Raw genomic sequence first — 57,671 nt, 5'->3', positions numbered from 1 at the left:
CGAGCATGCGCGGCTCGTACGCCCGGTTGAGCGCCACGGCACCGCACCACACGACCGGCAGCACGAGCGAGACCAGAAGATAGGGAAGGACGTAGGGGGTGGGCCCGCCGAACCTGACGGCGAACGCGACCCCGGCTCCTGCACCGGCGCCGCACAAATCGCCCAGCACCGCCCACAACCGATATGTACGCACCCAGGAGCGCGTGCGCGGTGCTGCCTTCCCCCAGCAGCCCCCATGGCCGGTCCTCACAGCCATGAGCCCCTCACCGCGCACGCGTGCCTCCAGGTGACCACTCCTGAACGGACAGTGACCGATCGTAGCCGCGCTACGCCCCCGGGACCGGCGAACGAAGCAATGAGACGATCAGCGAGGAGGGCCGGAAATGTGGAGATCAGCCCGGTGGAAGTCGTTCTGGGTGGCCTCGAGGCCGCGGGTCATCAGCGACTCGACCACGTCGGCGGCCCGGTCGACCAGGAACGGCAGGTCCTTGCGCTCCATGGTGGCGAAGTCTCTGAGCACGAAGGAGGCCGGGTCCATGCGGCCGGGCGGACGCCCGATGCCGAAGCGCACCCGCAGGTAGTCGCGGGTGCCGAGGACCTTGGTGATGGACTTGAGGCCGTTGTGGCCGTTGTCGCCGCCGCCCAGCTTGGCGCGCAGCGCGCCATAGGGCACGTCGAGCTCGTCGTGCACGACGATCAGCCGCTCAGGGCCGATCTTGTAGAAGTCGCAGAGCGCCTTGACGGGCCCGCCGGAGAGATTCATGTACGTCAGGGGCTTGGCCAGCACCGCGGCGCGCGTCTCGCACACCTCGGCCCTGCTCTTGTGCGCCTTGAACCGCCCGCCCGCCCTGGCGGCCAGCTCGTCGAGCACCATGAAGCCCGCGTTGTGCCGGTTGCCCGCGTATTCGGGCCCCGGATTGCCCAGTCCGGCGATCAGCCAGCGATCCATGAGAGTCCCCTTACAGCGCAACGGGACGGCTCGAGTCCGGCCGCCCCGTTCACGAATGAACCCGTCGCTACTCGGCGGCAGGAGCCTCCGCGGCCTCGCCCTCGGCGGCCTCGCCCTCGCCCTCGCCCTCGGCGACGGCCTCGACCGGCTTGTTGATGACCTGCAGCACGACGGCCTCGGGGTCGGCGGCGAGCGTGCTGCCCTGGGGGAGCCGCAGCTGCGCGGCGGTGACGACGGTGCCGACCTCCAGGCCCTCGACGTCGACCTCGACGCCGGTGGGGATGTGGGTGGCCTCGGCCTCCACGGCGATGGAGACGAGCTGCTGGTCGAGCAGGCCGTCGGAGTGCACGTCGCCGGCCGTGGTGACCGGGATCTCGACCGTGACCTTCTCGCCGCGGCGGACCAGGAGCAGGTCGACGTGCTCGACGAAGCCCTTGATCGGGTCGCGCTGGACGCCCTTGGGCAGCGCCAGCTCGTCGACGCCGTCACCCTGGAGGCGGATCAGCACGTTGGGGGTGCGCAGCGCGAGCAGCACCTCGTGGCCGGGCAGGGTGAGGTGCTTGGGGTCGATGCCGTGCCCGTAGAGAACGGCGGGCACCTTGTCGGCGCGGCGGATCTTGCGAGCGGCGCCCTTGCCGAAGGTGGTGCGCTCTTCGGCGGCGATACGTACTTCAGACACGACATCTCCTAGGGATGTGAGTGTGGACGGCTGGTCGCGCGCTCTCCCTCACCCGCCCTAGCGGAAGGCGTTACGAGCGCAACCTGTTCAGTCTAAGGGGCTCAGCTGTCTCCCTCGAACAGACTCGTGACCGAGCCGTCCTGGAAGATCTCGGTGATGGCGCGCGCGATCAGCGGCGAGATGGACAGCACGGTGAGCTTGTCGAAGCGGCTCTCCTGCGACAGGGGCAGCGTGTTGGTGACGATGACCTCGGAGATGCGGGAGTTCTTCAGCCGGTCGACGGCCGGGTCGGAGAAGACCGCGTGGGTGGCCGCCACGATGACGTTGGTGGCGCCCTGCTCGTAGAGGGCGTCGGCGGCCTTGCAGATGGTGCCGGCGGTGTCGATCATGTCGTCGATGAGCACGCAGGTGCGCCCGCGCACCTTGCCGACGACCTCGTTGACCTTGACCGAGTTGGCGACGTCGAGGTCGCGCCGCTTGTGGATGAACGCCAGCGGCGTGCCGAGGGTGTCGGCCCAGCGCTCCGACAGGCGCACGCGGCCGGTGTCGGGCGAGACGACGGTGGTGTTGGCGAGGTCGAGCTTGTTCTTGAGGTAGCTCTCCAGCACCGGCATGGCGAACAGGTGGTCGACGGGGCCGTCGAAGAAGCCCTGGATCTGCGAGGTGTGCAGGTCGATCGACATGAGCCGGTCGGCGCCCGCGGTCTTGAACAGGTCGGCCATCAGCCTGGCCGTGATCGGCTCGCGGCCGCGGCCCTTCTTGTCCTGCCTGGAGTAGCCGAAGAACGGCATGACCACGGTGATGCGCTTGGCGGATGCCCGCTTGAGCGCGTCGACCATGATGAGCTGTTCCATGATCCACTTGTTGATGGGCCCGGTGTGGCTCTGGATGACGAAGGCGTCACATCCGCGTACGGACTCCAGGTAGCGGGCGTAGATCTCGCCGTTGGCGAAGTCGATGAGTTTGGTGGGGGTGAGGGAGACGCCGACATGCTCGGCGACCTCCTCGGCCAGCTCCGGGTGTGCCCGCCCGGAGAAGAGCATGAGGTTCTTCTCCCCGGGCTGCTTGATGCTGGTCACTTGCTGTTCTCCTGCTCTCGCTCGGCCAGCGCCCGCTGGGCGGCCGCGGCCGACTTCGTGCCCGCGCGCCTGCGCAAGACCCATTTCTCGATGTTGCGCTGCCGCGCTCGTGCAACGCCGATGGCGCCGGGGGGTACGTCGTCGACGATGGTCGAGCCGGCGGCGGTGTAGGCGCCGTCGTGGACCGTCACCGGAGCGACGAGCATGGTGTCACAGCCGACGAATGCGCCGTCGCCCACTGTGGTGTGGTTCTTCTCCACTCCGTCGTAGTTGACGAAGACGGTGGAGGCGCCGATGTTGACGTCGTCGCCGATGGTGGCGTCGCCCGCGTAGGACAGGTGCGGCACCTTGGAGCGTTCGCCGACCTTGGTGTTCTTCATCTCCACGAAGGTGCCCGCCTTGGACTTGCGCCCGAGCACGGTGCCGGGGCGCAGGTAGGCGTAGGGGCCGACGTTGGCCTCCGGGCCGATCTCGGCGTGGTCGCAGACGGCGTTGCGCACCACCGCGCCCGCGCCGACGACGGTGGAGGTGAGCGTGGTGGCGGGCCCGACCTCGGCGCCCGCGCCGATGACGGTCTCGCCGTGGAGCTGGGTGCCGGGGTGGACGACGGCGTCGGCCTCGATGCGGACGCCGACGTCGACCCAGGTGCTGTCGGGGTCGATGATCGTGACGCCGGCGCGCATGTGCGCGTCGAGCAGGCGCCGGTTGAGGATCTTTCGGGCGGCGGCGAGCTGCACGCGGTCGTTGACGCCCTCGACCTCGACGTGGTCGGCGGCGACGCACGCGCCCACGCGGTGGCCGTCGCGGCGCAGGATGGACAGGACGTCGGTGAGATATTCCTCGCCCTGTGCGTTGTCGGTCGAGACGCGCTTGACGGCGTCGGCCAGCAGCAGGCCGTCGAAGGCGTAGATGCCGGAGTTCATCTCCTTGATCGCGCGCTGCTCCGGCGAGGCGTCCTTCTCCTCGACGATCTCCAGCACGGCGCCGCCGTCGTCGCGGATGATCCGGCCGTAGCCGGTGGGGTCGGGCACCTCGGCGGTCAGCACGGTGACCGCGTTGCCCTCCGCGGCGTGCCGGTCGAGCAGCCCCGCCAGGGTCTCGGTGCGCAGCAGGGGCACGTCGCCGTAGGTGACGAGGACGGTGCCGGAGATCGTGCCGACCTCTTCGAGCACCGTGCGTACGGCGTGGCCGGTGCCGCGCTGCTCGCGCTGGACGACGGCGCGCGCGTCGGGGCTGGTGGCGGACAGATGGCCGCCGACCCGCTCGAGCGCGTGGCCGATGACCACGATGAGCCGCTCGGGGCCGAGGTCGCGGGCGGCGCCGAGCATGTGGTCGACCAGCGCGCGGCCGCACAGCTCATGCAGGACTTTCGGGGTCTGGCTCTTCATCCGGGTGCCCTCGCCGGCGGCGAGGACGATGACGGCTGCCGGGCGCGGCACACTCACGGACTGCGGCTCCCTGTGACTGGACGGATCAGGGCGTTCGGTACGTCAACCGCACCGCTGCACATTGTGCAGCTACCCCCCCGACACCGTGAGGATACCTGGCGTCCCCCCGAACTTCTCTCCGGGGGGAGCACCTCAAGGCTCCCGGAAGAGGACTCGAACCCCTACAAAGTGGACCAAAACCACTTGTCCTGCCGATTAGACGATCCGGGACAGATCGGACACGTGATGTCCGGCACTCCCCTACGATACCGACCCCGCGCGCCGCCGCGCGCCCGTATTCCCCTCTCGTCCGCCCCATAACAGAGCCACGGGAGGGGCGCAAGACACGGATCCTCCGCGACTCGTGCGGCTCCGCTTCACGTTCTCGACATTACGGGCTTAGCTCTTCCGAACCTACGCTGGCGTAGGTTACGGTTGCGTAGCCCGGACATTCAATCTCATACATGTCGTTGGAGGTAGCCAATGACCGTTGTCGCCGAGCGCTCCACCCCTGCCCCCAAGCCGGAGTTCGAACCAGAGCCCAAGTCAAAGTCGGAACTCGTCACCTTCGGCCTGGTGGTCGGCCTGCCTCTCGTCGCGATCGCCGCGGCCGTGCCGTTCGCATGGGGATGGGGGCTCGGCTGGACGGACATCGCCATCGCCTTCGTCTTCTACGTGGTCTCCGGCCTCGGCGTCACCGTCGGCCTGCACCGCTACTTCACGCACGGCTCCTTCAAGGCCAAGCGACCGCTGAAGATCGCGATGGGCATCGCGGGCAGCCTGTCGCTGGAGATGTCGGTGCTCGACTGGGTGGCCACCCACCGCAAGCACCACAAGTTCTCCGACAAGGAAGGCGACCCGCACTCGCCGTGGCGCTTCGGCCCCGGCTTCAAGAACATGGCCAAGGGCCTGCTCTACGCCCACATGGGCTGGCTGTTCGAGAGCGAGCGGACCAACAGGGAGAAGTACGCCCCCGACCTGTGCAAGGACCAGGACGTCATCAGGCTGCACAAGTGGTTCGGCCCCCTCGCGCTCACCTCGATCCTGCTGCCCGGCGTGCTGGGCATGCTGTTCACCTGGTCCTGGCAGGGCGGACTGACCGCGCTGTTCTGGGGCTCGCTCGTCCGCATCGGGCTGCTGCACCACGTCACCTGGTCGATCAACTCGATCTGTCACGTCTTCGGCGAGGAGGACTTCCAGGTACGCGACAAGTCGCGCAACGTGTGGTGGCTGGCCATCCCTTCCTTCGGCGAGTCCTGGCACAACCTGCACCACAGCGACCCGACCTGCGCCCGCCACGGCGCGCTCAAGGGCCAGATCGACCTGAGCGCCGGCCTCATCCGCATCTTCGAGAAGCTGGGCTGGGTGTACGACGTCCGCTGGCCGACGCCTGAGCGTCTGGCGGCGAAGCGCATTGCCTGACGATCAGCCGATGAGCGGCGGCACAGCCGTGGCCGTCATTATGGGAACCGTGACCGAACCCCGATCTCGCAGGCGCATGTCCGGTAGCGAGCGAAGAGAGCAGCTGATCCGCATCAGCCGCACCCTCTTCGCGGAGAAGGGGTTCGACGGGACCTCCATCGAAGAGATCGCAGCTACCGCACAGGTGTCGAAGCCCGTGGTGTACGAGCATTTCGGTGGCAAGGAAGGCGTCTACGCGGTCGTCGTGGACCGCGAGATGCAGAAGCTCCTCGGCATGATCACCGAGGCGCTGTCGGCCGCGCACTCCCTGGTGAAGCTGGAGCGGGCCGCGCTGGCCCTGCTCCACTACATCGAGGAGAGCAGCGAGGGTTTCCGCATCCTGGTCCGCGACTCCCACGCCGCGTCGGGCACCGGCACGTTCGCCAGCCTGATCAGCGAGATCGCGAGTCAGGTCGAGGACGTGCTGGCCGACGAGTTCGCGGCCAGGGGCTACGACCCCAAGCTGGCCCCCATGTACGCGCAGATGCTGGTCGGCATGGTGGCACTGACCGGGCAGTGGTGGCTCGACGTGCGCAAGCCGGGTCGCGAGGAGGTCGCGGCCCACCTGGTCAACCTGGCCTGGAACGGCCTTACCGCGCTCGCCCCCGACCCGTCGCTCACCGTCTCGGGACGCGCCCTGGCGGCCAAGCCGCGCGCGGCCAGCGAGAAGGAGCTGCGCGAGCTGGAGAAGGCCCGCGAGAAGGAGCTCAAGGAGGCGGAGAAGATCCGCCAGCGGGAGCTCAAGGAGGCCGAGAAGGCCCGCGTACGCGAGCTGAAGGAGCGTGAGCGGCTGCTGAAGGAGGCGGAGAAGGCCCGCGAGCGGGAGGAGAAGATCCGCCAGCGGGAGGCGCGGCTGGCGGAGCGCGCGGCGCGGCTGGAGCAGGTAGATCATCCGGAGTGAGCCTTGAACGGCGCGGGCACCCCGGGTGACGATGGTGTTGAGCTGGGCTGACCCTTGGGGGTGAGCCGTTGCGGCGACGTTAACGTGCTGTTCAACCGAACGGGGCAACATACGCCATATGTCCGCGGAACCGTTCCCGTCTGCCCATGACCTGCCCCTCCCGCAGGAGCGGTTCCTCAATCGCGAGGAGAGCTGGCTCCAGTTCAACGAGCGGGTGCTCGCACTCGCCGAGGACCCCTCGCTGCCGCTGCTCGAACGCGTCCGCTTCCTCGCGATCTTCGCGAGCAACCTCGACGAGTTCTTCCGCGTCCGGGTGGCCGGGATGAAGCGGCGGATGGCGACCGGCCTGCTGCTGCGGACGAAGAGCGGGCTCAAGCCGCAGGAAGAGCTGATCAAGATCGCCGCGGTGGCCGACGGGCTGGCCAGGCGGCACGCGGAGACCTATCACCGGCAGATCCGCCCTCAGCTCGCCGCCGAGGGCATCGAGGTCGTGCGCTGGGCGGATCTCGGGCGCGAGGAGCGTACGGAGCTGCGCAAGCTGTTCAGGGAGCGCATCAGGCCGGTGCTGACGCCGCTGGCCGTGGACCCCGCGCACCCGTTCCCCTACATCTCCGGGCTCAGCCTGAACCTCGCCGTCCTGGTGCGCAATCCGGCGACGAACCACACGGTGTTCGCCCGGGTCAAGGTGCCGTCGCAGCTGCCCAGGTTCGTCCCCGCGTCCAAAGACCGTTTCGTCCCCCTTGAAGATGTCATCGCCGCGCACCTCGGACAGCTCTTCAAAGGCATGGAGATCCTCCAGCACCACGTCTTCCGCGTCACCAGGAACGAGGACCTCGACGTGGACGAGGACGTCACCGAGAACCTCATGCAGGCCCTGGAGAAGGAGCTGCTCAAGCGGCGCTTCGGGCCGCCCGTGCGGCTGGAGGTCGAGGACAGCATCACGCCCGAGGTGCTGGCGCCGCTCATCGAGGAGCTGGAGCTGGCACCGCACGAGGTCTACCGGCTGCCGGGACCGCTCGACCTGTCGGGCCTGCACGCCATCGCCGACCTCGAACGGGGCGAGCTGTGCTACCGGCCGTTCGTGCCGGCCGAGGTGATCAACGCAGAGGACGACATCTTCGCGATCCTGCGCGAGCGCGACGTGCTGCTGCACCACCCGTACGACTCCTTCGCCACCAGCGTGCAGCGCTTCATCGAGGTCGCCGCCGAGGACCCCAGGGTGCTGGCGATCAAGCAGACCCTCTACCGCACCAGCGGCGACTCTCCCATCGTCAACGCCCTCATCGACGCCGCGGAGGCCGGCAAGCAGGTCGTGGTGGTCGTCGAGATCAAGGCCCGCTTCGACGAGCACGCCAACATCTCCTGGGCGCGCAAGCTCGAACGCGCCGGCTGCCACGTCGTCTACGGCGTGGTCGGCCTGAAGACCCACTGCAAGCTGGCCCTCGTCGTCCGCCAGGAGGCATCGGGCGAGCTGCGCCGCTACTGCCACATCGGCACCGGCAACTACAACCCCAAGACCGCCCGTCAGTACGAGGACTTCGGCCTGCTGACCGCGGACCCGCTGGTCGGCGAGGACGTCACCGACCTGTTCATCCACCTGACCGGCTACTCCCACCACTCCGCCTACCGGCGGTTGCTGGTCGCGCCCCACTCCATGCGCAGCGGCCTGATGGCCAGGATCGAACGGGAGATCGCCCACCAGCGGGCCGGGCGGCCCGCGCGGATCCGCATCAAGACGAACTCGATGGTGGACGAGCCGATCATCGACGCGCTCTACCGGGCCTCCAGGGCCGGCGTGCAGGTGGACATCTGGGTACGCGGCATCTGCGCCCTGCGACCCGGCATCCCCGACCTGTCGGAGAACATCAGGGTCCGCTCGGTCCTGGGGCGCTTCCTTGAGCACTCCCGCGTCTACGAGTTCGGGCTCGGCCGCCGCCCCGAGGTGTGGATCGGCAGCGCCGACATCATGCGCCGCAACCTCGACCGCCGCGTCGAGGCCCTGGTCAAGGTGACCTCGCAGCAGCACAAGGCGTACCTGATGGAGCTGATGGACCGCGCCATGGACGAGGAGACCAGCACCTGGTGGCTCAACTCCGACGGCACCTGGACCCACCACCCCGGCGAGGACCTGCAGAGTCACCTCATCGGCACGCACCGCTGGAGGACCGTTGACGACTGACGGCCTCATCAGGGCGGCTGGCGCGGTGATCCTGCGCGGCGCGTCCGAGGTGGCCGTCGTGCACCGGCCGCGCTACGCGGACTGGACGTTCCCCAAGGGCAAGCTCCACCCTGGCGAGCACGTCGTCGCCGCCGCCCTGCGCGAGGTGCGTGAGGAGACGGGGCTGACCGTCGTGCTCGGCAGGCCGCTGCCGCCCGTCCACTACCGCAGCTCCGGGCGGCTCAAGCGGGTCGACTACTGGGTGGGGCGGGTGGCCGACGACGCCGGGTCGATCCCTGATGACGAGGTCGATGAGCTGCGCTGGGTGCCGGTGGAGGAGGCGGAGCGGCTGCTGTCGTACACGTGGGACGTCGCGCTGCTGCGCTCCCTCGATGACGCGCCGCTCGACACCGTGCCGCTCGTGCTCGTCCGGCACGGCTCCGCGGGCTCGCGCGACGAGTGGGACGGTGACGACGAGGCCCGCCCGCTCGACGAGCGCGGGACCGCCCAGGCCGCGGTCCTCGCCACCGTGCTGCCCGCCTACCGGCCCGGTCGTCTCGTCAGCTCGCCCAGTGCTCGCTGCGTGCAGACGCTGGAGCCGTACGCGCGGGTCCGCGGAGCCGCGATCGAGGTCGAACCGCTGCTCAGTGAGGAGGGCCAGGACCCGCGCAGGACTCCTGAGCTGGTGGCCGCGCTGCCCCCGCACGCCGTCGTGTGCAGTCACGGGAAGGTGCTGCCCGGTCTCGTCCAGGCGCTGGCCGGGCAGGACGTACGGCTGCCCAAGGGCGGCCTCGCTGTGCTGCACCGGGCCGGCGAGCGGGTCGTCGCCGTCGAGCAGCACGCGAGCTGACGGTCACAGCACCTTCGCGACCGCCTTGCAGGTCTTCCACACCTTGGGGAAGCCGACGTGCGCGCGCTCGGCGGCCCCGCGTTCGATGCCGTCGCTGAGGTCAGGGAGCTCGTAGTCCGGAGAGACGTCGAACTTGTCCTCGATCTCGATGCCCACCGCACCTCGCAAAAGTCCGGTCCAGCACCATCATGCCACTTCACGGGCTGTGCGGCCGCTTCGTCACTTCTGCACCACGACGAAGATCCGCCGGAACGGGAACGGCGTCCCGTAGTTCCTCGCCGGGTACGCCTCGGCGAGCAGTTTGCCCAGGTCGTGCTTGAACCGCCGCTGCCCGTCCTGGTCGAGCCGGTCCAGGATGGGGCGCAGGGCGGTGCCGGAGACCCAGTCGAGCACCGGGTTCTCGCCCTGCAGCACGTGCACGTACGTCGTCTCCCAGGCGTCCACCATCGAGCCGCCCTGGTTGAGCAGGTCGACGTACTCCAGCGGCTCGCTCACCGGCGTGCCCCGCGTGAAGTCGCCGAGCCGGTCGGACCAGGCGCGCGAGTCGCACAGCTCGCGGATGGCGACGTGGCTGGGCGCGTCGAAGTTGCCCGGCACCTGGAAGGCCAGCCAGCCGCCCGGGGCCACCTCCTCCATCCAGTGCTCGAGCACCGCGTGGTGGTCGGGCACCCACTGCAGCAACGCGTTGGAGACGATCACGTCCACGGGGCGGTCGGGGCGCCAGGTGGAGGCGTCGGCGACCTGGAACCTGACGTCCGACCCCAGCTTCCTGGCCTTGCCGATCATCGCAGGTGAGGAGTCGAAGCCCTCGATCGTCGCATTGGGCCAGCGACTGGCCAGCTCGACGGTGAGTTCACCGCTGCCGCAGCCCGCGTCCACGACATAATCGGGCTCGACCGCCCCCACTCTGGAGATCAGCTCGATGAACGGCCGCGACCGCTCGTCCGCGTAGACCGCGTATGTCACAGGGTCCCAGATATCTCTTGACATGAAGATAATTGATATCGAGAGATATATCTCGATGTCAAGACAGTACACTTGTGTGTCATGACGGAGGATGCTAGAGACGAGGTCGATCGCCTCGTCGCGGCGTGGCGGACGGAGCGCCCCGACCTCGACGTCGAGCCGCTCCAGGTGCTCTCAAGGGTGTCACGGCTGGCCAAGCATCTCGACCGTGCCAGGCGGGCCGCGTTCGCCGAGCACGATCTGGAGCCGTGGGAGTTCGACGTGCTGACCGCGCTGCGGCGGGCCGGCAAGCCGTACGAGCTGAGCCCCGGCGCCCTGCTGCGGGCCACGTTGGTGACGTCGGGCACCATGACCAACCGCATCGACCGCCTCGCGCAGGCCGGTCTCGTACGCCGCCGCCCCGATCCCGAGGACCGGCGCGGCGTGCTCGTCTCGCTGACGGAGACGGGGCTGGCGCGGGTGGACGCCGCGTTCTCCGACCTGTTGCGGCGTGAACGGGAACTCCTCTCAGGACTCGGCCCCTCCGACCAGCGCACCCTCGCCGCCCTCCTCCGCACCCTCCTCACCCCCTTCGACTCCCCCCTCTGACCCTTCGCGCGCCCAGCCCCTCGGACCGGCTCCAGGCAGAGGGCCTGATCGAGGAGGACCGGGAGGAGATCGTCGGCGGCCGGGTACGCCGCTCTCACCGGCTGGCCGGCGACGGCGCGACGAGGTTGGCGGCCGAGGCCGAGCGGATGCGCAGGCACGCCGCAGCGGCCACCGACCGCCTGCGCGTCATCGGCGCGGGAGGGACGGCTTGAGCTCGCTGGCTTGAACGGCGGGCGGGGGCCGGCGTTTCTTCGTGGAGTTCAGTCGCCCAGGCGGTCGGCTGCTTCGAGCCATTCCGCCTCCACGGCTTCCTTCTGGGCTGCGACCTCGCGGAGTTCGGCGTCGAGCGAGCCCAGCTTGGCGTAGTCGCTGGCCGCTTCCGCCATGGCGGCGTGCAGCCGGGACTCCTGGTCGCTGAGCTTGTCGAGCTGTCGTTCGAGGCGGTTGAGCTCCTTGCGGAGTTCGCGTTCCTCCTTGGCCGACAGCCCGCTCGGCGCACTCGGGGCACTCGGCTGCGGAGCGGCCGGCTCGGGGGCCGCCGTAAGGGCGCCCATGCCGAGGCGGGCGGTCACGGCCGTGCCGGCGGCGCGGCGTTCGAGGTATTCGTCCACCCCGCCCGGCAGCAGCGACAGCTTGCCGTCGCCCAGCAGCGCCACGCACTTGTCGGTGACCCGCTCCAGGAAATAGCGGTCGTGGCTGACCAGGATCAGCGTGCCGGGCCAGGCGTCCAGCAGGTCTTCGAGCTCGTTCAGGGTCTCGATGTCGAGGTCGTTGGTGGGCTCGTCGAGCAGCAGGACGTTGGGGTCGTCCATCAGCAGCCGCAGCAGCTGCAGCCGCCGCCGCTCGCCGCCGGACAGGTCGCCGACCACCTTCCACTGCGCCTCGCCACGGAAGCCGAGGCGTTCGAGCAGCTGGGACGCGGTCCACTCGCGCTTGCCGACCTGGAGGTATTTGCGGATCTCCTCCACCGACTCCAGCACGCGCCGCGCCGGGTCGACCTCGGCCAGCTCCTGTGACAAGTGCGCGAGGCGTACGGTCCTGCCCCTGACCACCCGCCCCGAGTCGGGCTTGATCGTGTCGGCGAGCAGGCGCAGCACCGACGACTTGCCCGACCCGTTCACCCCGATCAGCCCGATCCGGTCACCCGGGCCGAACTGCCACGTGAGGTGGTCGAGCACGAGCGGACCCGCACCGGGGCCGCCGGCGTGGAGGGTGACGTCTTCGAGGTCGTAGACGGTCTTGCCGAGCCGGGCCGCCGCGAAGCGCATCAGCTCGACGGTCTCGCGCGGCGGCGGCTCGTTCGCGATCAGCGCCTGGGCGGCGTCGATGCGGAACTTCGGCTTGGACGTACGGGCGGGCGGGCCGCGCCGCAGCCAGGCGATCTCCTTGCGCATGAGGTTCTGCCTGCGCTCCTCGGCGGCCTGGGCGATGCGGGCCCGCTCGGCCTTCGCCAGGACGTACGCCGCGTATCCGCCCTCGTAGCGCTCGACCCGGCCGTCCACGACCTCCCACGTACGGGTCGAGACCGCGTCGAGGAACCACCGGTCGTGCGTCACGACCACCAGCGCGCTCTTGCGGTCGGCCAGGTGCCCGGCCAGCCACGCGATCGCCTCGATGTCGAGGTGGTTGGTGGGCTCGTCGAGCATGATCAGGTCATGGTCGTCGATGAGCAGCTTGGCCAGCGCCGTACGCCTGCGCTCGCCGCCCGAGAGGTCGCCCGTCCTTGAGTCGAGGTCGAGGTCGCCGATCAGGTTGGTGAGGATCTCGCGTACGCGCTGGTCGCCCGCCCACTCGTGCTCCGCCAGCCCGCCGAGGACCGTCTCGCGCACGGTGCTCGCCGGGTCGAGGGTGTCCTGCTGCGACAGGAGACCCACGCGAAGGCCGCGGTTGTGGGTGACGCGGCCGCTATCAGGGCGTACGGTGCCCGCCAGCACGGACAGCAGCGTCGTCTTGCCGCCACCGTTGCGGCCGACGACACCGATGCGATCGCCGGCCTCGACACCGAGCGAGACGTCGGTGAGGAGCGGCTTGGGGCCGTAGGCGTGGGAGACCGACTCGAGATTGACCAGATTCATGGCCTTCCCAGGGTATCGGCTTCCCGCCCGTCTCCTCGCTTCCTCCCCCTCCGCCCCCGACCCTGCCATTACATATCGTTGTCTTTCAGCTCCTCTGCGTTACCATCTTGGGTGACCGGTGTGACCTTCCCCGGCTTCCCCCCGACCTTGGAGTGCCGCATGGAGCGAACGGTTCTGGTCGCCGTCACCGAACGTCCCGATGCCGACTCGGCGCTCGCCGAGCAACTCCGCCGCGTCTGCGCCGCCATGGACGAGCTCGGGCTCCACGTACGCTGGACCCACCGCGACCACGACGCCCTGGCGGTGATCGGATCGGACGCGTCGCTCACGGCGGTGCTGGCCTCGTGGGACGCGCCCGGCGCGGAACATTTGCTGGGCGCGGTCGCCAAACGGTTCCGCGGGTTGCCCGTCTTCCTGATGGCGCAGGAGCAGGAGCTTCCGCTGTGGGTCTACGAGGTCATCCACGGCTACGTCTACCCTCTGGAGGACACCCCGCAGTTCATCGCGGGGCGCATCTCCCACGCCGCTGACCAGTACGCCGAGAAGATCCTCCCGCCCTTCTTCGGTGCGCTCCGCCGTCTGCAGGACCATCATCACTACTCCTGGCACACCCCGGCGCACGCCGGGGGCGTGGCGTTCCTCAAATCGCCGGTGGGCCGGGCATTCTTCGACTTCTACGGCGAACGGCTGCTGCGCACCGACCTGTCCATCTCGGTCACCGAACTGGGCTCGCCCCTCGACCACACCGGCCCGATCGGCGAAGCCGAGCGCAACGCCGCCCGCGTCTTCGGGGCCGACCGCACGTTCTTCGTGGTCAACGGCAACTCCACGGCCAACCGCATCGTCGGACACCACGCCATCGCCCGCGACGACACCGTCCTCGTGGACCGCAACTGCCACAAGTCGGTCCAGCACGCGCTCGCCATCAGCGGCGCCCGCCCGGTCTACCTCGTGCCCGAGCGCAACGGGCTGGGGCTGGCCGGTCCGATCCCGCCCGCCGCGCTGGCCGCGGCCGCGATCAGGGCCCAGGTGGCCGCCCATCCCCTCGCCTCCGGCGACCCGACCTACGCGGTGATCACCAACTCGACGTACGACGGTGTGTGCTACGACGCGGTGCAGGTCGGCGAGTTGCTGGGCGCCGGCGTGCCTCGCCTGCACTTCGACGAGGCATGGTTCGCCTACGCCCGGTTCAACCCGCTCTACGCCGGCCGCTACGGCATGGCCGTCGACGAGCACACGCTGCCCGGTCCCGGCCGTCCCACCCTGTTCGCCACCCAGTCGACGCACAAACTGCTTGCGGCGCTGTCGCAGGCCGCGATGCTGCACGTCCGCTCCTCGGAGCGGGCGCCGGTCGACTACGACGCGCTCAACGAGACCTACCTCATGCACGCCTCCACGTCGCCGCTCTACCCGATGATCGCCTCGCTCGACGTCGCAGCGGCGATGATGGACGGCTCGTCGGGAGTGTTCCTCACCGGGGAAGCGATCACCGAGGCCGTCCGGTTCCGGCAGGCGATGACGCGCCTGGCCGCTCGCATCCGCGACGACGGCACGCGGCCCGGCTGGTTCTTCGGCGTGTGGCAGCCCCCCGTCGTCACCGATCCGCGCACCGGGGGCACCGTCCCGTTCGCCGACGCCGACCCGGCCCTGCTGTGCTCGGAGCCCCGATGCTGGACGCTGGAGCCGGGCGCCGGCTGGCACGGGTTCGACGGCATGTCAGAGGGCTACTGCCTGCTCGACCCGGTCAAGGTGACGATCACCTGTCCGGGCGCCGATGCCGCCACCGGCACGCTCGACTGGGGCATCCCGGCCCGCGTCGTGGCCGCCTACCTGCAACGACGCGGCATCGTGGTGGAGAAGACCGGCGACCACACGTTGCTGGTGCTGTTCTCGATGGGGATCACCAAGGGAAAGTGGGGCACCCTGATCGACGCCCTCACCGACTTCAAGAACGCCTACGACGCCGGCCTCCCCCTGTCGGAGGTCCTGCCCGGCTTCGGCCCGCCCGCGATCTCACTGCGCGAGCTCTGCACCCTGGTCCACGACAAGCTGCGCGACTCCGAGGTCGGCAAGCTCCTCGACCAGGTCTTCACCTTCCTGCCCCAGCCCGTGACCACGCCGGCCGACTGCTACCAGGCCATGATCCGGGCGCGCACCGAACGCGTCCCGCTGAGCCGCCTGCCGGGCCGGGTCGCCGCGGCCACGGTGGTCGTCACCCCACCGGGCATCCCCATGCTGATGCCCGGCGAGGCGACCGGTCCCGCCGACGGGCCGCTGATGACCTACCTGCGCGTCCTGGAGGACTTCGACCGGACCTTCCCCGACCTGGCCACGGACATCCACGGCGCCCATCGCGACACCGACGGCCGCTACTGGATAGAGGTCCTCAAGCACTGACCGCGCCCGCGCATCAGACCACGCGGGGCCGGGTCACGCGGGATCGGACCACGCGGGTCAGACCACGCGGGGCCGGGTCACGCGGGATCGGACCACGCGGGTCAGATCACGCGGGACCGGACCACCCGAGACCGGACCACGCGGATCAGATCACGCGGGTCAGATCGCGCGGGATCGGACCACGCGGGTCAGATCGCGCGGGTCAGATCAAGGTCGCGCCGTGAACGGGGCCGTGGGCGGCGACGGCGGTGTGGGCGGCGCCCGTCGTAGTCAGGCTGTGGGCGAGGTCGCGGGCGTGGGTAGCGTCGATGGCGAGGAACGCGCACGTCGGGCCCGAACCGGAGACGATCGCGCCCAGGGCGCCGTGCTGGCGGCCGGACTCGAGCGTGGGGGCGAGCTCGGGGCGGAGGTTGAGCGCGGCGGGCTGGAGGTCGTTGCTCAGGTGGGTGCCGAGCGCGTACGCGTCGCCGGTGCCGAGCGCCTCCATGAGTGAGTCGTTGAGCGTCGGCCACGGCACCTCGGCGTCGGAGGCCGCCCGGAGCCGGTCGCACTCGGCGTACACGCTGGCCGTCGACAGACCCCCATCGGCCAGCGCGAACACCCAGTGGAACGTGCCTCCGGTGGGCAGCTCGCTCAGCTGCTCACCGCGCCCCGTGCCGACCGCCGTGCCGCCGATCAGCGAGAACGGGACGTCGCTGCCGAGGTCACCGGCGATCTCCATGAGATCGTCCATGGGCAGCCCCAGACCCCACAGCTCGTTGCAGGCGACCAGCGCGCCCGCCGCGTCGGCGCTGCCGCCCGCCATCCCGCCCGCGACGGGGATGCTCTTGTGGATGACGAGTTCGGCGCCGTAGCTGCGGCCGGCGTGCTTGGCGAGGGCGCGAGCGGCTCGGATGGCGAGGTTGCTGTCGTCGGTCGGCACCTGGTCGGACCACTTGCCGTTCACCTGAACGGTGATCCCCTCCGACTCCTTGGCCACCACCTCATCGAAGATCGACACGGCGTGGAAGACGTTGACCAGGTCGTGGTAGCCATCTTCCCTGAGCGGGCCGACAGAAAGCTGCACGTTGACCTTCGCGGGCACACGTACGGTCACCGAACTCATCGATCTTCTGCCACTCTCATTACTTGCCGGGGTCAAGGACACTCGATGTTATCGGGGCACGGAGCCCTGACATGCGGTTCTCGAAATATGACGCCGGCCTCTGCCGCCTCCTCACCACAGAGAGTCAAGGTGGTCACCTTTTCCACCGATCCCCCTGCTTGATGAGGTGCGTCCCTTTCCGTCGCCCCTCCAAAAGGGTCGGAGCATGCTCCCAAGCGCATCACGCTCGCGCCGGACGAACCGCACGCCGCGGGACACGGCGGTCGCACCGGACGAACCGCACACCCGGGGCACGAGGCGGAGGTTGGACAGGGTTTCCACGCTTTGCCAGGGTGAGTGAGTGCGTCGGGGTGATGGCTGCGCAGGTGAGGAGTGGTGAACGTGGTGACGGTGGTGGAGGTCCCGCAGTGGCGGGGGTCGGGAGCCCCCACGGCGGAACGGCTGAAGGAAGGGGCACGACTGCTCGCCGACATGGTCGGAGCCGGGCAACGGGTACGGGTTGCGGTAGAAGACGACCTCGTCACCACGGCAGCCCGGGTGCGTACGGCCCTTGAAGAGGTGTCCGAGGGCTTCGTGGTCACCACCGGCGGAGACTGCGGGGCCGAGCTGGAGCCGGTGGCGGCGGCCCGCCGACGCTACGGAGACCGACTGGTGGTCGTCTGGTTCGACGCCCACGGCGACCTGAACACACCTGTCTCCTCGCCCTCCGGCGCCTACCACGGCATGGTCCTGCGCGCCCTCACCGGTGACGGCCCTGTGGGCCTGGTGGCCGGCGACCCGCTGACGCCACGCCAGATCGTCCTGGCCGGAGCCCGCGACCTGGACGCCGCGGAAGAGTCGTTCATCAAGGCCGCCGGGATCCGCCACGTCCCCGGGCCGGACGCAACGGCCCTGATCGAGGCCATCGAGCTTTGCCGTGTTGATCGCCCCCACGAGGTTCCCTCCGGAACGGCACCACCCCACGAGGTTCCCTCCGAAACGGCACCACCTCACGACACCGGCCTGGCAAGGCCACAGCGTCAGGACACGACGGCACGCGACGCGCGCACCGGGACCCCGGCATCACGGAGGATGACGGCAGAGGACGGCGGCACCGTCGTGTATGTGCACATCGACTTCGACGTGCTGGATCCGGAGATCTTCACGAGTGTGGGATCGCCGGCGCCTGGTGGGTTGCGGCCCGAGGAACTCCTTTCGCTGGTGCGTGCGGTGGGCGAGCGGTTCGACGTCGTGGGGCTCGGGCTCATGGAGTACGAGCCCGCTCGCAAGGAGGATCAAGAGCTGCTGTCCTCACTGGTGACGGACCTGGTGGCGGCCTGCCGCCACGCGTGAGTCCTTGGAGGCTGAGCGCGTGGGGCTAGGGGCGGTGGGGGTCAGCCTGGGCGGACGGCGCCTCTGAACGTCGCGCGGTAGTAGGGGATGTTGAGGAAGCGGGTCTTTCTGACCACGTCGCCGGTTTTCGGGGCGTGGATCATGAGGTCGCGGCCGAGGTAGAGGGCGACGTGGGTGGGGGCGCCGGTGCCGCCTCCGAAGAAGAGCAGGTCGCCGGTACGGCGGGCGGCTAGCGGGATGCGGCGGCCTTGGCGGTATTGGGCTCCTGTGTAGTGGCTGAGGCGCACGCCGGCTCTGGACCAGGCGTAGAGAGTCAGACCGCTGCAGTCGAAGCCCCGGGTTCTCGAGCCCCGGCCAATGCCCAAGGTGGGGCCTTTGGAGGAGCCTCCGCCCCAGGAGAAGGAGACGCCCAGCTGGGTCAGGGCGGCTGCGGCGGCGATCTGTCCTCTTGTCAGGGCCTTCTTCGTGGCCGCCGCTTGAGCGGGGGTGGTGGCGGTGGTCAGGAGAGCTGTGACGAAGGAGATGAGCAGGGCGGGGTGGAGGGTGAGCCAGAGGAACACGGAGTGCTTGGTCATCGGTGTCTCCCAGGGTGATCGGGGGTGGGAGGCCAGGATGCGGGGCTGGTCGTGGTCGGGATTGGCCCGAACGTGGTTCTGGGGACAGCGGGGCGCGAGGATGGCCGCCTGTGGATGCGGTCGTAGACCACATCCATCGGAAGTCGGGATCGGTCGTGACTATCGCGCCACCGGCAGCACCGACCTCGCCACCAGCGAAGCCGCACGGCCGCGAACCCACCGGCTCGGCGGCGGACGACACCAGCTTGGACCGCCGGTGACGCCGACTCGACCCCCGGTGACACCAGCTTGACCGGCGGTGACACCAACACGACCGCCGGTGACACCGGCGCGGGCGCTGATGACACCGGCGCGGGCGCCGGCGGTGTCGGTTTCGGCGTTCAGCGGGGTGGGCGGGCCTGTTACCGAGGGAACTGCGGAGCGGGTTCCTGGCGGTGAGGGTGGCGGGACGGGGAGGTCGGGGTGCGGGGGTTCCTCGGCGTTCGAAGTCCGTCCAGTTGAGACCTGTTCGCTGGAGTTGCGGCGATTTGACGTGCAAGCGGCATATCGGCGGATTCCAAGTGAACGGCAAGGCAGATCACCGATGCTGCTTGCGGAGCATAATGATCTTCTGCGGACAAAATGACCTAAAGGAGAACGACCTCGCGCGGCGAACGACCGCGCCTATCACGCGACGGTGAACCGCCCGCGCGACCCCGCGCGCCCGGCGACGACCTCGCCCGGCCCGCGTGCCGCTCTGGAGGAGCGGGCGCAGCCGCCCACCCGGGCACGTTTGACCCTTGCTCGAAAGAAGGACATATGAACACGGATGCGACGGGCGCGAACCGCCCTCTCACTGGCCTGCCCGGCCGGCTCCACGAGGCCCTGGAAGTGCAGCGCCGGCGTACGCCCGATCGCGTCGCCGTCGTCGCGGGCACGAAGCGGCTCACCTACTCCGAGGTCGACCGCATGGCCAACGGGGTCGCCAACGCTCTCAAGGCGCAGGGCGTCGGGCGCGGCGACCTGGCGGGGATCTGCCTGGACCGCGACGAGTGGCTGGTGCCCGCGCTGATCGGGGTGCTGAAGGCGGGCGCGGCGTACGTGCCGCTCGACACGGCCTACCCGGCGGAGCGGTTACGTTTCATGGCCGAGGACTCAGGCGCGCAGGTGGTGGTCACCTCGGCGGCCAAGCGCGACACCGCGTCCCTGACCGGCGCCGCCACCGTGCTCGTCGACGACACGACGCCCGCCGAGCACGGCCCCGAGGTGCCGGGCGAGCCGAGTGACGCCGCGTACGTCATCTACACCTCGGGCTCCACCGGCCGGCCCAAGGGCGTGGTCGTGGAGCACCGCAACACCCTGAACCTGGTGCGCTGGGAGGCGTCCGCCTACACGGCGGAGGAGTTGAGCGGCATGCTGGCCGGCTCCTCCATCTGCTTCGACGCCTCGATCACGCAGATCTTCACCCCGCTGTCCGCGGGCGGAACCGTGATCATGGCGGACAGCATCCTTGCGCTGCCGACGCTGCCGGCCCGCGACGAGGTGCGCACGGTCTTCGGCGTCCCGTCGGCGCTGTCGGTGCTGCTGCGCGAGCCGCTGCCGGAGGGCGTGCGCATGGTGCTGTCCGGCGGCGAGCGGCTGACCGCCTCCCTGGTCGCGCGCGCGTTCGCGAACCCGGGCGTGCGCCGCGTGCTCAACATGTACGGCCCCACCGAGTGCACCACCGGCAGCACCATGTACGACGTGCGCCGCGGCCACGAGGGCGACCCCCCGTTGGGCGGCCCCATGGCGAACGCGCTGCTCAGCATCCGCGACGCCGACGGCGGGCCGGTCGCGGACGGAGAAGTGGGCGAGCTGTGGATCGGCGGCCCCGGCGTCACCCGCGGCTACCTGGGCCACGAGTCGCAGGCGTTCCGCACCGAGCCGGACGGCTCCCGCGTCTACCGCAGCGGCGACCTCGTGCGGTGGGTGGACGGCGAGCTGCGGTACGTGGGCCGCGCCGACGACCAGGTCAAGATCCGCGGCTACCGGGTGGAGCTGGGCGAGGTCGAGTCGGCGCTGGAACGTCACCCCGCCGTGCGCCGCGCGGTGGTGCTCGCGCACACGGACGACGACGGCATCGCCTACCTCGTCGGGCACGTGGAGGCCCGGGGCGTGAGCGAGCCCGAGCTGCGCGACTGGCTGCGCGACCGCCTGCCCGACCACCTGGTACCGGCCAGGATCGGCGTGGCCGACGAGCTGCCGATCGCCCCCATGGGCAAGGTGGATCGCGCGGCCCTGCCCAAGCTGCGCCCCGCCCGTACGGGGAGCGAGGCGCCTGTCGCGCCGCGCACGGACGACGAGCGCCTGGTGGCCGAGGTGATCGCGGACGTGCTCGGCCTGCCCGAGGTGGGCGTGCACGACCGGTTCGCCGACCTGGGCGGGCACTCGCTGGCCGCCGCCCGGGTGGTGATCGAGCTGTCCCGGCGGCTCGGGCACACCGTGCCGCTGGCCTCGTTCCTGATCGAGCCGACCGCGGCGGGGATGGCGGCGCGCCTGCGCGAGCCAGGATCGGCGCCGCTGCGGCGGACCGGCGCGACCCGGCACCCGCTCACCGCCGCGCAGCGCGAGTTCTGGACGCTGCGCCAGCTGCACCCGCACAGCCCGGTCACCACCGTGTCGGTACGGCTGCGCGTGCGCGGTCTCGGCGGGAGCGCGCCGCTGCGCTCGGCGCTCGACGCGGTCCTGCGCCGGCACGAGGCCCTGCGCAGCGCGGTCGCCGTCGGTGCGGACGGCGTCCCGTACGCGGTCGTGCACCCGCCCGTCCCCGTCCCCCTGGTCGAGCACCCGGTGGGCGCGGACCCGGTGAAGACGGCGAGGGCCGCGGCGGAGCACGTGTTCGACGTGACGAGCGAGGTGCCGCTGCTGCGCGCGAGCCTCTGCCCCGCGGGGGACGACGTGGCCGAGCTGGTGCTCGTGACCGATCACCTCGCCTTCGACGGCGGTTCCGTGGGCGTGCTGATGGAGGAGCTGGCCGCCGAGCTGGCGGGCGAGCACGTTCCCGAGCCCGCGGTGCAGCTCGGCGACGTGGCGGTACGCGAGCAGGAGGACCGGCCTGACCTCGCGCGGCTGCGGGAGTTCTGGCGGGACGCGCTGGCGGGCGCGCCGGTGGCGGGGCCGCCGCCCGCCGACCTGACGACGGGCCGGGTGATCAGGGCGCTGTCCGAGGAGTTCACGGACGGCGTGGCGGCGCTGGCCCGGGCGTGCGGCACGACCCCGTACGCGGTGTACCTCGCCGCTCTCGCCCTGACCTCCGGAGAGCCCGACACACTGGTCGGCATGGTCGCGGCGCGGCGCGCCGAGCCGGAGCTGGCCAGGATCGTCGGGCCGCTCATCGACACCGTGCCGGTACGGCTGCGGCCGGACGCCGCGCCGACCTTCCGCGACCTGGTCAGGCAGGCCGGGGAGGCCGCGACGCGGGCGCTGGTGCATCAGGAGATCCCGCCCGCCGAGCTGCCCCGCTCCCCCGTGCTGCTGGCCATGCAGCACGCCGAGGTGCCCGTGCGGGCCGGCTGTCTCGACCTGCTGACCGAGGTGGGCTCGGGCGCGGCGGTGCACGAGTTCAGCGTCCTCGTCAACCGTACGGTGGAGGGCTCCGAGCTGCACCTGGAGTACGCGGTCGCGCTGCTCTGCAGGGAGACGGCCGAGGCGTACCTCGACCGGCTGCTGTACCTGCTGCGGCGCGCCGTGGCCGAGCCTGACCTGGGGATCGCCGCGTTCGAACGGGTCACCCCGGACGAGCGCGCCGCGCTGCTGGCCCGCGCGGCCGGGCCGCGGCTGCCCGACGACGTGCCGCCGGTGCCGGTGGCGCTCGCCGCGCACACGACGGGCACGGCGGTGGTCGGGCCTGACGGCGCGGCGCTGAGCCACGCCGAGCTGAACGACCGCGCCGACCGGATCGCGGCCGGGCTGCTGGCGCACGGGGTGTCTCGGGGGGACGTGGTCGGCGTCCGCGTGCCGCGTGACCTGATGGTGCCCGCGGTGCTGCTGGGCGTGTGGCGGGCGGGGGCGGCGTACCTGCCGCTTGACCTGGACCACCCGGCCGAGCGCCTGCGCCTGCTGACCGCGGACGCGGGCGCCCGCGTGGTGCTCACCCGCGGCGAAACACCCTCCGAAGTGCCATCTGAAGCGCCCTCTGAAGCGCCCTCTGAGGTGGACGCGCCTCAAGCGGGTGCGTCTGATGCCGTACTGGACGGGCCGGTGATGCTCGATGCGGATCGGCTTGCGGCGGGTCCTCGCGCGGAGCTGCCGGAGGTTCGTGCCGACGATCTGGCGTACCTCACCTACACCTCCGGCTCCACCGGAGCCCCCAAGGGCGTCGAAGTGACGCACGACGGCCTGGCCGCACTCGTGGCCGGCATGATCCAGACGCTCCGGCTCGGCCCGGCCGACGTGCAGCCCGCGGTCTCGCCGCTGAGCTTCGACGCCTTCGCCTCCGAGCTGTGGAGCGTCCTGGCCGCCGGCGGCACGTCCGTGATGGTGGACAGGACCACGGCCGAGGACGGGCATGCGCTGGCTGAGCTGATCACCACGAGCGGGGCCACGGTGGTCGACCTGGTGCCGACGTCGTACCGGATGCTGCTGGCGGCTGGCTGGACGGGCGGTCCCGGGCTGCGCGCCGTCGCCGGCGGTGAGGCGCTGGACCCGGCGCTGGCCGAGCAGATCCTGCTGCGCGTCGGCGAGCTGTGGAACGCGTACGGCCCCACCGAGACCACCGTCACCTCGACGCTGCACCGGGTGCGCCCGCACGAGGGCGACCGGGTGCCGATCGGGTCGCCGATGCCGGGCGAGCGGGCGTACGTGGTGGACGCGCACCTGCGGCTGGTGCCGCCGGGCGCGGTCGGCGAGCTGCTGCTGGGCGGGGCCGGCGTGGCGCGCGGCTATCGGGGCAGACCCGGCCTGACCGAGGCCGCCTTCGTGGCGGACCCGTTCACGCCGGGCGGCCGCTGCTACCGTACGGGCGACCTGGCGCGCTGGCGGCAGGACGGGACGCTGGAGTTCCACGGCCGCCGCGACCACCAGGTGAAGGTCCGCGGCTACCGGATCGAGCTGGGCGAGATCGAGGCCGTGCTGCGCGAGCTCACCGAGGCCGCGGTGACCGTGGCGGGCACGGAGACGGGCACGGAAGCGCACGCCCACCTGGTCGGCTACGTCACGCCGGAGACGGCGGACCTGGCCGCGATCGAGCGGCACGCCCGTTCCAGGCTGCCCGGCCACATGGTGCCGCGCCGCTGGGTCGCCCTGCCGGCCCTGCCCACGCTGTCCAGCGGCAAGGTGGACCGCGCCGCGCTGCCCGAGCCTGACACCGGCCCCGACCCGGCACGGGTCGCGCCGGCCACCGACGCCGAGCTGCTGGTGGCCGCCGTCTGGGCCGAGGTGCTCGAACGGCCCGAGGTCTGGGCCGGCGACGACTTCTTCGCCCTCGGCGGCGCCTCGTTCGCCGCGACCAGGGTGGCCGCGCGCCTGCGCGAGATGTTGCAGGTCGCGGTGCCGGTGCGGTTGTTGTTCGACCGCCCGGTGCTCGCCGACTTCGCCGTCGCGCTGGAGGAGCTGCTGGCCGCCGAGCTGATGGAGGGGAACGAGGGATGACCGAGGTACGTGAGGACCGGATCGCCGGCCTGGTCCGGTCCAGGCTCGCTGCCGCGCTGAAGCAGGCGGAGCAGGCCCCTGGCATCCCGGCGACGTCGGCCACGGACATGCCGCTGTCGCCCGCGCAGGAGCGGCTGTGGTTCCTGGCCCAGCTGGAGCCGGACACGCCGGCGTACAACGTGCCGCTGACGCTGCGGCTGCGCGGCCCGGTGGACGTCGACGCCCTCACCGGCGCGGTGGCGGACCTGGCCGAGCGGCACTGGATCCTGCGCGGCGTGATCGAGGACGGCCGGGTTCGCCCCGTCGGCGACGTGCACGTGCCCGTCGTGGATCCGGCCGACCTGGAGCGCGAGCTCGATGAGCACGCCTGGCGGCCGTTCCGGCTGGACGCCGAGCCGCCCCTGCGCGCCACGGTGTTCCGGGTCGCCGACGACGAGTGCGTGCTGGCGCTCACCCTGCACCACATCGCCACCGACGCCTGGTCGGAGCGCGTGCTGCTGGAGGATCTCGCCCGCCTGTACGCCGCCCGCCTCGGCCTGGAGCCGCCCCCCGCTCCCCCTGCCCTGCAGTACGCGGACGTGGCCGCGTGGGAGGCCGACCGGCCTGATACCGACCTCGACTGGTGGGCCGGGCACTTGGCGGGCCTGCCGCCGGTGCTCGACCTGCCGCTCGCCCGCCCGCGCCCGCCCGTCCCCGGGTGGGAGGGTGCGGCGGTGCCGGTGGAGGTGCCGGCGCCGCTGGCGGCGAAGGTGCGCGCGGTGGCGGGGACGTCGCCTTTCATGGTGTTCCTGGCCGGTTTGCAGGCGTTGCTGAGCCGCCTGTCCGGTGTGGACGACATCGCCGTGGGCGTGCCGCACGCGGGACGTCACCACCCCGACGCCGAGCGGGTCGTCGGCTGCTTCGTCAACACGCTGGTGGTGCGCGGCGACACCTCGGGCGATCCGACCGGCGCCGAGCTGCTGGCCCGCGCGCGTACGGCGGCGCTGGACGCGTACGCGCACGCCGGCACGCCGTTCGAGCGGGTGGTGGAGCGGCTGCGGCCGGACCGGAACCTCGCGGTCACTCCGCTGTTCCAGGTGATGCTGAACGTCTATGAGACCGGCGCGCCGGTGTCGCTGCCCGGGCTGGAGACCGAGGCGGGGACGACGGCCGCGCCGACCGCGAAGTTCGACCTGAACCTGGAGCTCGGCGACGACGGCACCGGCTTCTCGGGCGAGTTACGGTACCGGACCGACCTGTTCGACGAGGCGACCGTGCGACGCCTCGTCGCCTGGTACCTGGAGCTGCTCGACGGCATGCTCACCGACCCCGGCGCGCCGGTGCGGCTGCCGGCCGGCGACGACCTGCGCGGCCCCGCCACGGACCTGCCCGTGGACGTGCCGCTGCACGCGCTGGTCGAGCGGGTGGCCGACGCCCGCCCCGACGCGGTCGCGGTCGGCTCGCTCAGCTACGCGGAGCTGGACCGCCGCGCCAACCAGGTGGCCCATTGGCTGCTGGCGCGCGGTGTGCGCCCGGACGAGCCGGTCGGCGTGCTGCTGGAGCGGCGGCCCGAGCTGGTGGTCGCCATGCTCGGCGTGCTCAAGGCGGGCGCCGCCTACCTGCCGCTCGACCCGGTCTATCCGGAGCGGCGCAACGAGGCGGTGGTGGCCGACGCCGGGGCGCGGATCGTGCTCACGGACGCCGAGCTCGCCGCCGCCGCGGACGCGTCGCGCGACCGTCCCGACGTGGCCGTACGGCCTGAGCACCTGGCGTACGTGATCTACACCTCGGGCTCGACCGGGCGGCCGAAGGGGGTCGCGGTCGAGCACCGGCACATCACGCACTACCTCGGCGCGGTGGCCGAGGCGCTCCCCGAGGGGCTGACCTCGTTCGCGCTGGTGTCCACCGCCGCCGCCGACCTCGGCATGACGAACGTGTGGTGCGCGCTGACCACGGGCGCCACCCTCCACCTGATCGACCACGAGACGGCCACCGACCCGGCCGCGTTCGCCGCCCGCCTGGCGGCACACCCGGTGGACGCGATCAAGATGGTGCCCAGCCAGCTCGAACTCCTCGGCACCGCCGCGCTGCCGCGGAAGCTGCTGGTTCTGGCCGGTGAGGCGGTGCCGGCCGACCTGGTGGCGCGGGTCCGCGCGGCGCGGCCCGGCCTGGAGGTGCAGATCCACTACGGCCCCACCGAGACCACGGTGTCGGTGCTGGCCTGCGACGCGAGCGAGAGCGCCCCCGGGCGGGCGCCGCTGGGCCGGCCGCTGCCCGACGTGGTGTGCCGGGTCGCCGACCCGTCGGGGCGGGCGCTGCCGGCCGGCGTGCCGGGCGAGCTGTGGATCGGCGGGCCCAGCGTGGCGCGCGGCTACCTGGGCCGCCCCGACCTCACCGCGGAGCGCTTCACCGGCGGCTGGTACCGCACCGGCGACCGCGTCAGGGTGACGGGTGACGGGCTGGTCGAGTTCCTGGGCCGGATCGACGACCAGGTGAAGGTCCGCGGTTTCCGCGTCGAACTGGGCGAGGTCACCGCCGCGTTGCGTGCCCTGCCGCAGGTCGCCGAGGCGTACGTGCAGCCGGTCGGCGCCGGCCTGGAGCGCCGGCTGGCCGCCTGGGTGACGCCGGCGACCGTGAACGTCGCCGAGGTGCGGGCGGCGCTGCGCGAGCGGCTGCCCGACTACATGGTGCCGACCGCGATCGGCGTGCTGGAGGCCCTGCCGCTCACCCCGAACGGCAAGGTGGACAGGGCCGCGCTGCCCGAGCCCGAGGCGGGGCCCGCGGTGCGGGTGCCGCTGGGCACGCCCGCCGAACGCCTGGTGGGCGAGGTCTGGGCCGAGGTGCTCGGGCTCGCCGAGGTGTGGGCGGACGACGACTTCTTCGCGCTCGGCGGGCACTCGTTCGCGGCGACCAGGGTGGCCGGGCGGCTGCGGGAGCGGCTGGGCGCGGCGGTGCCGGTGCGGCTGCTGTTCGAGCATCCGGTGCTGGCCGACCTGGCCGCCGCGCTCCCCCGCCCGGCCGGCGCCGAACGGGTGCGGCGGGCGCCGGTGGACGGGCCGATGTATGGGCCGATGAATGGGCCGGTGAATGGGCCGGTGCCGCTGTCCGGGGTGCAGGCCAGGCTGTGGTTCCTGGCGCAGCTCGAACCGGACAGCAGCGCGTACAACGTCCCGGTGGCGCTGCGGCTGCGCGGCCCGCTGCGGGCGGAGGCGCTGCTGGGCGCGGTACGCGACCTCGCCGAGCGGCACCACGTGCTGCGCAGCGTGGTGGACGCCTCCGGCGCCGAGCCCGCGATGGTGGTACGTGACGCCGGCGAGGTGCCCGTGTCCACCGCCCGCGTGGCCCGGCCGGAGGTCGAGGACCTGCTGGCCACGCACCTCGCGGCCCCGTTCGCCCTGGACCGCGAGCCACCGATGCGCGCGGTGCTGTTGGCCGTGGATGACGACGAGCACGTGCTGTCGCTCACCTTCCACCACATCGCCACCGACGCGTGGACGCGCGGGCTGCTGCTCGACGAACTGTCCGGCCTGTACGCCGCCCGCCTCGGCCTGCGTCCCCCACTGGACCCGCCGCCCGCGCAGTACGCCGAGGTGTCGCCGGTCCCCGACCCGGCCGACCTGGACTGGTGGGCCGGGCATCTGGACGGCCTGCCGCCGGTGCTCGACCTGCCCACCGACCACCCGCGCCCCGCCGTCCCGGACCCCGGGGGTGCCGCGCTGGACCTGGAGCTGCCGGCCGCGCTGAGCGAGCGGGTCAGGGCGGTGGCCACCGCCTACCGGTCCACGCCGTTCATCGTGCTGCTGGCCGGGCTGCAGGCGCTGCTGGCGAGGCTGTCGGCGAGCGCGGACATCGCGGTCGGCGTGCCGGTCTCCGGCCGCGACCACCCCGGCACCGAAGGCGTGGTGGGCTGCTTCCTCAACACGGTCGTCGTGCGGACCGACGTGGGCGGCGACCCGACGGGCCGCGACCTGCTGGCCCGCGCGCGGGAGTCCGCGCTGGGCGCGCTCGCGCACGCGGGCACGCCGTTCGACCGGGTGGTGGACCGGCTGCGGCCGGAGCGTAACCTGGCGGCCACGCCGCTGTTCCAGGTGATGCTCAACTACATCTCCGGCGTGGCCAGGCCCGAGCTGCCGGGTCTGGAGGCGTCCGAGATCCAGCTGCCGGAGCTGACCACCAAGTTCGACCTGAGCTGGCACGTCGTGGACGAGGGTCCTGGCGCGCCGCTGCGGGGCGGGCTCGCGTACCGGACGGACCTGTTCGAGCCGGGCACCGCGGACAAGCTGACCCGCTGGTACGTCTCCCTGCTCGACGGGCTGCTCGCCGACCTGGACACGCCGGTGGGCGCGGTGCCGCTGGAGCCGGTGACCGGGCCTGTCGTGGACGGCGGGCCGCCGCCCGAGCCGCCCGCCGGGGCGGTGCACCACCTGATCGAGCGCTGGGTGGATGAGACCCCCGGCGCTCCCGCGGTGGTGGGCGGCGACCGCGCCCTGACGTACGGGGAGCTGGAGTCGGCCGCGAACCGGATCGCGCACTGGCTCCTGGAGGCCGGGGTAGGCGCGGACGAGCCGGTCGGCGTGCTGCTGGAGCCGGGGGCCGACCTGGCGTGCGCGTTGTTCGGCATCCAGAAGTCGGGCGGCGGCTACCTGCCGATGGACCCGGCGTACCCGGCGGCGCGGATCGCCGCGATGCTGGAGGCCGCCGGGGTGCGGGCCGTGGTGACGGTGAGCGAGTTCGCGCCGCTGATCGGGAAGGGCAGGCGGGTGCTGGCGCTCGACCGGCCGCCGTCCCTGCCCGACACCCGCCCTGAGGTGGACGTACGGCCCGAGCACCTGCACCACGTGATCTTCACGTCGGGGTCGACGGGCACGCCCAAGGCGGTGGCCGCCGAGCACGGCGGCGTGCTGAACTACCTGGGCGGCATGCTGCCGCGCATCGGCGTGCCGGGCGGATCGTTCGCGGTGGTCTCGACGCCCGCCGCCGACTTCGGCCTGACCTGCGTGTTCGGCGCGCTGACCACGGGCGGGACGGTGCACCTGGTGCCGCGCGAGACCGCGATGGACCCGGCCGCGTTCGCCGGCTACCTGGCCGAGCACCGGGTGGACGTCGTCAAGTGCGTGCCGAGCCACCTGGAGCTGCTGGCCTCGGGCGGCGACCTGGCCGCCGTGCTGCCGCGCGAGCTGCTGATCCTGGCGGGCGAGGCGTGCCCGTGGGACCTGGTGGAGCGGGCCAGGGCGACCCGGCCAGGGCTGCGGCTCCAGAGCCACTACGGTCACACCGAGTCCACGATGATCTGCCTGGTGTGCGACACCGAGGAGATCCCGGCCGACCGGCGGACCGGCATCGTGCCGCTGGGCCGTCCGCTGCCCGGCGTGTACGGCCACCTGGTGGACGCGGCGCTGCGCCCCGTGCCGCCCGGCGTGCCCGGTGAGCTGGTGGTCGGCGGCCCCGGCGTCACCCGCGGCTACATCGGCCGGCCCGAGCTGACCGCGGAACGCTTCGTCCCCGACCCGCTGACCGGGGACGGACGCTGCTACCGCAGCGGCGACCTGCTGCGCGTCACCTCCGACGGGCACGTCGAGTTCCGCGGCCGGGTGGACGACCAGGTCAAGGTCCGCGGCTACCGCGTGGAGCTGGGCGAGGTCACCACCGCGCTGCGGGCGCTGCCGCAGGTCGCCGAGGCCGTGGTGCTGCCCGTCGGCGAGGGCAAGGCCAGGCAGCTCGCCGCGTGGGTGACGCCCGCGACCGTGGAGGCCGCGGCCGTACGCTCGGCGCTGCGCGAACGGCTGCCCGACTACATGGTGCCGGCGCACGTCGTGGCGCTCGACCGGCTGCCGCTCAACCCGAACGGGAAGATCGACAGGGCCGCGCTGCCCGAGCCGGTGGCGGAGCAGGCCGCGTACGCGCCGCCGTCGACGCCGAACGAGGAGCTGGTCGCCGCGGTCTTCGCCCAGGTGCTCGACGTGGAGCGGGTGGGGGCGGGCGACGACTTCTTCGCCCTCGGCGGCGACTCGTTCGCCGCGGTCCGCGCGGTCACCCAGATCGGCCGCGGGCTGCGGGTGATCGACCTGTTCACCCGGCCCACGGTGGCCGATCTGGCCGCGTTCCTCGGCCGCGAGGACGGCGCCGAGGAGCGGGGCGGGCTGCTGCATCGCCTGGGCGGCGGGCGGACCAGCGAGTTCACTCTGGTGTGCGTGCCGTACGGCGGCGGTTCCGCGGTGGTCTACCAGCCGCTGGCCAAGGCGCTGGGCGACCGGGTGGAGGTGCTCTCCGCCGAGTTGCCCGGCCACGACCCCGCCCGCCCCGACGAGCCGCCGCTGCCGCTGGAGGAGCTGGTGGACGTGCTGGCCGCCGAGGTGGCGGCGAGCGCGTCGGGGCCGGTCGCGATCTACGGCCACTGCGTGGGCTCGGCGGCCGCCGTCGCGCTCGCGCGCCGGCTGGAGGCGGACGGCGTGCCCGTGCTGGGCGTCATCGCCGCCGCGAGCTTCCCCGCCGCACGGCTGCCCGGGGCGATCAAGCGGCTGTTCGGCGGCGACCGCTGGGTGTCGGACCGGATGTTCCGTGACGCGTTGCGCGCCTCGGGCGGCCTGCTCGACGACATGGACGAGGACGCCAAGCGCACCGCCGTACGCGCGATGCGGCACGACGCCGACCAGGCGCAGGAGTGGTTCACCCGGGAGCTGGCCGGCGAGGGCGCGCCGCTGCGCGCCCCGATACTCAGCCTGGTCGGTGAGCGTGACCGCGCCACCGAGTTGCACGAGGAGCGCTACGCCGAATGGGCCGCGTTCTCGCCCCGGGTGGAGCGGGCCGTGCTGCCCAGGGCCGGCCACTACTTCCTGCGCCACCAGGCCGAGCCGCTGGCCGCCCTGGTGCTGGAGCGCCTGACGCGCTGGTCGGCGGGCGCACTGCCCGATCCGGTACGCCCGCCGGAGCGCACCAGGCTGTGGCCCTTCTACACGGTCGCGGCCGGGCAGATCGTCTCGGGCCTCGGCACGGCGCTCAGCTCGTTCGCGCTCGGCGTGTGGGCCTACCAGCTCAGCGGCGAGATCCTGGATCTGGCGCTGGTCACGATGCTGGCGCAGATCCCGGCCGTGCTGCTCACCCCGCTGGGGGGCGCGCTGGCCGACCGGGTCGACCGCCGCACGATCATGCTGGCCTGCGACGCGCTGTCCGGGCTCGCCATGGCGGCGCTGGTGCTGCTGCTGATGACCGGCGAGCTGCGGTTCTGGAGCGTCTGCGCCATCGTGGGCGTGACCTCTGTCGTGACGGCGTTCCAGCAGCCCGCGTGGCTGGCGGCGGTGGCGCAGCTGGTGCCCAAGCCGTACCTGCCGCAGGCCAACGCGCTGGCGAACGTGGGCTTTGGCATCGGCAACGTGGTCGCGCCGCTGGCGGGCGGCGCGCTGATCGGCCTGTTCGGGCTGTCGGCGGTGGTGGCCGTGGACGTCGCCACGTTCGTGGTCGGCGTGGTGACGCTGCTGCTGGTGCGCTTCCCCGACCGGCTGTTCCACCGGCGCGAGGAGACGTTCACGGCGGCGCTCACCGGCGGCTGGCGGTTCCTGCGCAGGCGGCGGCCGCTGCTGGTGATGGCGCTCTACTTCGCGGTGGTGAACTTCTGCACCGCCCTCATGTGGGTGCTCGTCACCCCGGTCGTGCTGTCCATCGGCGACTCCGCCGACCTGGGCGTGGTGACCGCCGTCGGCGGTGTCGGCGCGGCCCTGGGCACCGGCGTGGTGCTGGTGTGGGGCGGCACCAGGCGGCGGGCCACCGGCATGATCGGCTTCGTCGCCGGGTCGGGGATCGGCGTTGTGCTCATGGGCGTGTGGCCGGTGGTGTGGCTGGTCGCGGCCGGGCTGTTCATCCGGCTGGCGTGCATGAGCATCGGCAACGCGCACTGGCTGTCGATCATCCAGGTCAAGGTGGGTCCCGAGCTGCAGGGACGGGTGCTCGCGGTGAACATCATGATCGCCACGGCCATGCAGCCGATCGGCTTCCTCGCCGCCGACCCGCTGGCGGAGTGGGCCGGGCGCTTCACCGACGGTCCCGGCGCAGGCGCGGGGGCGGTGCTGCTGGCCAGCGGCGTGTTCCTGGTGGCGTGGGGCCTGCTGGGGCTGCGCTACCGGCCGCTGCACCACCTGGAGGACGTCGTCCCCGACGCCGCGCCGCCGTCCGAGGCCGCGGCCGACCTGGACGCCATCCAGGAGAGGGTGCTGAGCGCGTGAGCGTGGAAGACGTGCTGCGCACGACGCTGGTCACCGCCGCCGACGTCCGGGCGGCGGCGGCCCGCATCGCGCCGTACGTGCGGCGCACGCCGCTGCTGCGGCTGCCCGGCGAACGGCTCTGGGTCAAGCCGGAGAACCGGCAGCCGACCCGCTCGTTCAAGGTGCGCGGCGCGGTCAACGCCGTCGTCCGGCTGGCCCGGCAGGGCGTCCGGCACGTGATCGCGCAGTCGTCGGGCAACCACGCCCAGGCCATCGCGTACGCGGCGGCCGAGCAGGGGCTGCGGGCGACCGTCGTGCTGCCGGACACCGCTCCCGAGCTGAAGGTGAGCGCGGCGCGCCGGCTCGGCGCCGAGGTGGTGATCGTGCCGCCCGCCCTGCGGGAGGAGGCCTGCCTGGCGCTGGCCGACCGGTTCGGCGCCACCGTGATCGGCTCCGACGCGTTCGACGTCATCGCCGGGCACGGCAGCGCGGGGGCCGAGATCGTGCCCGACCTGCCGGACGCGGGGTCCGTCCTGGTGCCCGTCTGCAACGGCGGGCTGCTGGCCGGGATCGCGGTGGCGGTCAAGGCCGCCGGTCCGGCGATCCGGGTGATCGGCGTCGAGCCCGAGCTGGCCGCCGACGGGGCGGCCAGCTTCCGGTCGGGTGCGCGGACGGCGTGGCCGGTGGAGCTGACCTACCGCACGCGGGCCGACGGGCTGCGCGCTCCCGTGCTGGGGGCGCTGGCCTGGGAGCACATCCACCGGTACGTCGACGACATGGTGACCGTGACCGAGGACGCCATCGACGCCGCCGCCCGCCTGCTCCATCGGGAGCTGGGGGAACGCGCCGAGCCCAGCGGCGCGGTCGCCACGGCCGGCTACCTCGCCCACCAGGCGCACCTGCCGCCTGGACCGGTCGTCGCGGTCCTGTCGGGGGGCAACGTCGCGACCGGCGCGGCGCCGGCGGTCCTGCCGGGCGGCGACGTCGCGACCGGCGCGCAGCCACCGATGCGGCCTGAGGTCGTCGAGCAGGGCTAGGGACGGTGCTCGGCTATGCGCGCGAAGGCGTGGACGTCCAGCTGCTCGCCGCGGGCTGAGGGGCCCACGCCGGCGGCGCGGAGGGCGCGTTCGGCGTCGGCCGGGCTGCCGGCCCAGGTCGCCAGGGCGGCGCGGAGGGTCTTGCGGCGCTGGGCGAAGGCGGCGTCCACGACCTCGAAGACCTCTTCGCGGGTGGCCGTCGTGGGCGGCGGGTCGCGGCGGAGCAGGGACACCAGCCCTGAGTCGACATTGGGCACGGGCCAGAAGACGCTGCGGCCGACCGGCCCGGCCCTGCGGACGTCGGCGTACCAGGCGGCCTTGACCGACGGCACGCCGTACACCTTGGAGCCGGGGCCGGCCGCGAGCCGGTCGGCCACCTCCGACTGCACCATGACCAGCCCCTTGCGCAGGGACGGCAGCACCTCCAGCAGGTGCAGCACCACAGGGACGGCCACGTTGTACGGCAGGTTCGCCACGAGCGCGGTGGGCTCGTGGCCGGCCAGGTCGTCGGGTGTGACCTTCATCGCGTCGGCGTTGACCACCGTCAGGTCACCGGCGGGGGCGCGGTCGGCGACCGTGAGCGGGAGCTGGGTGGCGAGCACCGGGTCGATCTCGACGGTGACCACGTGAGCGGCCGACGGCAGCAGCGCGAGGGTGAGCGAGCCGAGGCCGGGCCCGACCTCTATGACCACGTCGTCAGGGGAGAGATCGGCGACGCGGACGATGCGCCGGACCGTTCCGGCGTCGATCACGAAGTTCTGCCCGAGCTTTTTTGTCGGACGAAGATCTAGCTTGTCCGCCAAAATACGTATTTCTGCAGGGCCCAACAGCCTCATCATCCAACCAGTCTCCCGCATCGAAGAACGTGTGATGGCGTACGGGGAGATCAAAGGAGAGGATGGCGTGGAACAGGAAGGAACGTCCCTCATGGAGCCAACGGGCGCCGCGCCGCTCCGGCCGACCGACCTGCGGGAGATCGGGCCGTACCGGTTGCTGGGCCGCCTCGGCGAGGGCGGCATGGGGACCGTGTTCCTCGCCCGCGCGCCGACGGGACGTTTCGTCGCGCTCAAGGTGGTGAAGGCGGAGTTCGCCAACCAGGAGGGGTTCGCGGCGCGCTTCCACGCCGAGGTCGAGAACGCCCGGCGGGTGGCGTCGTTCTGTACGGCCCAGGTGCTGGACAACGGCAACACCGGCGACGGGCGGCCGTACATGGTCACCGAGTACATCGCGGGCACTCCCCTGTCCGCGCAGATCACGAACTACGGGGCGCTCGATCCCGGGCCGCTGCACGGCGTGGCGCTGGGGGTGGCGGCGGCGCTGGCGGCGATCCACGTCGCCGGGCTCGTGCACAGGGACCTCAAGCCGGCGAACGTGATCCTGTCCATCTCCGGGCCGCGCGTGATCGACTTCGGGATCGCGCGGGCGCTCGATCGTGAGACGGGGTTCACGATGTCCGGCGAGCTGCTGGGCAGTCCGGGGTGGTGGGCGCCCGAGCAGGTACGCGGGGAGGCCGTCAGTCCGGCGGCCGACATCTTCGCGTGGGGATGTCTTGTGGCTTATGCCGGGAACGGGCGGCATCCGTTCGGGCGCGGCGACCCCATCACGCTCGCCACCCGCGTGCTCAACAACCCGCCCGACCTGGGGGCGCTGCCCGCGCCGCTCAACGAGCTGGTACGCCGGGCCACCTCCATGGACGCCGCCCTCCGGCCCAGCGCCCAGGACCTGCTGATCGCGCTGGTGGGCGGCACCGCCCCCGCCCCCGCGGCTGCCGCTCCGGTCGCCGACCCGCCGACGCTGGTGGCCACCGAGATGCTCGGCGAATGGGAGCCGCCACAGAACGTCGTCAACGAACCCGACATCACCGCCACCTTCACCACCCCACCCCCGAGCGACGCGACCGGGGTGAAGGGCAGGCCAGGGGCTGCCGCCCCAGAGTCCGCGGCTTTCGGCGCCGGTGCGGCGGATCCCTCGCCGAGCGTGCCCGGACACGACCAGGCGTCCATCGAGGAGCGGGCGCGCCGCGAGGAAGAGGCGGCCAAGGAGGAGCTGGCCCGCTGGAAAGTGCCCGACCGGACAGAACCCCCTGCGGGTGCCGGGCGGGTGCTGGGGCTCTTCTCCTTCGGCAGGCGGTCACGTGGAGCCGACCAGGAGGACGGTGCGCCCTCCCAGCCGGACGCCGGCCAAGACGCCGAGACGGCGCAAGGAGGCGCCGACTCGGCACCGGCGGCGTTCGCCGGTGGGCCCGCGCAGGACGATGGGCCCCCGTCCCGGGGCGGCGCAGCCGCGTCGGACAGCGGGCCCGTCCCGCGCGGTGAAGCCAGGCAAGGTGGCGGACCCCCGCCGGGCGCTGGATCTCTGCAGGGCGCTGGATCTCTGCCGGGCGCTGAGCCTCTGCCGGGGGGTGTTCTGCCTGGGCGAGAGTTAGGCACGGAGACGCAGCCCGGGACGCGGGCTCCGCTGGGCACGCCCGTCGACGAGCCCGACACGCTCAACGGCACCCGCGCGCCGGGTACGCGGTGGCTCATCGCCGCCGTGGCTGCCGTGGCGGCGATCGTGGTGACGGTGGCCGTGCTGATCGTGACGTCCGGCCGTAACACGCCCATCACCGCGAACCAGGCCGCCCCCTCCCAGGTCGCCGGCAGCACGAAGCCCAATGACGTGGGCCGCAGGTTCGCGCTCGGCCCGAACTTCGACGACCCGGTGGCGATCGTGGCGGTGGCGCCGGAGTGCGGGCTGACGACGTACCAGGACATGTCGGCCACCAAGGGGCAGCTCTGCGTGGTCCGCTGGACGATGATCAACCCGGGCGGCGAGCGGCGCGAGCTGGTCCAGCCCGTGGTGACGATGGTGGACGACCGGGGCGGCGAGCACGACGCGGCCGCGCTCACGCTGCCCCCGGCCATCCTGCCGGGCGGGCGGCTGGACAGCGCGTTCGTGTTCGACATGGCGGCCTACCGCAAGCCGGTGACGATGACGGCGACCATGCTCGACAACGGGCAGCAGATCGAGGTGGCGCTGGGATGATCAGAGCGTTGGTGCTGCTCATCGGGCTGCTGGCGGCGATGACGGGAGTTCCGGCCATGGCCGGCACGTCCGCGTGCGCGGGTGCGGCGGACTTCGACGGTGACGGGGTGGACGACGTCGTCGTCGGTGACCCGTTCGGGGACGAGCAGAAGGGGGCCGTGCACGTCCTGTCGGCAGGCAAGGTCGTGCCGGTCGCGGTGCCGGGCCCGGCCAAGGGCGACGGGTTCGGCTGGTCCGTACGCCTGGCGCAGGTCAACGGCGACGGCTGCGCCGACCTGGTGGTCGGAGCCCCGTACGCGGACGTGGACGGCGTCGAGGACGCCGGCGCCGCGTACGTGATCTACGGCGGCCAGGCCGCTCCCCCGCTCCGCCTGACCGCGACGCAGCCGCAGCGGTTCGGGCATTTCGGCTGGTCGGTGGCGGCCCGGGGCGACCTGGTGGCGATCGGGGCGCCGTACGAGGACGAAGGAGACCTGCCCGACACCGGCGCCGTGTACGTGCGCAAGGGCGCGGGCGAACTGCGCCGCATCAGCCAGGAGAGCGTGGACGTGCGGGGCAACAGCGAGGTCGGCGACCAGTTCGGCTGGTCGCTGACGTTCGGTCCGGAGAACGCGCTGGTCGTCGGCGTCCCGTACGAGAACGACGACGGCCTGGGCCGCCAGGTCGAGGACGGGAAGATCGACTCGGGCTCGGTGGTGTTCATCGACGACGTGCTGGCCGCGAAGCTCACCACGGCCAAGATCGACTCCCCGACCGGCGCCTCGGGCGACCGGTACGGCTACGCCGTCGCCTACGCCGAAGGCTCCGGGTACGCGATCAGCTCCCCAGGCCCCGGCTACGTCGACCTGCTCGGCCCCGGCAGGAAGCCCGTGCGGCGGGTGGAGCAAGGGGGCAAGGAGGCGTTCGGGTTCTCGATGGCGGCCTCGGCGGACGGGCGGCTGGCGATCGGCGCTCCCTCCGGGGGCGGCGTGCGGGTGGTCTCCTGGAAGGACGCGGAGGAGGACCGGCGGCTGGAGGACGCGGACGGGCTGTTCGGCTGGTCGGTGGCGTTCAGCGGCAACCGGCTGTACGTGGGACAGCCGGACGCGCTGCCGTACGGCCGGGTCGCGGTGGCGGGCAGGAACGCCGAGACGTTCCAGCCGCTCCAGCCCGCGAAGGGCGCCGACTTCGGCGTCTCCCTCGCCGGCTGACCTGAGCCGCAGGGGGTCAGGTGGTGGGGAAGAGGCGGTCGCCGCAGGCCGGCCACTGCCCCTGCCACCGCCCGCCCACCTGCTGGTAGAGCACCTGGGCCCGGTACGTCTGCTCCTCCTCGGGCCACTCGGACGGCAGCCCCATCCCGCCCACCGACTCCCACACCGGCAGGCTGAACTGGTACATCCCGTAGTAGGGCCCGTCCGCGTTGTACGCCAGCGGATCCCCGTGCGACTCGCAGTCCGCCAGCGCCTTCCAGTCGAGCCGGGCCACGTCGCGCGGAATCGGCACGGTACGCGATGGCGTGACCGTGATGACCGTCCCATCCTTGGGGAAGCTGTCGAGCGGCGGATCGACCAGGTAGCCGCGCCGCACCGGGATGCCCTGCCGGCGCAGCACCCCGCGCACGGTCCTCGCGGTGGTGCGGGAGGTGCGCCGGGTGTTACCGGTCATCACGTGCACCTGGCGCCGCGTGTAGAAGGTCAGGGACATGCCTTCGAGCGGCACCTCGTACGCGGGCGGCGCGGACAGCCGCCCGGCGGCGGGGGTGAGGTCGAGCTCGGCGAGGGCGTCGCCGACGTTGGTGGCGGTGACGAGGTGCCTGCTGGTGTGGCCGTCGAGGGTCAGCGTGATGGGGCGCGCGCGGCGTACCTCGATGGTGGCGCCGTCGGAGACCTCTCTGTGGGCGGCCGGGCGTACGACGTCGCCGAAGCCCAGCGACACGCCGGTGTCATCGAGCACCTCGCCGACGGTGACCGCCATGGCATGGACGGGCCTGCGCTCGCCGTCCACGATCACCGTCACCTCTTTGACGAGCAGCGACACGGTGACGAGCGCGCCGACGGCCACCGCGCCTGCCACGCAGACGACGGGCGTCCACGGGGAACGCCACGGGATCGGCGGACGGGGCGCACGCCTCTTTCCTCGCAACGGGGCCACCTCCGAGTAACCGGAAACGGCCCGAACGCTAGCGGGGGCGGCGCGGGCGCCAGGAAAGCTTCACCGAAAGATGGTCACCACTCGCCGAAGACCGTGACTCCGTTGCCGCTGATCACCTCGCACAGCCGGTCAGGATGGACGTTCTTGACCTCGGCGAGGCAGCGCAGGGTGAGCGGGACGAGGTAGGGCGCGTTGGGCTTGCCCCGGTGCGGGACCGGCGGCAGGTAGGGGGCGTCGGTCTCGACCAGCATCAGCTCGGCGGGCGCGACGGCGGCGGCCTCGCGCAGGTAGGAGGCGTTCTTGTACGTCACCGGCCCGGAGAAAGACATGAAATATCCGGCCTCGGCACACTTTTTGGCCATCTCGGCGTCCCCGGAGAAGCTGTGGAACACCACGACGTCCGGCGCCCCCTCGGCGGCCAGCACCTTCAGCACGTCGTCGTGCGCCTCGCGGTCGTGGATGACCAGCGCCTTTCCCGTCCGCTTGGCGATCTCGATGTGCGCGCGGAAGCCGGCGTGCTGGTCGTCCTTGCTCGCCCAGTCGCGGTAGTAGTCGAGCCCGGTCTCGCCGACGGCCCGCACCTCGGGCCGCCCGGCCAGCGCCTCGATCTCGGCGAGCACCTCGGGGGTGGCCGCGTGGGCCTCGTTGGGGTGGATGGCCACCCCGGCGTAGACGTCGTCGTGCCCGGCCGCCGCGTCGGCGTTCCAGCGCGAGGAGGCGAGGTCGTAGCCGATCGTGACGAGCCGCGTCACCCCGACCGCGCGGGCGTCGGCGAGGATGCTGCGCACGCTGGCCTCGGACGCCTGCGCGGCCTGCGCCACCGGGTCGCCCGATGACGCCTGCCGGTTGCCCACCATGATGTCGAGGTGGCAGTGGCTGTCGAAGACGGGCGAGGAAAGCGGCTCAGGCGCGGCGGGAAGCTTGCTCACAGGATCTAACGGTAGCCCCCGCCGCGCGGCGCCTCTCAATCGGCCAGCCGGGCCAGCTCCTCGTCGACGACCTTCGGGTCGAGCTTCTTGAACAGCGGCGACGGCGGCGCGAGCGGGGTGCCCGGCTTGATCGGCCGGTGCTCCCAGCGGGCTGCGCCGTCGTATTCGCCGGTGATGACGGGGTAGGGCGTGCCGCCGTCCTCGTCGACCTCGCGGATCTCCGGCATGCCGGACCACACGCCCTCGCCGCCCAGCATCGCGTAGACCTTGTTGGACGAGCTGGGCAGGAACGGCGTCAGCATGGTCTTGGCGTCGTCGACCACCTGGAGGGCGACGTGCAGGATCGACTTCTGCCGCTCAGGGTCGTCCTTGAGCTTCCACGGCTCCTGCTCGGCCAGGTATTTGTTGGCCTCGCGGACGACGTCGAACGCCTCGGTGATGGCGTTCTTGAAGCGCGAGCGGCCGAGCTCGGCGCCCACGGGACCGAACGCGTTGCGCGAGCGCTCCAGCAGCGCCCGGTCGGCGTCGGTCAGGTGGCCCGCCTCGGGCACGGCGCCGAAGTTCTTCGCCGCCATGGAGATCGACCGGTTGACCAGGTTGCCCCACGCGGCGACCAGCTCGCCGTTGTTGCGGTTGACGAACTCCTGCCAGGTGAAGTCGGTGTCCTGGTTCTCGGGGCCGGCCACGGCGATGTAGTAGCGCAGCGCGTCGGCGTCGTAGCGGGCGAGGAAGTCGCGGACGTAGATGACGACCTGCCGCGAGGAGGAGAACTTGCGGCCCTCCATGGTGAGGAACTCGCTGGAGACCACCTCGGACGGCACGTTGAGCGCCCCGAGCGAGCCCGGCGAGCCGTCACGGGCGCCGATGCCGCTGTAGCCGAACAGCATGGCCGGCCAGATCTCGGCGTGGAAGACGATGTTGTCCTTGCCCATGAAGTAGTAGCCGCGGGCGTCGGGATTCTGCCACCACTGGCGCCAGGCGTCGGGGTCGCCCGAGCGCCTGGCCCACTCGATGGAGGCGGACAGGTAGCCGATGACCGCGTCGAACCACACGTAGAGGCGCTTGTTGGGCTGGTCGCGCCAGCCGTCGAGCGGGATCGGCACGCCCCAGTCGAGGTCGCGGCTGATGGCCCGCGGCTGCAGGTCGCCGAGCAGGTTGAGGGCGAACTTCAGCACGTTGGGCCGCCACTCGCCCTGCTTGGACTGCAGGTAGGAGCCCAGCACCTCGGCGAAGGCGGGCAGGTCGAGCATGAAGTGCTCGGTCTCGACGAACGTCGGCGTCTCGCCGTTGATGCGGCTCTTGGGGTTGATCAGCTGGATCGGGTCGAGCTGGTTGCCGCAGTTGTCGCACTGGTCGCCGCGCGCGCCGTCGTAGCCGCAGATGGGGCAGGTGCCCTCGATGTAGCGGTCGGGCAGGGTGCGGCCGGTGGAGGGCGAGATCGCGCCCATCGTGGTGCGCGGGAAGATGTAGCCGTTGGCGTGGAGGCCCTTGAAGATCTCCTGGGTGACGGCGTAATGGTTCTTCGTCGTCGTCCTGGTGAACAGGTCGTAGGACAGCCCGAGCCCGGTCAGGTCTTCGGCGATGACGCGGTTGTAGCGGTCGGCCAGGTCCTTGGCCGTCACGCCCTCCTTGTCGGCCTGCACCTGGATGGGCGTGCCGTGCTCGTCGGTGCCTGACACCATCAGCACCTTGTTGCCCGCCATCCGCTGGTAGCGGCTGAAGACGTCGGACGGCACGCCGAATCCGGACACGTGCCCGATGTGACGGGGGCCGTTGGCGTAGGGCCACGCAACGGCGGTCAAGATGTGCTGGGACATGGTTCCAAGCCTACGGGGTCGTTGGCGATCGTTTGTTCCGCGACTCCCCCTCGCGAAAGGGGCACGCGCGGGCCGGCGGAGCCGGGACGGCCCCGCCGGTGTGCGCGGGCGGGTCTAGCTCTTGGTGGTCTCTTCGAGCGAGAGGTTGGCGGCGGCCTCCTCGGCCGCGGCGGCGGCGTTGTCGACGGAGGTCTCGCGGGTGCGGCGGATGCCCAGGATGCTGATGAACAGCGCCGCGAAGATGGTCTGGAAGCTCATGACGAGCGCGGTGGCCGACGGCACGACGAGGCGCAGCGACTCGCGCGGGTCGAGCTCGCCGAAGCTGCGCACCTGCCAGTGGACCAGCGACATGACCAGGCCCACGATGCCGGCCAGCGCGAGCAGGCCGCCCGCGATGAGGCCCTTCTCCAGGCTCACCATGTCGATCAGCCGCCTGATGCGCGGCGACTCGGGCAGGAAGCCCTCCTCGGCCGCGTAGACCTTGGTGAAGACGGCGAACAGCGCCGCCTGGAACCCGATCACCACCAGGGCGGACGAGCCGACCAGCGTGTCGACGTCGAAGGCCAGCTCGCCGATCTCGACCGGGCCGAACGTCAGCGCGGTGCCGGCCACCAGGCCGATCACCATCATGAGCACGCCGGGGTAGAAGAACAGCCACTTGGGGCTGTAAAGGAGCAGGAAGCGCAGGTGGCGCCAGCCGTCGCGCCAGGAGCGCAGGTGCGGCGGCCTGGAGCGGCCGTCGGGCGAGAGCGTGGTCGGCACCTCGCGTACGTCGAGACCCGACAGCGTCGAGCGGACCACCATCTCGGAGGCGAACTCCATGCCCCCGGTCTGCAGCTGCAGCCGCAGGATGGAGTCGCGGCGGAAGCCGCGCAGCCCGCAGTGGAAGTCGCCGATCGCCGAGGGGAAGAACAGCCGCCCGATGAACGACAGCACCGGGTTGCCGAGATAGCGGTGCAGCGGCGGCATGGCGCCGGGCGCGATGCCGCCCTTGAAACGGTTGCCCATCACCAGGTCGGCGCCGTCGCGCAACTGCTCGACGAACGGCAGCAGCGCGGTGAAATCGTAGGAGTCGTCGGCATCGCCCATGATGACGTATTTGCCGCGAGCCGCCCGGATGCCGCCCATGAGGGCGTTTCCGTAGCCCTTCTCATCGACATGGACCACGCGGGCACCGGCGTCGCGGGCGAGCTGCTGCGAGCCGTCCGTGCTGCCGTTGTCGGCGATCAGGACCTCGCCCTCGATGCCGTGCTCCTCCATGCACGCCAGGGCCTTGCGCACACAGACTTCCACGGTCTCCGCCTCGTTGAGGCAGGGCATGACCACCGTCAGTTCCACGTGTCTACCCTTCAGTTAAGGCTCTTCCAGTGAACCATGATGCCCTGAACGTGACGGTGGTCGGGCACGGACCCGGAAACGACTGGCATTCTTTACAACATGGTGAGCGTCGCCGAGATAACCCCTGCGGACCACTCCGCCCCAGGTCGAGCAGCACGTCTGCTGGCGATGGTGCGCAGGCATCGGGTGTTCGCCGCGGCCTTCGGCGTCGGCGCCGTGCTGCGGCTGATCACCATGCTCGGCTACGGGCCCGCCATGTGGTTCAACGACTCCTACGAGTACGTCTCGGTGGCGCTGCACCCGCGGCCGCACCCGATCAGGCCCGACGGCTACAGCTTCTGGTTGATGCTGCTGCAGCCGTTCCACAGCTTCACTCTGGTGGTCTTCACCCAGCACCTCATGGGCCTGGCCACGGCCTGCCTGATCTACGCGCTGCTGCGGATCAAGTTCAGGCTGCCGAAGTGGGGCGCCACGCTGGCCGCCGCGCCGGTGCTGTTCGACGCCTACCAGATCCAGCTCGAACAGCTCATCATGTCCGACACGCAGTTCACGCTGCTGGTGGTCGGCGTGATCACGCTGGTGCTGTGGAAGCGGCGCCTGTCGTGGAAGGCGGGCGCGGTCGTCGGCTTCCTGCTGGCGCTGACCTGGCTGACCCGCTCGATCGGGCTGCCGATCATGGCGCTCGTGGTGCTCTACCTCATCGTCAAGCGCACGGGGTGGCGGCCGATCGTGGCGGTGGTGGCGGCATGCGCGGTGCCGGTGATGGCGTACATGGGGTGGTTCGCCACCGCGTACGGCAAGTTCGCCATGACCAACAGCGACGGCCTGATCCTCTACATGCGCACGGCCATCTTCGCCGACTGCAACAAGATGGACATCGACAAGTACAAAGAGGTCCAGCTTCTGCTGCTGTGCATCAACGACCCGGTCAGCCAGCGCAAGGACTACGCACAGTGGTACCTGTGGGGGCAGGGCAACGGCGACGGCACCGGCACCGGCGAGGTGCTGCACCGGTGGGGCGCCAACAAGAAGTGGAGCGAGATCACCAACGACGCGGCCAGCGCGTTCGCCACGCGGGCGATCCTGTCGCAGCCCGGCGACTATCTGAAGGTGGTCGCGCGCGACTTCTTCCGCTCGTTCCACTGGGCGAGGCCGCGCTTCCCCGACGAGTCGACGTACAACATGTACCAGTTCAAGCCGTACGTCGAGATCGACGGCAACGGGCAGCCCAAGCGGCTGCCGAAGTGGTCCTCCTACGCGGGCGGCCGCACCGACACCGACGCGTTCGCCTACGAGCAGGGCCCGCCCGAGACGCGCGTCGTGCACCCGTGGGCCGACATCATGAGCGGCTACCAGAAGGTGTTCTACCTGCGCGGCATCATGCTCGGCGGCATCCTGCTGATCGGCCTGTACGGCGTGGTCGTGCGCTGGCGGAAGTTCGGCGGCCCTGTGGTGCTGCCGTGGCTGGGCGCGGTGGGCCTGCTGCTCGCGCCAGCGGCGACGGCCGAGTTCGACTACCGCTACGTGTTGCCGGCCGTCCCGCTGGCCTGCGTCGCGGCGGCGATCACGCTGCGCCGCGGCGTCACGTGGGCGAACTGGTCGAAGTACTCACCCAAGAAGAGAGCAGCATCCGCGCCCAGTACTGCGCGTAGCTGATGGTCTCGGCGCTCAGCACGGGCTGCAGCCACCAGAAGTTGACGAGCACGATGAGCGCGAAGGCGCCGACGACGGCGGCGCCGACGGCCCTGCGGGCGGGCGGCGCGTCGCGTCGTCCGATGACGAGCCCAGCCACCAGCACGACGGCCAGCACCATGAAGGGCAGCACGGGCGCCATGTAGAACAGGTACATCGTGCGGTTGTCGGCGACGGCGTAGTAGAACCACGGCAGCCAGCCGGCGGCGTAGGTGAGCAGCACGGCGCCCGCCCGCCAGTCGCGGGTGGCGGCGTACCACGCGACGAGGGCGACGAGGGCGACGGCCGAGCCGTACCAGAGGGCGGGGGTGCCGACGCCGACCACGGCCTGGGCGCAGTCGGCGGCGCCGCAGCCGGACTTCTCGCCCTCGTAGAAGAAGGCGACGGGGCGCAGCAGCAGCGGCCACGACCACGGCTCCGACATGTACGGATGCGGCGTCTCCAGGCCGCTGTGGAAGCCGAGGACCTGCACGTGGTAGTCGAGCCAGGAGCGGACGGAGTCGAAGGCGAAGAACAGCGGGTTGCCCGAGGACGTGGCCTGGTCCCAGTTGCGCCCCCAGCCGCGCGAGGTGGCGAACCAGCCGCTCCACGAGGCCACGTACGTCAGGGCGGGCACGAGGGCGAAGGTCCCGACCGCGCCGGGCCCGTCGTACGCCAGCGTCCCCCTGTACGCCTCGCGCGCCCCCAGAGCCCGCCTGGCCCCGGCGTCCCACATGAGCGACAGCAGCGCGAAGGCCAGCAGGAAGAAGACCCCCGACCACTTGACCGCGCAGGCGGCGCCCAGGCACACGCCGGCCGCGAGCCGCCAGCGCCGCAGCCCCAGCCGGGGCCCGCGCAACAGCGCGGCGTCATATCGGTCGGCCAGCCGGGCCCGCATGTCGTCGCGGTCGGCCACCAGGCAGGCGAACGCGGCCATCACCCAGAACGCGAGGAAGATGTCCAGGATCGCCGTGCGCGAGAGCACGAGGTGCAGGCCGTCGAGCGCCAGCAGCAGCCCGGCCAGGCAGCCGAGCAGCGTCGAGCGGGTCATCCTGCGCGCCACCCTGGCGAGGATGAGGATGGTCAGCGTGCCGGCCACCGCCGCCGCGAAGCGCCAGCCGAAGGGGTTCATGCCGAACATCCACTCGCCGGCCGCGATCATCCACTTGCCGAGCGGCGGGTGCGCCACGAAGGACGCGCAGTCGTCGGGCTGCGGGCACTGCTTGAAGATGTCGAGGTTGCCGGCCAGCAGCCGCCGGTCGGCGATGGGGTTCTTGGCGTCGCCGACCATGGTGCGCTCGACGCCCTCGACGAGCAGCGAGTAGGCGTCCTTGACGTAGTAGGTCTCGTCGAAGACGACGGCCTTGGGCCTGCCGAGGTCGATGAAGCGGAGCAGGCCGCCGAAGACGGCCACCGCGAGCGGCCCCAGCCAGCCGGCGAGCGCGCCACCCTGGAACGGCGGCACCAGCCGGCCCGGTGATAACCCCCAATTACGCACCCTGCGCACCTTACGGGGTGGGGGTCTTCCTGTGCACGAGGTCGTAGAGCTCCCGCTTGGGCATGCCCGCCTCCTTGGCCACGCCGGCGACCGCGGCGTTGCGCCGCTCCCCGTCGGCGACCCGCCGCTCGACCTCCGCGACCAGCGCCTCGGGGTCGAGCTCGACGTCGCCAGGCACGTGACCGGCGACCACGACGGTGATCTCGCCCTTGACGCCGCCCTCCGCCCACGCGGCCAGCTCGCCGAGCCCGCCCCTGCGGACCTCCTCGTACGTCTTGGTCAGCTCGCGGCACACCGCGGCCCGGCGGTCGGGGCCGAACGCCTCGGCCATCGCCGCGAGGCTGCTCGCCAGCCGGTGCGGCGCCTCGAAGAAGACCATCGTGCGCTCCTCGGCGGCCAGCGCCTTGAGCCGGCGCGATCGGTCGCCCGGCTTGCGCGGCGGGAAGCCCTCGAAGCAGAACCGGTCGCTGGCCAGGCCGGAGATCGCGAGCGCGGTGGTGACGGCGCTCGGCCCGGGCAGCGCCGTGACCGGCACGCCGGCCTCGACCGCGAGGCTGGTGAGGCGGTAGCCGGGGTCGGACACGCCCGGCATGCCGGCATCGGTGATCACCACGACCGTGCGGCCCTGCTTGAGCGTCTCCAGCAGCTCCTGCGCGCGGCCCGCCTCGTTCTGGTCGTAGTAGGACACCACCCGGCCGGTCAGCTCGACGCCGAGGTCGGCCGCGAGCCTGCGCAGCCGCCTGGTGTCCTCGGCCGCGACCACGTCGGCGCCCGCCAGCGCGTCGCGCAGCCGTGGGGAGACGTCGCCCACCTGGCCTATGGGGGCTCCTGCCAGCACCAATCTGCCGTTCCCTGTCACCTGACCATTGTGGCAGGGCATCCCAATTAGACCGTGTTTCTTGGGTAACCACCGCTCTGGGGCCCGTACGATGTCCGAATGGCGGTGACCGATTCTCCGTACCAGGCCTACGAGCAGCCGAAGGACGAAGGCCCTTCCGAGGCTCGGTCCGTACGCGATCGTGTCGTGCCGCCCATGCGCGGCAGCGTGCTCTGGGGATGGATCGGGCCGCTGCTGGTCACCCTGTTCGGCGGGATCCTGCGCTTCCTGCAGCTCGGCGAGCCCAAGGCCGTGGTGTTCGACGAGACGTACTACATGAAGGACGCCTTCTCGCTCATCACCCACGGCGTCGAGCACGTCACGATCAAGGACGCCGACAAGACGATCATGTCCGGCGGCACCGACATCTGGCAGGCGTGCGGCCAGGAGATCGACAAGTGCGCCTCCTACGTCGTGCACCCGCCGCTCGGCAAGTGGATGATCGGCGCCGGCGAGTGGATCTTCGGGCTCAACCCGTTCGGCTGGCGCTTCGCCGCCGCCCTCATCGGCACGCTGTCCATCCTCATCCTCGCCAGGGTCGCGCGCAGGATGACCCGCTCCACGCTGCTCGGCTGCTTCGCGGGCCTGCTGCTGGCGCTCGACGGCCTGCACTTCGTGCTCTCGCGCACCGCGCTGCTCGACATCTTCCTGATGTTCTGGGTGCTCGCGGCGTTCGCGTGCCTGGTGGCCGACCGTGACCAGGCCCGCGAACGACTGGTCACCTGGTACGAGACCTCGCCCGTCTCCCTGTACGGCCCGTCGCTCGGCATCAGGTGGTGGCGGATCGCGGCCGGGGTGTGCCTGGCCTTCGCGATGTCGGTCAAGTGGTCGGGGCTGGCGTTCCTGGTGGCGTTCGCGGCCATGTCGCTGCTGTGGGACGCCGGGGCCCGCCGCGCGCTGGGGCTGCGCCGGCCGTACGTCGGGGCGGTCAACAAGGACCTGCCGCAGGCGACGCTGGCCTTCGGCGTGGTGCCGTTCGTGGCGTACATGGCGACCTGGATCGGCTGGTTCGCCACCGCCACCGGCTACGGCCGCAACTGGGACCAGGCCACCTCGTCGGGCAACCCGCTGTTCTTCCTGGTCGACTCCATGCGCTCGTGGATCCACTACCAGTGGCAGGTCTTCACCTTCCACAGCGGCCTGGAGACCTCGCACAACTACATGTCGGAGCCGTGGTCGTGGCCGCTGCTGCTGCGCCCGGTCGCCTTCTACTACGAGGGCAAGAAGGGCGGCTGCGGCGCCACCGACTGCTCCGAGGCGGTGCTCGGCGTCGGCACGCCGGTGATTTGGTTCGGGGCGCTGGCCGCCCTGGTGGCCCTCATCGCGTGGTACGTCTCCTCGCGCGACTGGCGGGCGGGGGCGGTGCTGCTCAGCTACGCGATGGGCTGGCTGCCGTGGTTCTACTTCGCCATCGCCGACAACCGGACGATGTTCCTGTTCTACGCCATGCCGATGGTGCCGTTCATGGTGCTGGCCATCACGCTGTGCGCGGGGCTGCTCATCGGGCCCGCCACGCCGACGGCCTCCGGCGCCATGCCGTTGCGGCGTACCGTCGGGGCCGCCGTGGTCGGCGCGTTCGCGTTGCTCGCGCTGATCAACTTCTGGTGTCTGCATCCCGTACTGACCGGCGAGTTGCTCTCGTACACGGAGTGGAAGGCCCGCATGCTCTTCGAGAAACGGTGGATATGATCACGTTACAGTCGGCTCGATAGGGATTTCTTAGGTAGTCGCTGTGCAAGACCCAATACGCACCGGTTTCGGTCATCGTCAGGCCCGGGGTCGATACGGCAAACTTCGAGGCATGAGTGCACCGGATGTCACCGCCCTTCTCGCCGAGTTGGAGCGATCTCAGCCGGATCTGGCCGAGGAGGCCAGGACCGCCGTCGAATGGTTGACGGGTGGGGAGCCACTGGAGACGGTGACCCAGCTCGACGTCTGCGAGTTCCTCTGGTACACGTTGCCGCTCAAGGTCGGGCCGCAGGATGGCGACCACGAGCGGCTGGCACGTTCGCTGGGGCAGCTGCTCCGGCTCGGCGGCCTCGACCGTTACGCCGAGCTGTGCGTGTCACCGACCACCGTCCAGATCCTGCGCACCTACGCCCGCGAGGGCGAGGACGCCGGCACCAGCGCCTACCAGCAGGCCCTCGAGGCCACGGGCGTGCTCCCGCCCGACGTTCCCGAGCTGCAGTGGAGCATGATCATGGGGCCTGAGGAGCTGGGCGCGCACATCGCCTGCTCCGCGGCCCTTGAGCTGGCCATCGTGGCCGGCGAGGACGTCGACCGCACCGCGCTGACCCGGCGCTGGCTCACCGAGCCGCGCGCCGACCTGGGCGGCGACAGCTGGCTCAACCGGGTGCACGGCGAGCGGCTCAACCGCTGGGTGCTGGGCCGCGGCCCGGCGCGGCGGGAGCTGGCGCAGCCGTTCGAGGTGCGGCTGCACGCGCCGGTCGCGCCGCAGCCGCTGCCCGCCCTGCACCGGCTGCTGTCGGTCGCCGCCTCCGGCGAGACGCTGCCGCTGCGGCTCGCGCCGTCGCCCGAGGCGCTGCGGCTGCGCGACCTGGCCGAGCGCGAGCTGGGCGCGATCCGCCGCGACGGCGCCAAGCTGTCGATCACCGGCTACGGGCTGCGCCTGCTGCACTCGAAGTCGGCCATGTGGTCGGCGGTCACCCGGCTGCTGCTCGCGCGGGGTGAGCACGAGTTCGAGGTGTCGGCCAGGGAGGCCGCGCTGATGCTGCTCGCCGACGGCACGCTGATGTCGCCGGCCAAGCTGATCGGGCGGGTGGCCGAGGTGGTGGGCGGCGAGGGCTGGCATCCGGCGACGAGCGTCGAGGACGTCACGGGCCCGGTGACCGACCTGGTGGCCCAGCTCACGGCGCTGGGGCTGGCGTTCAGCGACGAGCTGGCGGTGCGGATGGACCGCCCCGGCCAGCTCGCGGCGCTGGCGGCGCTGCGGGCCCACGCGCTGCGGCCGAGGAAGTACGTCAGCTCCGGGTGACGACCCCTGGCATCTGGGCGAATACTCCGAGTAGTTACGATTGTCGGGAAATGCCCTATGTCGGAGGGGGACCGTCATGGAGCTGTTCCCGGCCATGCCGCTGGCGGAGTGGACCGAGGCAAAGGAGACCTTCCACAGGTTCGCACAGATCGTGGGGAAGATCAGGCTGGCGTCGAGCAACCGGCGCAACCACTGGTGGCAGGTGCCGTTCCACCCGACGGGGCGCGGGCTCACCACCCGCCCCATGGGCGGGCTCGGCGAGCAGCCGCTGTTCTGCGTCGACTTCGACCTCGTACGCCACCGCCTGGTCATCGACGTGTTCGACGGCCGCAGCGCCGAGTTCAGCCTGATCGGCAGGAGCGTCGCCTCCTTCTACGAACGGCTCTTCGACACGCTGGCCGGGCTGGGGATCCGGCCGGAGATCTGGGCGGTGCCGTTCGACCTCGGCGACGACACGCCGTTCGCCGAGGACACCCTGCACGCCCGCTACGACCCGATGCTCATCAACCGCTACTGGCGGATACTCTCGCAGGTCGTGCAGCTGCTCGACCGGTACGCCGCCGACTACGCCGGCAAGACCAGCCCCGTCCACCACTTCTGGCACACCTTCGACATCGCGGTGACCAGGTTCACCGGGCGGGTCGTCAAGGTCTCGCCGGACACCGACCCGGTCACTCGGGAGGCGTACAGCTGGGAGGTGATCAGCTCGGGGTTCTGGTTCGGCGACAAGGAACGCCCCTGGCCGGCGTTCTACTCCTACACCGCGCCCGAGCCCGAGGGGCTGGTCCGCGAGCCGCTGCGGCCCGCGCAGGCCGAGTGGATCCCGGCGCGCGGCAGCCACCTGGCCGTCCTGCGCTACGACGACGTGCGGGTCATGGAGGACCCCGTGGGGGCCGTGCTGGAGTTCCTCGACAGCGCCTACCAGGCGGGCGCCCGGCTGACCGGGCTCGACATGGCGGCGCTGGCCTGCCCTGGCGGCGTCACCGACCCCTACTACGGGCAGCGGCCCTGAACACACGTGAGCGCCCGTCCTCCGAAGAGGGCGGGCGCCCGACGTGTGCGTACCGGTGTGCGTGTCGCCTCTCGGCGAAAGGCACAACGCGGCTCCAGCCGAACGGTAGTCCGCGAAGGCAATAGGTGAGGCCCGGGGACACTGGGCACACCGGCCACGATGTATGTAACCACACCTGGGGCCGCATCATTCCCGGCCGCGCCGGTCGATCCTCGATGCCCTGCCGCGCAGGTAGCGCTGCCGGGGCAGGCTCATGGCCCCGCGAGGCCGCCTGCTCGTACGCCTCCCGCGCCCCCGCGAGGGACCGCGTACCGGACATCATGCCGCGAATTTTCTCCGCGACATTCCTTGCGGCAGTATCGGAGGCGTGCCATACGCGACGACGCCCGACGGGGTGAAGCTGTCCTACCAGGTCCGCGGCCATGGGGAGCCGCTCGTGCTGCTGCAGGGGCAGGCCAACGACCACCGCTGGTGGGACTCCGTACGGGACGACTTCGCCGCCTATCGGACGATCACCCTCGACTGGCGGGGCACGGGCGGCAGCGACAAGCCGGACGAGCCGTACACGACGCGCGGGTTCGCCGCCGACGTGCTGGCCGTGCTCGACGACGCCGGGGTGCCGCGGGCGCACGTGTACGGCACCTCGATGGGCGGGCGGGTCGCCCAGTGGCTGGCCGCCGACCACCCCGGCAGGGTCGGGGCGCTCGTGCTCGGCTGCAGCTCACCCGGCGGCGCCCACGGCGTCGAGCGGAGCAACGACGTCCGCAGATCGCTCGCCCAGCCCGACCGCGCCGCCGCCGAACGGGCCCTGCTGGAGCTCATGTACACGCCCGCCTGGCTGGCCGGGCACCCCGGCCCCTACTTCACGATCGGCGACCCCGGCATGCCCGCCCACGCCCGCCGCCGCCACCTGGCCGCCAGCGCCGGCCACGACGCCTGGGACGCGCTGCCCCGCATCACCGCGCCCACGCTCGTCGTCCACGGCACCGACGACGTCTTCAACCCGGCCGCCAACGCGCCCCTGCTGGCCGAGCGCATCCCCGGCGCCTCGCTCCAGCTCATCGAGGGCGCCAGGCACGCCTACTTCGAGGAGTTCCGACACCTCGCGAGCCCGATGGTGCTGGACTTCCTGGCCGCTTATCGAGTGGACGATCGGGGCGCGGCGTTGCTACGGTGCCGCGCATGGCCGGCCCCGAGGCATCAAGACGCTAGCCACCGGTCGTCCGGTGGCTGACCCCGCACCGCCCCTCGCTGTGAGGGGCCGCTGCGGCATGGCCCGATTCCCCGGCTTCTCCTGACGCCGGGCCGCCGATCTCGCGCCCGTCCGGGCTCCGCCTGATCTCGGCTGATCGCGCCCCGCCATCCGGACCACCGACGACACAGGTCCCCGCCCAGGTGCGCCCTGGGTTCCTTCATCCGCGCGGGGAGTCCCCGCGCGCTCACCTGTGCCGGCCCGTGTCCGGGCCGTGGAGTTCTCATGCCTTTCGTTGTCTATCTGCTCGGGCTGGCGGTCTTCGCCCAGGGGACGTCCGAGTTCATGCTGGCCGGGCTGGTGCCCGGGATCGCCCGTGAGCTGGGCGTGTCCATTCCCGCCGCCGGGCTGCTCACCTCGGCCTTCGCCGCCGGGATGGTGGTGGGCGCGCCGCTCATGGCGGTGCTGAGCCTGCGCTGGTCCAGGCGGTCGGCGCTGCTGTCCTTCCTGGTCGCGTTCCTGATCGCCCACGTGGTCGGCGCGGTCACCACCGACTACGCGGTGCTGCTCGCCACGCGGGTCGTGGCGGCGCTGGCCAACGCCGGGTTCCTGGCGGTGGCCATGGCCACGGCGATCGCGCTGGCCCCGCCCCGCGCCAAGGGCAGGGCCACGTCGATCCTGCTCAGCGGGGTCACGATCGCGTGCGTGGCGGGGGTGCCGGGCGGCGCGCTGCTCGGCGAACTGTGGGGCTGGCGCTCGGCGTTCTGGGCGGTGGCCCTGGCGCTGGTGCCGGCGATCGCCGCGGTGCTGCGGTCGGTGCCGGGCGGCGCACCCGGCGGCACCGTACGCGGCGAGGCCCGGGCCCTGCGTCACCCCAGGCTCCTCGTCCTCCTGCTGCTCGGCGCGCTGGTGAACGGGGCCACGTTCAGCACCTTCACCTACCTCGCGCCGCTCCTCACCGGCGTCACCGGCATCGCCCAGGTCTGGCTGCCCGGCCTGCTCGCGCTGTTCGGGCTGGGCTCGTTCGCCGGGGTGACGATCAGCGGCCGGCTCGCCGACACCCGGCCCAAGGTCCTGCTGGTGGCCGGCGGGGTGGCGCTGGCCGCGGGCTGGGCGCTCTTCGGGCTGACGGCGGGGGTGCCGGTGGCGGCGGTGGCGCTCGTCCTGGTCCAGGGGACGCTGTCGTTCGCGGTCGGCTCCACGCTCATCTCCCAGGTCCTGTACGCCGCCACCACCGCACCCACGCTGTCCGGCGGCTTCGCCACGGCGGCGCTCAACGTGGGCGCGGTGCTCGGCCCCTGGCTGGGCGGCCTGGCGATCGGGGCGGGGCTCGGGTTCCGCTCGCCGCTGTGGGTGAGCGCGGCCCTGGTGACGCTGGCCCTGGCGGTCGCCGCCGCCGCCCGCCCGTACCACCAGGCAGAGCCCGCCCGGGCGCGTCCGGTCAGCGGGGCGTCGCTGTAGGCGCCGGGCTTGCCGTTGGTCTCCATCGAGATCACCGCGTCCTCCCAGGTGACCCAGTCGATGGCGGCCCGCTCCCTGACCTTGGGGTCGGCCCTGACAGCAGCCGCCGAGTCCCCGATCACCGGTAAAGAGGGCTAGATCCAAGTATGGAGTAATCGAACCACCACTAAGGGTAATGATGGCAAGTAAGTCGATCATCACTCTTGGGGAGCAACATGTACAGGCAGGCCATCGCCGTACTGACCGCCACGTCCGCCGCCCTGCTCGCGCCCGCCGCGACCGCACACGCGGAGGACGTCGAACTGGTCGTCACCCGCACGGGATGCAGCGACGTCGACGGCATCAAGATCAATGTGCAGCCGCCACCGCCCTTCACCGGAACGGTGACCGCCGACGACATCCGCGCGCTCATGGAGTCGATCGTCGCGGGCAGCTCACTGCAGGGCTTCTTCGCGCCGGGAAACGCGGCCGAGGCCGCCGGTGAGGCCGCCGGTGAGACCGCCGCTGAGGCCGCCGGTGAGACCGCCGCTGAGGGCACGCCGCTGTCCGCCGCCGGCCCGACCCTGCCGCCCATCCCCAACCTGCCGCCGCTGCCCTGGCCCTTCCCCTCGCCCAGCGTCACCCCCGCACCGGGGACGAGCCCCGCCTCGGCCGCCACTCCCGCCTCGCCCGCCGAGACCATGCTCGAAGCCCTCGTCGACCGGGCCATCGCCTGCGCCCGCAGCACCAGGACCCCGAGCACCCAGGACGCGCAGACACCGGAAACCGTCACCCGCTACCTCGAAGCGCTCGTCACCAAGCCGGTGTGCGCGGGCGACCCGGCGTCCGCGCCCATGCAGAGCCCGGCCACGCTGCTCGACGTCCTGGGCGTGCCGCGCCTGCTCGACACCGTGCTGTCCAGCCCGCTGTTCTGCGTCCGCCCCGCCGACGCGGACACCGCCACCGAGTCGGTCCTCGACACACTCGGCATCATCCACGCCATCGACGAGCTGCTCTCGATCTGAGCCGGTCAGGCGGGCGGGCCGAGCAGCACGGGCAGCTCCAGCGGCCCCTCCGTGATCAGCGAGGACGTGTACGCGATCTTGTCGGGCGGCACCGCGAGCCGCAGCTCGGGGAAGCACAGCGCGATCCGCAGCTCCAGCCTGGCCAGCGGGGCGCCCAGGCAGAAGTGCGGGCCACGGCCGAAGCCCAGGTGCGCGTCGGCCGGCGGAGAGGATGTTTCCGATCGTTCGTCCGGTGGCTTGGTCATCACCACCGTCGAACGCACTACCGAACCGTGCGACCCGGACACATCCCACCCCTAAGGTGACGGGATGGACGCCATCGAGACCTCCCGGCTCACGCTCGTACCCCTGGGCCCCGAGCACGCCTCCGAGATGGCCGGGGTGCTCGCCGACCCGGCCCTGCACGCGTTCACCGGCGGGGCCCCGCTCAGCGCCGTGGAGCTGCGCGCCCGCTACGAGCGGCTGGCCGCGGGGCCGCCCGGATGGCGCAACTGGGTGCTCCGGTTGCGCGCCGAGGACTGCCTGGTCGGGTACGTGCAGGCGACCGTCGAGGGGCGTACGGCGGAGGTCGCCTGGGTGGTCGGCACGGCGTGGCAGGGCCGCGGCCTGGCCACGGAGGCCGCGGTGGCGCTGGTCGAGCGGCTCGCGGACGAGGTGGACACGGTGATCGCGCACATCCACCCGGACCACGCGGCCTCCCAGGCGGTCGCCGCCGCGGCCGGGCTGCGGGCGACGTCGCGATGGCAGGACGGGGAGGTCCGCTGGGAGCTGCCGGCCGGGAGTTGAGACGAGGAGGTCCGCTGGGAGCTGCCGACCGGTAGTTGAGACGGGGGCGGTCGCGAACTTGCGGACAGGGGTTGAGACGGGGGCGGCTGATGGCTTTAATACGCGCGGGCTCCGCCCCGCCCGTCGTCCTGACAGAAGAGGAGCAACTGTGAACGTCTCCGCAGGTCAGCGAACCCCCAAGACCGGCGGCGCCAGTGTGTTAGCGCTACCACGCCGCCGTACCGCCGCATGAAAGTTTCTTCTCGCCCATTGGGAAAGCGCTTACCCCGAGCTGCAAAGGACCCCAGCATGCGCTTGAGCCTGGCCGCCGCGGCCGCCGTCCTCGCCCTGACCTCCACCGCCGTCGCCGCCCCCGCCCACGCCGCTCCCGCCAAGCAGATGGAGGACCTGGACCGGGGGCTGATCAGCGTACGCTCCGGGTCGGGCAACCTCGTCTCCTGGCGGCTGCTCGGCACCGACCCCGACGGCGTCACGTTCAACCTCTACCGCGGCTCCACCCGGATCGCCTCCGGCCTGACCGGCGGCACCAACGTCCTCGACAACGGCGCCGCCGCCGACGCCTCGTACACCGTGCGGGCCGTCGTCGGCGGCAGCGAGCAGGCCGCCTCCCCCGCCTCGCTCCGCTTCACCGGCGGCTCCTACCTGGACGTGCCCATCCAGCCGCCGTCCGGCGGCACCACCCCCGACGGCGTCTCCTACTCCTACAGCGCGAACGACGCCTCGGTGGGCGACCTCGACGGCGACGGCCGGTACGAGATCGTCCTCAAATGGGACCCGTCCAACGCCAAGGACAACTCCCAGTCCGGCTACACCGGCAACGTCCTCGTGGACGCGTACCGCCTCGACGGCACCCGCCTGTGGCGTATCGACCTGGGCCGCAACATCCGCGCGGGCGCGCACTACACGCAGTTCCAGGTGTACGACTACGACGGCGACGGCCGGGCCGAGGTCGCCATGAAGACCGCCGACGGCACCAGGGACGGCCGCGGCACGGTGATCGGCAACGCCGGCGCGGACTACCGCAACTCCGGCGGCTACGTGTTGTCCGGCCCCGAATACCTGACGATGTTCAACGGCCAGACCGGCGCCGCGATGTCCACGGTGAACTACGACCCGCCGCGCGGCACGGTGTCGTCCTGGGGCGACAACTACGGCAACCGGGTGGACCGCTTCCTGGCCGGGACGGCGTACCTGGACGGCTCCCGTCCGTCCCTGATCATGGCGCGCGGCTACTACACCCGCAGCGTCATCGCCGCCTGGGACTTCCGCAACGGCTCCCTCACCAAGCGCTGGACGTTCGACAGCAACAACTCCGGCTCCCAGTACGCCGGCCAGGGCAGCCACAGCCTGTCCGTCGGCGACGTCGACCAGGACGGCCGCGACGAGATCGTCTACGGCGCCATGGCCGTGGACGACAACGGCGCCGGCATGTGGTCCACCCGCACCGGCCACGGCGACGCCCAGCACCTCGGCGACCTCGACCCCGCCAGGTCCGGCCTCGAATACTTCAAGGTCAGCGAGTCCACCTCACAACCCGGCTCGCTCTACATCGACCCCCGCAACGGCCAGATCCTCTGGTCCTCCCCCTCGGGTTCGGACAACGGCCGCGGCGTCGCGGGCGACATCTCCACGGTCCGGGTCGCGAGCGAATTCTGGTCGGCCGCCGACTCGAACCTGCGCAGCGTCACCGGCAACAACGCCGGCCGCAAGCCGTCCTCGATCAACTTCCTCGTCTGGTGGGACGCCGACCCCGTCAGGGAACTGCTCGACCAGACCCGCATCGACAAATACGGCACCGGCGGCGACACCCGCCTCCTGACCGCCTCAGGCGTCCACTCCAACAACGGCACCAAGGCCACCCCGTCCCTGTCGGGCGACATCCTGGGCGACTGGCGCGAAGAGGTTATCTGGCCCACCAGCGACAACCGCGCCCTGCGCATCTACTCCACCCCCACGCCCACGGACCGGCGCATCTACACGCTGATGCACGACCCGCTCTACCGCGTCTCGGTGGCCTGGCAGAACACCGCGTACAACCAGCCCCCGCACACGAGCTTCTTCCTCGGCGACCGCATGCCCACCGCCCCCCGCCCCGACATCTACGTCCGCTGACCCGAGAGGTGGCACCGGCCGGCCCGGTGCCACCTCCCTCACGCCAGGAGCAGCATGACGGCCCAGATGGTGAGGGAGGAAAGGGCGGTCGCCAGCCAGAGGCGGAAGCGGCCGGGAGCGGAGGCCCAGGCGGCGACCGTGTACGCGATGACGCCGCTGAGCGCGCACACCTCGAAGGAGAAGCGCCCGAGCGCCCACAGCGCCATCAGCAGCAACAGGCCGAGCACGGCGGTCGGCCAGGCCGGGCGGATGCCCAGGAGATGCAGCAGCGGCCAGGCGAGCAGGGCCATGACCCAGCGGCCTGTCCGCAACGTCTCCACGAGCAGCCCCAGACAGCCGAGGAACTCGCCACAGAACCGCGAGTTGGGGAAGAGGCGGACCATCGCGATCGCGACCACCGCGAGCAGGGCCGTCAGGGCGAGTCCGGCCAGAGCGCCGAGCAGGAGGCGTCGGCCCTCGGTCATG

General features: G+C 71.8%; 41 protein-coding genes and 1 tRNA gene (2 of these 42 cut by a window edge). 22 read left to right on the top strand and 20 right to left on the bottom strand.

Translation table 11 applies throughout. The features are described from left to right. The 6 genes from ABZW11_RS14730 to ABZW11_RS14705 form a co-directional block, all read right to left on the bottom strand. Positions 1-256, bottom strand: the 5' end (the start) of a protein-coding gene (locus tag ABZW11_RS14730; RefSeq protein WP_355416515.1) for a sugar transferase. 1,184 nt of this gene lie to the left of the window's left edge; 256 of the gene's 1,440 nt are visible here — the first part of the coding sequence; it begins with the start codon at positions 254-256; its stop codon lies beyond the left edge, outside the window. Between the two features lie 108 nt (positions 257-364). After that, positions 365-949, bottom strand: a complete 585-nt coding sequence (pth, locus tag ABZW11_RS14725; protein WP_345390295.1) for an aminoacyl-tRNA hydrolase — start codon at positions 947-949, stop codon at positions 365-367. A 67-nt stretch (positions 950-1,016) separates the two neighbouring features. Continuing rightward, on the bottom strand, positions 1,017-1,628 hold the full coding sequence (locus ABZW11_RS14720) for a 50S ribosomal protein L25/general stress protein Ctc (RefSeq protein WP_355416511.1): 612 nt from the start codon (positions 1,626-1,628) through the stop codon (positions 1,017-1,019). Positions 1,629-1,729: 101 nt separating this feature from the next. Further along, positions 1,730-2,707: a ribose-phosphate diphosphokinase gene (locus ABZW11_RS14715; RefSeq protein ID WP_355416508.1), complete on the bottom strand. Its 978-nt coding sequence runs from the start codon at positions 2,705-2,707 to the stop codon at positions 1,730-1,732. Then, a complete protein-coding gene (gene glmU, locus ABZW11_RS14710) occupies positions 2,704-4,152 on the bottom strand; it encodes a bifunctional UDP-N-acetylglucosamine diphosphorylase/glucosamine-1-phosphate N-acetyltransferase GlmU (RefSeq protein ID WP_355416505.1) in 1,449 nt (482 codons plus the stop codon). Before glmU ends, ABZW11_RS14715 begins: the two co-directional genes overlap by 4 nt. Before the next feature lie 141 nt (positions 4,153-4,293). Then, positions 4,294-4,365, bottom strand: a tRNA-Gln gene (locus tag ABZW11_RS14705). A gap of 252 nt (positions 4,366-4,617) precedes the next feature. Here ABZW11_RS14705 and ABZW11_RS14700 point away from each other — a divergent pair. From ABZW11_RS14700 to ABZW11_RS14685, 4 genes are all read left to right on the top strand, one after another. Beyond that, positions 4,618-5,556 (top strand): acyl-CoA desaturase, encoded by a 939-nt coding sequence (locus ABZW11_RS14700; protein WP_355416503.1) that lies wholly within the window; start codon positions 4,618-4,620, stop codon positions 5,554-5,556. A 76-nt stretch (positions 5,557-5,632) separates the two neighbouring features. Then, positions 5,633-6,496 carry a TetR/AcrR family transcriptional regulator gene (locus ABZW11_RS14695; protein WP_355416500.1) on the top strand — a complete coding sequence of 288 codons (864 nt, stop codon included), beginning with the start codon at positions 5,633-5,635 and terminating at the stop codon, positions 6,494-6,496. Positions 6,497-6,614: 118 nt separating this feature from the next. Beyond that, entirely contained in the window at positions 6,615-8,675 is a 2,061-nt protein-coding gene (locus tag ABZW11_RS14690) for an RNA degradosome polyphosphate kinase (protein ID WP_355416497.1), read from the top strand. After that, positions 8,665-9,504: an NUDIX hydrolase gene (locus ABZW11_RS14685; protein ID WP_355416494.1), complete on the top strand. Its 840-nt coding sequence runs from the start codon at positions 8,665-8,667 to the stop codon at positions 9,502-9,504. The genes ABZW11_RS14690 and ABZW11_RS14685 overlap by 11 nt, the downstream gene beginning before the upstream one ends. A gap of 3 nt (positions 9,505-9,507) precedes the next feature. On the opposite strand, the gene ABZW11_RS14680 is transcribed toward ABZW11_RS14685, so the two are convergent. Together ABZW11_RS14680 and ABZW11_RS14675 are read right to left on the bottom strand one after the other, a co-directional pair. Next, positions 9,508-9,660, bottom strand: a complete 153-nt coding sequence (locus ABZW11_RS14680) for a hypothetical protein (protein ID WP_355416491.1) — start codon at positions 9,658-9,660, stop codon at positions 9,508-9,510. A 63-nt stretch (positions 9,661-9,723) separates the two neighbouring features. Beyond that, positions 9,724-10,470, bottom strand: a complete 747-nt coding sequence (locus ABZW11_RS14675) for a trans-aconitate 2-methyltransferase (protein ID WP_355416488.1) — start codon at positions 10,468-10,470, stop codon at positions 9,724-9,726. Between the two features lie 81 nt (positions 10,471-10,551). Between ABZW11_RS14675 and ABZW11_RS14670 the strand changes: the two genes are divergently transcribed. Continuing rightward, positions 10,552-11,058, top strand: coding sequence for a MarR family transcriptional regulator (locus tag ABZW11_RS14670; RefSeq protein ID WP_355416485.1), 507 nt, complete (start codon positions 10,552-10,554; stop codon positions 11,056-11,058). Positions 11,059-11,318: 260 nt separating this feature from the next. On the opposite strand, the gene ABZW11_RS14665 is transcribed toward ABZW11_RS14670, so the two are convergent. After that, a complete protein-coding gene (locus tag ABZW11_RS14665; RefSeq protein WP_355416482.1) occupies positions 11,319-13,133 on the bottom strand; it encodes an ABC-F family ATP-binding cassette domain-containing protein in 1,815 nt (604 codons plus the stop codon). 159 nt (positions 13,134-13,292) lie between these two features. Between ABZW11_RS14665 and ABZW11_RS14660 the strand changes: the two genes are divergently transcribed. Then, positions 13,293-15,530, top strand: coding sequence for an Orn/Lys/Arg decarboxylase N-terminal domain-containing protein (locus ABZW11_RS14660; protein WP_355416479.1), 2,238 nt, complete (start codon positions 13,293-13,295; stop codon positions 15,528-15,530). 202 nt (positions 15,531-15,732) lie between these two features. Here the strand turns inward: ABZW11_RS14660 and ABZW11_RS14655 are convergent, their stop codons facing one another. Continuing rightward, a complete protein-coding gene (locus ABZW11_RS14655; protein ID WP_355416476.1) occupies positions 15,733-16,635 on the bottom strand; it encodes a 4-(cytidine 5'-diphospho)-2-C-methyl-D-erythritol kinase in 903 nt (300 codons plus the stop codon). A 375-nt stretch (positions 16,636-17,010) separates the two neighbouring features. On the opposite strand from ABZW11_RS14655, the gene ABZW11_RS14650 reads away from it, so the two are divergent. After that, a complete protein-coding gene (locus ABZW11_RS14650) occupies positions 17,011-17,967 on the top strand; it encodes an arginase family protein (RefSeq protein WP_355416473.1) in 957 nt (318 codons plus the stop codon). A 41-nt stretch (positions 17,968-18,008) separates the two neighbouring features. Here ABZW11_RS14650 and ABZW11_RS14645 read toward each other — a convergent pair whose 3' ends face one another. Then, positions 18,009-18,542: an NlpC/P60 family protein gene (locus ABZW11_RS14645; protein ID WP_355416470.1), complete on the bottom strand. Its 534-nt coding sequence runs from the start codon at positions 18,540-18,542 to the stop codon at positions 18,009-18,011. A gap of 798 nt (positions 18,543-19,340) precedes the next feature. Between ABZW11_RS14645 and ABZW11_RS14640 the strand changes: the two genes are divergently transcribed. From ABZW11_RS14640 to ABZW11_RS14630, 3 genes are read left to right on the top strand one after another with little or no spacing between them, the layout of a single operon-like run. Further along, positions 19,341-24,149 carry an amino acid adenylation domain-containing protein gene (locus ABZW11_RS14640; RefSeq protein ID WP_355416467.1) on the top strand — a complete coding sequence of 1,603 codons (4,809 nt, stop codon included), beginning with the start codon at positions 19,341-19,343 and terminating at the stop codon, positions 24,147-24,149. Then, on the top strand, positions 24,146-32,344 hold the full coding sequence (locus ABZW11_RS14635) for an amino acid adenylation domain-containing protein (RefSeq protein WP_355416464.1): 8,199 nt from the start codon (positions 24,146-24,148) through the stop codon (positions 32,342-32,344). The genes ABZW11_RS14640 and ABZW11_RS14635 overlap by 4 nt, the downstream gene beginning before the upstream one ends. Further along, positions 32,341-33,360, top strand: a complete 1,020-nt coding sequence (locus tag ABZW11_RS14630) for a pyridoxal-phosphate dependent enzyme (protein WP_355416461.1) — start codon at positions 32,341-32,343, stop codon at positions 33,358-33,360. The genes ABZW11_RS14635 and ABZW11_RS14630 overlap by 4 nt, the downstream gene beginning before the upstream one ends. Here ABZW11_RS14630 and rsmA read toward each other — a convergent pair. Continuing rightward, the gene (rsmA, locus tag ABZW11_RS14625) at positions 33,357-34,217 is read right to left on the bottom strand and encodes a 16S rRNA (adenine(1518)-N(6)/adenine(1519)-N(6))-dimethyltransferase RsmA (RefSeq protein ID WP_355416458.1); all 861 of its coding nucleotides are present in this window, start codon (positions 34,215-34,217) and stop codon (positions 33,357-33,359) included. The two genes, ABZW11_RS14630 and rsmA, sit on opposite strands and share 4 nt — an antisense overlap. Positions 34,218-34,287: 70 nt before the next feature. Here rsmA and ABZW11_RS14620 point away from each other — a divergent pair, with 70 nt between their 5' ends. Together ABZW11_RS14620 and ABZW11_RS14615 are read left to right on the top strand one after the other, a co-directional pair. Next, positions 34,288-36,384, top strand: a complete 2,097-nt coding sequence (locus tag ABZW11_RS14620) for a protein kinase (protein ID WP_355416687.1) — start codon at positions 34,288-34,290, stop codon at positions 36,382-36,384. Next, complete coding sequence (locus ABZW11_RS14615) at positions 36,381-37,574, top strand: FG-GAP-like repeat-containing protein (protein ID WP_355416455.1); 1,194 nt, start codon at positions 36,381-36,383, stop codon at positions 37,572-37,574. Before ABZW11_RS14620 ends, ABZW11_RS14615 begins: the two co-directional genes overlap by 4 nt. A gap of 16 nt (positions 37,575-37,590) precedes the next feature. Here ABZW11_RS14615 and ABZW11_RS14610 read toward each other — a convergent pair whose 3' ends face one another. The 4 genes from ABZW11_RS14610 to ABZW11_RS14595 form a co-directional block, all read right to left on the bottom strand. Continuing rightward, entirely contained in the window at positions 37,591-38,436 is an 846-nt protein-coding gene (locus ABZW11_RS14610; protein ID WP_355416452.1) for a ubiquitin-like domain-containing protein, read from the bottom strand. A 152-nt stretch (positions 38,437-38,588) separates the two neighbouring features. After that, positions 38,589-39,443 carry a TatD family hydrolase gene (locus ABZW11_RS14605; protein WP_355416449.1) on the bottom strand — a complete coding sequence of 285 codons (855 nt, stop codon included), beginning with the start codon at positions 39,441-39,443 and terminating at the stop codon, positions 38,589-38,591. Positions 39,444-39,478: 35 nt separating this feature from the next. Continuing rightward, a complete protein-coding gene (gene metG / locus ABZW11_RS14600; RefSeq protein WP_355416446.1) occupies positions 39,479-41,260 on the bottom strand; it encodes a methionine--tRNA ligase in 1,782 nt (593 codons plus the stop codon). Between the two features lie 114 nt (positions 41,261-41,374). Then, positions 41,375-42,598: a glycosyltransferase family 2 protein gene (locus tag ABZW11_RS14595; protein ID WP_355416443.1), complete on the bottom strand. Its 1,224-nt coding sequence runs from the start codon at positions 42,596-42,598 to the stop codon at positions 41,375-41,377. 99 nt (positions 42,599-42,697) lie between these two features. Between ABZW11_RS14595 and ABZW11_RS14590 the strand changes: the two genes are divergently transcribed. After that, a complete protein-coding gene (locus tag ABZW11_RS14590; RefSeq protein ID WP_355416440.1) occupies positions 42,698-44,254 on the top strand; it encodes a hypothetical protein in 1,557 nt (518 codons plus the stop codon). Here ABZW11_RS14590 and ABZW11_RS14585 read toward each other — a convergent pair. After that, positions 44,181-45,734 carry a phospholipid carrier-dependent glycosyltransferase gene (locus tag ABZW11_RS14585; protein ID WP_355416437.1) on the bottom strand — a complete coding sequence of 518 codons (1,554 nt, stop codon included), beginning with the start codon at positions 45,732-45,734 and terminating at the stop codon, positions 44,181-44,183. The two genes, ABZW11_RS14590 and ABZW11_RS14585, sit on opposite strands and share 74 nt — an antisense overlap. Positions 45,735-45,777: 43 nt before the next feature. After that, complete coding sequence (gene rsmI, locus ABZW11_RS14580; protein ID WP_355416434.1) at positions 45,778-46,626, bottom strand: 16S rRNA (cytidine(1402)-2'-O)-methyltransferase; 849 nt, start codon at positions 46,624-46,626, stop codon at positions 45,778-45,780. Between the two features lie 78 nt (positions 46,627-46,704). Here rsmI and ABZW11_RS14575 point away from each other — a divergent pair, with 78 nt between their 5' ends. The 7 genes from ABZW11_RS14575 (at position 46,705) to ABZW11_RS14545 (ending at position 54,308) form a co-directional block, all read left to right on the top strand. Then, positions 46,705-48,333, top strand: a complete 1,629-nt coding sequence (locus ABZW11_RS14575; RefSeq protein ID WP_355416431.1) for a phospholipid carrier-dependent glycosyltransferase — start codon at positions 46,705-46,707, stop codon at positions 48,331-48,333. Positions 48,334-48,445: 112 nt separating this feature from the next. Next, positions 48,446-49,639, top strand: a complete 1,194-nt coding sequence (locus tag ABZW11_RS14570) for a hypothetical protein (RefSeq protein WP_355416429.1) — start codon at positions 48,446-48,448, stop codon at positions 49,637-49,639. A 76-nt stretch (positions 49,640-49,715) separates the two neighbouring features. Continuing rightward, positions 49,716-50,651, top strand: a complete 936-nt coding sequence (locus ABZW11_RS14565; protein WP_355416426.1) for a DUF5996 family protein — start codon at positions 49,716-49,718, stop codon at positions 50,649-50,651. Positions 50,652-51,018: 367 nt separating this feature from the next. Beyond that, entirely contained in the window at positions 51,019-51,885 is an 867-nt protein-coding gene (locus tag ABZW11_RS14560; RefSeq protein WP_355416423.1) for an alpha/beta fold hydrolase, read from the top strand. Positions 51,886-52,128: 243 nt separating this feature from the next. Then, entirely contained in the window at positions 52,129-53,304 is a 1,176-nt protein-coding gene (locus ABZW11_RS14555) for a Cmx/CmrA family chloramphenicol efflux MFS transporter (protein WP_355416420.1), read from the top strand. A gap of 9 nt (positions 53,305-53,313) precedes the next feature. Beyond that, positions 53,314-53,442, top strand: coding sequence for a hypothetical protein (locus ABZW11_RS14550; RefSeq protein ID WP_355416417.1), 129 nt, complete (start codon positions 53,314-53,316; stop codon positions 53,440-53,442). 77 nt (positions 53,443-53,519) lie between these two features. Further along, complete coding sequence (locus ABZW11_RS14545; protein ID WP_355416414.1) at positions 53,520-54,308, top strand: hypothetical protein; 789 nt, start codon at positions 53,520-53,522, stop codon at positions 54,306-54,308. Positions 54,309-54,313: 5 nt separating this feature from the next. Here the strand turns inward: ABZW11_RS14545 and ABZW11_RS14540 are convergent, their stop codons facing one another. Then, positions 54,314-54,553 carry a cytochrome P450 gene (locus tag ABZW11_RS14540; protein WP_355416411.1) on the bottom strand — a complete coding sequence of 80 codons (240 nt, stop codon included), beginning with the start codon at positions 54,551-54,553 and terminating at the stop codon, positions 54,314-54,316. Between the two features lie 64 nt (positions 54,554-54,617). On the opposite strand from ABZW11_RS14540, the gene ABZW11_RS14535 reads away from it, so the two are divergent. Continuing rightward, the gene (locus ABZW11_RS14535; protein WP_355416408.1) at positions 54,618-55,094 is read left to right on the top strand and encodes a GNAT family N-acetyltransferase; all 477 of its coding nucleotides are present in this window, start codon (positions 54,618-54,620) and stop codon (positions 55,092-55,094) included. A 288-nt stretch (positions 55,095-55,382) separates the two neighbouring features. Next, positions 55,383-57,206, top strand: coding sequence for a rhamnogalacturonan lyase (locus ABZW11_RS14530; protein ID WP_355416405.1), 1,824 nt, complete (start codon positions 55,383-55,385; stop codon positions 57,204-57,206). Positions 57,207-57,244: 38 nt separating this feature from the next. Here ABZW11_RS14530 and ABZW11_RS14525 read toward each other — a convergent pair whose 3' ends face one another. Further along, positions 57,245-57,671: the 3' portion of a hypothetical protein gene (locus ABZW11_RS14525; RefSeq protein ID WP_355416402.1), read on the bottom strand. 14 nt of this gene lie beyond the right edge of the window; 427 of the gene's 441 nt are visible here — the last part of the coding sequence; its start codon lies off the right edge, out of view; the stop codon is at positions 57,245-57,247.

The organism is Nonomuraea sp. NPDC004580, from assembly GCF_040609855.1.
GTDB classification, from domain to species: domain Bacteria; phylum Actinomycetota; class Actinomycetes; order Streptosporangiales; family Streptosporangiaceae; genus Nonomuraea; species Nonomuraea salmonea.
Note: the sequence above shows the minus strand (reverse complement) of the source record. Positions and strands in the feature narration are given on the sequence as shown.

What these genes read in the sequence shown, in the direction of transcription:
- pth (WP_345390295.1), bottom strand. Translation starts at nt 949, where the DNA reads ATGGATCGCTGGCTGATCGCCGGACTGGGCAATCCGGGGCCCGAATAC.
- ABZW11_RS14700 (WP_355416503.1), top strand. Translation starts at nt 4,618, where the DNA reads ATGACCGTTGTCGCCGAGCGCTCCACCCCTGCCCCCAAGCCGGAGTTC.
- ABZW11_RS14695 (WP_355416500.1), top strand. Translation starts at nt 5,633, where the DNA reads ATGTCCGGTAGCGAGCGAAGAGAGCAGCTGATCCGCATCAGCCGCACC.
- ABZW11_RS14690 (WP_355416497.1), top strand. Translation starts at nt 6,615, where the DNA reads ATGTCCGCGGAACCGTTCCCGTCTGCCCATGACCTGCCCCTCCCGCAG.
- ABZW11_RS14670 (WP_355416485.1), top strand. Translation starts at nt 10,552, where the DNA reads ATGACGGAGGATGCTAGAGACGAGGTCGATCGCCTCGTCGCGGCGTGG.
- ABZW11_RS14665 (WP_355416482.1), bottom strand. Translation starts at nt 13,133, where the DNA reads ATGAATCTGGTCAATCTCGAGTCGGTCTCCCACGCCTACGGCCCCAAG.
- ABZW11_RS14660 (WP_355416479.1), top strand. Translation starts at nt 13,293, where the DNA reads ATGGAGCGAACGGTTCTGGTCGCCGTCACCGAACGTCCCGATGCCGAC.
- ABZW11_RS14655 (WP_355416476.1), bottom strand. Translation starts at nt 16,635, where the DNA reads ATGAGTTCGGTGACCGTACGTGTGCCCGCGAAGGTCAACGTGCAGCTT.
- ABZW11_RS14645 (WP_355416470.1), bottom strand. Translation starts at nt 18,542, where the DNA reads ATGACCAAGCACTCCGTGTTCCTCTGGCTCACCCTCCACCCCGCCCTG.
- ABZW11_RS14640 (WP_355416467.1), top strand. Translation starts at nt 19,341, where the DNA reads ATGAACACGGATGCGACGGGCGCGAACCGCCCTCTCACTGGCCTGCCC.
- ABZW11_RS14635 (WP_355416464.1), top strand. Translation starts at nt 24,146, where the DNA reads ATGACCGAGGTACGTGAGGACCGGATCGCCGGCCTGGTCCGGTCCAGG.
- rsmA (WP_355416458.1), bottom strand. Translation starts at nt 34,217, where the DNA reads ATGCGGGAGACTGGTTGGATGATGAGGCTGTTGGGCCCTGCAGAAATA.
- ABZW11_RS14620 (WP_355416687.1), top strand. Translation starts at nt 34,288, where the DNA reads ATGGAGCCAACGGGCGCCGCGCCGCTCCGGCCGACCGACCTGCGGGAG.
- ABZW11_RS14615 (WP_355416455.1), top strand. Translation starts at nt 36,381, where the DNA reads ATGATCAGAGCGTTGGTGCTGCTCATCGGGCTGCTGGCGGCGATGACG.
- metG (WP_355416446.1), bottom strand. Translation starts at nt 41,260, where the DNA reads ATGTCCCAGCACATCTTGACCGCCGTTGCGTGGCCCTACGCCAACGGC.
- ABZW11_RS14590 (WP_355416440.1), top strand. Translation starts at nt 42,698, where the DNA reads ATGGTGAGCGTCGCCGAGATAACCCCTGCGGACCACTCCGCCCCAGGT.
- ABZW11_RS14575 (WP_355416431.1), top strand. Translation starts at nt 46,705, where the DNA reads ATGGCGGTGACCGATTCTCCGTACCAGGCCTACGAGCAGCCGAAGGAC.
- ABZW11_RS14570 (WP_355416429.1), top strand. Translation starts at nt 48,446, where the DNA reads ATGAGTGCACCGGATGTCACCGCCCTTCTCGCCGAGTTGGAGCGATCT.
- ABZW11_RS14565 (WP_355416426.1), top strand. Translation starts at nt 49,716, where the DNA reads ATGGAGCTGTTCCCGGCCATGCCGCTGGCGGAGTGGACCGAGGCAAAG.
- ABZW11_RS14555 (WP_355416420.1), top strand. Translation starts at nt 52,129, where the DNA reads ATGCCTTTCGTTGTCTATCTGCTCGGGCTGGCGGTCTTCGCCCAGGGG.
- ABZW11_RS14545 (WP_355416414.1), top strand. Translation starts at nt 53,520, where the DNA reads ATGTACAGGCAGGCCATCGCCGTACTGACCGCCACGTCCGCCGCCCTG.
- ABZW11_RS14540 (WP_355416411.1), bottom strand. Translation starts at nt 54,553, where the DNA reads ATGACCAAGCCACCGGACGAACGATCGGAAACATCCTCTCCGCCGGCC.
- ABZW11_RS14535 (WP_355416408.1), top strand. Translation starts at nt 54,618, where the DNA reads ATGGACGCCATCGAGACCTCCCGGCTCACGCTCGTACCCCTGGGCCCC.
- ABZW11_RS14530 (WP_355416405.1), top strand. Translation starts at nt 55,383, where the DNA reads ATGCGCTTGAGCCTGGCCGCCGCGGCCGCCGTCCTCGCCCTGACCTCC.